General features: G+C 67.2%; 35 protein-coding genes (1 of these 35 only partly in view). 19 read left to right on the forward strand and 16 right to left on the reverse strand.

The annotated features are described in order from the left end of the window. On the reverse strand, positions 1-134 hold the 5' portion of the coding sequence (locus EPO55_RS23380) for a hypothetical protein (RefSeq protein ID WP_296339801.1). 127 nt of this gene lie to the left of the window's left edge; the window shows 134 of its 261 coding nt (coding positions 1-134); the start codon lies at positions 132-134; its stop codon lies off the left edge, out of view. Then, complete coding sequence (locus EPO55_RS23385) at positions 134-631, reverse strand: hypothetical protein (RefSeq protein WP_296339804.1); 498 nt, start codon at positions 629-631, stop codon at positions 134-136. The genes EPO55_RS23380 and EPO55_RS23385 overlap by 1 nt, the downstream gene beginning before the upstream one ends. A 98-nt stretch (positions 632-729) precedes the next feature. Here EPO55_RS23385 and EPO55_RS23390 point away from each other — a divergent pair, with 98 nt between their 5' ends. From EPO55_RS23390 to EPO55_RS23455, 14 genes are all read left to right on the forward strand, one after another. Next, positions 730-912, forward strand: a complete 183-nt coding sequence (locus EPO55_RS23390) for a hemin uptake protein HemP (RefSeq protein ID WP_296339806.1) — start codon at positions 730-732, stop codon at positions 910-912. A gap of 105 nt (positions 913-1017) precedes the next feature. Beyond that, positions 1018-3273: a TonB-dependent hemoglobin/transferrin/lactoferrin family receptor gene (locus EPO55_RS23395; RefSeq protein ID WP_296339807.1), complete on the forward strand. Its 2256-nt coding sequence runs from the start codon at positions 1018-1020 to the stop codon at positions 3271-3273. A gap of 62 nt (positions 3274-3335) precedes the next feature. After that, the gene (locus tag EPO55_RS23400; protein ID WP_296339809.1) at positions 3336-4100 is read left to right on the forward strand and encodes an energy transducer TonB; all 765 of its coding nucleotides are present in this window, start codon (positions 3336-3338) and stop codon (positions 4098-4100) included. Positions 4101-4125: 25 nt separating this feature from the next. Continuing rightward, positions 4126-5175 (forward strand): ChuX/HutX family heme-like substrate-binding protein, encoded by a 1050-nt coding sequence (locus EPO55_RS23405; protein ID WP_296339810.1) that lies wholly within the window; start codon positions 4126-4128, stop codon positions 5173-5175. Then, on the forward strand, positions 5175-6038 hold the full coding sequence (locus EPO55_RS23410; protein WP_296339811.1) for an ABC transporter substrate-binding protein: 864 nt from the start codon (positions 5175-5177) through the stop codon (positions 6036-6038). Before EPO55_RS23405 ends, EPO55_RS23410 begins: the two co-directional genes overlap by 1 nt. After that, entirely contained in the window at positions 6035-7069 is a 1035-nt protein-coding gene (locus EPO55_RS23415; protein ID WP_296339812.1) for an iron ABC transporter permease, read from the forward strand. Before EPO55_RS23410 ends, EPO55_RS23415 begins: the two co-directional genes overlap by 4 nt. Beyond that, complete coding sequence (locus EPO55_RS23420; RefSeq protein ID WP_296339814.1) at positions 7066-7866, forward strand: heme ABC transporter ATP-binding protein; 801 nt, start codon at positions 7066-7068, stop codon at positions 7864-7866. The genes EPO55_RS23415 and EPO55_RS23420 overlap by 4 nt, the downstream gene beginning before the upstream one ends. A gap of 79 nt (positions 7867-7945) precedes the next feature. Further along, positions 7946-9151, forward strand: a complete 1206-nt coding sequence (locus EPO55_RS23425) for a hypothetical protein (RefSeq protein ID WP_296339815.1) — start codon at positions 7946-7948, stop codon at positions 9149-9151. 9 nt (positions 9152-9160) lie between these two features. Then, positions 9161-10558, forward strand: coding sequence for a hypothetical protein (locus tag EPO55_RS23430; protein ID WP_296339816.1), 1398 nt, complete (start codon positions 9161-9163; stop codon positions 10556-10558). A 36-nt stretch (positions 10559-10594) separates the two neighbouring features. Further along, complete coding sequence (locus EPO55_RS23435) at positions 10595-13561, forward strand: virulence factor SrfB (protein WP_296339817.1); 2967 nt, start codon at positions 10595-10597, stop codon at positions 13559-13561. Between the two features lie 5 nt (positions 13562-13566). Further along, positions 13567-16251 carry a virulence factor SrfC family protein gene (locus EPO55_RS23440; protein ID WP_296339819.1) on the forward strand — a complete coding sequence of 895 codons (2685 nt, stop codon included), beginning with the start codon at positions 13567-13569 and terminating at the stop codon, positions 16249-16251. Between the two features lie 11 nt (positions 16252-16262). After that, complete coding sequence (locus tag EPO55_RS23445; protein WP_296339820.1) at positions 16263-17342, forward strand: hypothetical protein; 1080 nt, start codon at positions 16263-16265, stop codon at positions 17340-17342. Then, complete coding sequence (locus tag EPO55_RS23450; RefSeq protein WP_296339821.1) at positions 17339-17821, forward strand: hypothetical protein; 483 nt, start codon at positions 17339-17341, stop codon at positions 17819-17821. The genes EPO55_RS23445 and EPO55_RS23450 overlap by 4 nt, the downstream gene beginning before the upstream one ends. 370 nt (positions 17822-18191) lie before the next feature. Continuing rightward, positions 18192-19067 (forward strand): hypothetical protein, encoded by an 876-nt coding sequence (locus EPO55_RS23455; protein WP_296339822.1) that lies wholly within the window; start codon positions 18192-18194, stop codon positions 19065-19067. A 23-nt stretch (positions 19068-19090) separates the two neighbouring features. On the opposite strand, the gene EPO55_RS23460 is transcribed toward EPO55_RS23455, so the two are convergent. The 11 genes from EPO55_RS23460 to EPO55_RS23510 form a co-directional block, all read right to left on the reverse strand. Then, a complete protein-coding gene (locus EPO55_RS23460; protein WP_296339825.1) occupies positions 19091-19774 on the reverse strand; it encodes a response regulator in 684 nt (227 codons plus the stop codon). Positions 19775-19789: 15 nt separating this feature from the next. Next, positions 19790-22453: a sensor histidine kinase KdpD gene (locus EPO55_RS23465; protein WP_296339826.1), complete on the reverse strand. Its 2664-nt coding sequence runs from the start codon at positions 22451-22453 to the stop codon at positions 19790-19792. Between the two features lie 15 nt (positions 22454-22468). Continuing rightward, positions 22469-23071 (reverse strand): K(+)-transporting ATPase subunit C, encoded by a 603-nt coding sequence (locus tag EPO55_RS23470; RefSeq protein WP_296339828.1) that lies wholly within the window; start codon positions 23069-23071, stop codon positions 22469-22471. A gap of 10 nt (positions 23072-23081) precedes the next feature. Continuing rightward, positions 23082-25130: a potassium-transporting ATPase subunit KdpB gene (gene kdpB, locus EPO55_RS23475; protein ID WP_296339830.1), complete on the reverse strand. Its 2049-nt coding sequence runs from the start codon at positions 25128-25130 to the stop codon at positions 23082-23084. Between the two features lie 11 nt (positions 25131-25141). Continuing rightward, positions 25142-26851, reverse strand: coding sequence for a potassium-transporting ATPase subunit KdpA (gene kdpA, locus EPO55_RS23480; RefSeq protein WP_296339831.1), 1710 nt, complete (start codon positions 26849-26851; stop codon positions 25142-25144). An 18-nt stretch (positions 26852-26869) separates the two neighbouring features. Next, complete coding sequence (kdpF, locus tag EPO55_RS23485; RefSeq protein ID WP_296339833.1) at positions 26870-26959, reverse strand: K(+)-transporting ATPase subunit F; 90 nt, start codon at positions 26957-26959, stop codon at positions 26870-26872. A 379-nt stretch (positions 26960-27338) separates the two neighbouring features. After that, positions 27339-27650 (reverse strand): cytochrome o ubiquinol oxidase subunit IV, encoded by a 312-nt coding sequence (gene cyoD, locus EPO55_RS23490; protein ID WP_296339835.1) that lies wholly within the window; start codon positions 27648-27650, stop codon positions 27339-27341. Beyond that, positions 27650-28246: a cytochrome o ubiquinol oxidase subunit III gene (cyoC, locus tag EPO55_RS23495; RefSeq protein ID WP_296339837.1), complete on the reverse strand. Its 597-nt coding sequence runs from the start codon at positions 28244-28246 to the stop codon at positions 27650-27652. Before cyoC ends, cyoD begins: the two co-directional genes overlap by 1 nt. Continuing rightward, complete coding sequence (cyoB, locus tag EPO55_RS23500; protein WP_296339839.1) at positions 28243-30228, reverse strand: cytochrome o ubiquinol oxidase subunit I; 1986 nt, start codon at positions 30226-30228, stop codon at positions 28243-28245. The genes cyoC and cyoB overlap by 4 nt, the downstream gene beginning before the upstream one ends. Before the next feature lie 4 nt (positions 30229-30232). Further along, on the reverse strand, positions 30233-31135 hold the full coding sequence (cyoA, locus tag EPO55_RS23505) for a ubiquinol oxidase subunit II (RefSeq protein WP_296339840.1): 903 nt from the start codon (positions 31133-31135) through the stop codon (positions 30233-30235). 103 nt (positions 31136-31238) lie between these two features. Beyond that, positions 31239-31601, reverse strand: a complete 363-nt coding sequence (locus tag EPO55_RS23510) for a hypothetical protein (RefSeq protein ID WP_296339841.1) — start codon at positions 31599-31601, stop codon at positions 31239-31241. 128 nt (positions 31602-31729) lie between these two features. Between EPO55_RS23510 and EPO55_RS23515 the strand changes: the two genes are divergently transcribed. Both EPO55_RS23515 and EPO55_RS23520 read left to right on the forward strand, forming a co-directional pair. Next, positions 31730-32899 carry an acetyl-CoA acetyltransferase gene (locus EPO55_RS23515; RefSeq protein ID WP_296339842.1) on the forward strand — a complete coding sequence of 390 codons (1170 nt, stop codon included), beginning with the start codon at positions 31730-31732 and terminating at the stop codon, positions 32897-32899. Positions 32900-32903: 4 nt separating this feature from the next. Beyond that, complete coding sequence (locus EPO55_RS23520; RefSeq protein WP_296339844.1) at positions 32904-33860, forward strand: hypothetical protein; 957 nt, start codon at positions 32904-32906, stop codon at positions 33858-33860. A gap of 1 nt (position 33861) precedes the next feature. On the opposite strand, the gene EPO55_RS23525 is transcribed toward EPO55_RS23520, so the two are convergent. From EPO55_RS23525 to xdhA, 3 genes are read right to left on the reverse strand one after another with little or no spacing between them, the layout of a single operon-like run. Continuing rightward, entirely contained in the window at positions 33862-34656 is a 795-nt protein-coding gene (locus EPO55_RS23525; RefSeq protein WP_296339845.1) for an SDR family oxidoreductase, read from the reverse strand. A gap of 28 nt (positions 34657-34684) precedes the next feature. Then, a complete protein-coding gene (gene xdhB / locus EPO55_RS23530) occupies positions 34685-36997 on the reverse strand; it encodes a xanthine dehydrogenase molybdopterin binding subunit (protein WP_296339846.1) in 2313 nt (770 codons plus the stop codon). Next, positions 36994-38376 carry a xanthine dehydrogenase small subunit gene (gene xdhA / locus EPO55_RS23535; RefSeq protein ID WP_296339847.1) on the reverse strand — a complete coding sequence of 461 codons (1383 nt, stop codon included), beginning with the start codon at positions 38374-38376 and terminating at the stop codon, positions 36994-36996. Before xdhA ends, xdhB begins: the two co-directional genes overlap by 4 nt. Positions 38377-38452: 76 nt before the next feature. Here xdhA and EPO55_RS23540 point away from each other — a divergent pair, with 76 nt between their 5' ends. The 3 genes from EPO55_RS23540 to EPO55_RS23550 form a co-directional block, all read left to right on the forward strand. Beyond that, positions 38453-39352: a polysaccharide deacetylase family protein gene (locus tag EPO55_RS23540; RefSeq protein ID WP_296339848.1), complete on the forward strand. Its 900-nt coding sequence runs from the start codon at positions 38453-38455 to the stop codon at positions 39350-39352. Position 39353: 1 nt separating this feature from the next. After that, positions 39354-40271, forward strand: a complete 918-nt coding sequence (locus tag EPO55_RS23545) for a polysaccharide deacetylase family protein (protein ID WP_296339850.1) — start codon at positions 39354-39356, stop codon at positions 40269-40271. A gap of 517 nt (positions 40272-40788) precedes the next feature. Beyond that, positions 40789-41675: epoxide hydrolase (locus EPO55_RS23550; protein ID WP_296339852.1), on the forward strand; the 887-nt coding region annotated here is incomplete at its 3' end.

Genomic DNA, 41675 nt, shown 5'->3' on the forward strand with positions numbered 1-41675 from the left:
TCGGCGGCGATGTTGAGCAGCGCATTGCCGGCGAGATCGCGGCAATCGTCGGGCAGGCTCTCGACCGCGTCGGCGATCAGCCGCATGGCGTGCTGCAGTTCCGCGAGACGATCGGGTTCAGGCGCGGTCATCATCAGTTCAGCCGCGCGCCGGCGGCGCCCGGTAGCGGCGAGAGCCGCAGGCCCGCATTGAAGAGAGCGACGGCGAAGGCCTTCAACCGGATGGCGGCGACACGCGACGCCGTTGGCGCCATCATCACGTCGAGCGAGGCGAGCAGCGGTCCGTCGTAGTGGCCTTGCGCCAACCCGCACAAGGCGACCAGGGTCGCCTCGTCGCAACTGACCTTCGAGCAGGTCGGCAAGTGAATTTCCATGGCTCGCCGGGCGCCGAACAGAAAGGCATCCATGGCGATGGCGAAATCGGGCAGCGCATCAAGAAGGCCCGCCATCTGGAAGCCGCGGTGGAGCGTCGAGCCTTCTTCCGGCAGCGCCCGATCGTGCTGCCACTGACGCAGCGCCCACAGCACGAAGCGTTCGCTGATCGGCAGGCCGCAGGCGCAACCCAGCCGGCCGCAGCCCGGCCTGGCAGATGCTTGGAGAGGCCTAAGTCCCTGTTCTGACGAGCTTTCCATGACCTCTCCGACGGTTGGCCAAGCGTTGACAGCGGCGGTCATATTATGCAATTGAGAGTCAGTCGCAACTCAAATATTCTAGAGGAGGTGAGAAGCGCATGAACCAGCCATCGCGGGCAGCACGGATCAACGAAGCCGATGCCAACCGGCCGGATCCGGCGGCGCCCGTGGTCGACAGCATCACGCTGATGAGCGGCCGGCGTGAACTGATCATCCGGCATGGCGCCGAGAGCTACCGCCTCCGGGTCACCGCTTCCAACAAACTGATCCTGACCAAGTAACCGAACCCCGAGAGGCCATCCCCTCTCGGCTAAACTGCCCAGCCAGCCGGTCCGCACGGATCACTGCCAGCCAGGCGTCCTTTTTTGTCTTTGGGGGACCTGGCTATGAAAACGCGTTCAATTCTCTATGCCTTGCTGGCGACAACGGCGATCGGATACACGATCCCGGCGCCGACGTCGGCACAGACACCGCCCGCCGCGGTACCGGATCCGGCCGCGCCGGCGCAGGCCCCACCCGCGGCCACGCCCATTCCCACCCAGCTCGACGCCGTGACGACGGCGGCGACGCGCAGCAAGCGTCCGCTGGACGACGTAGCGGCCACCGTCTCGGTGACCACCACCGAAGACATCGACCGTGAGAACATGCAGGACGTCCGCGACCTCGTGCGCAACGAGCCCGGCGTCACCGTCGGCAACAACCCTAACCGCGCCGGCTTCCAGAACTTCGTGATCCGCGGCATCGGCGGCAACCGCGTCCTAGTCATCGTCGACGGCATGCGCGTGCCCGACTTCCCTGACAGCAACACCGGCGCCGGCACCTACACCCGTGAACAGCCCGACCTCGAGGACATCAAGCGGGTCGAGATCATCCGCGGCCCCGCCTCGGCGCTCTATGGCTCGGACGCGATCGGTGGTGTCGTGGCCTACACGACCAAGGATCCGGGCGACTACTTCAAGGGCAACGACAATAACCTCTACGGCAGCGTCAAGAGCGCCTACAGCAGCGCCAACCAGATGTTCGCCGAAAGCTTCACCGGCGCGCTGCGCTCCGGCAACGTCGAGTTCCTCGGCATCTACACCCGCCGCGACGGCCAGCAGTTCACGCCGGCGCAATCCTCGCTCGGCCCCAATCCGACGACCTGGTCCAACAACGATTTCCTGGCCAAGCTGGTCATCAAGCCGACCGACGTCGACACGGTCCGCATCACCGGCGGCTACACCCAGGGCCAACAGAGCACGCAGATGCTGTCGGGCGTCGGGCGGTTCCCGGCCCTGGTCACGCGCGTCTACGACGAATGGGGGCAGGACTACACCAACACCTACCGGATCAGCGGCCAATGGGTGCACGAGGCGCCGATCGGCTTCATCGATCGTGTCGATTTCCTGGCCTACTACAACTCGGTCAACACCCAGGCCGATACCTACCAGCTGCGCGGCGCGACCAACGGCATCATCCCGACCAACGCGCGGGCGTCGTCGTTTCTCTTCAACCAGGCCGTAACCGGCGCTGAACTGCAGATGAACACCGACGCAAAGATCTTCGATCTGCGCAACTTCATGACCTACGGCCTGAGCTTCTTCCACACATCGACGACCCGGCCGCGCAACCGCGCGCAGATCACGCTGGCGACCGGCGTGACGACCCAGGTGGTGGGCGGCGAGACCTACCCCAACAAGAACTTCCCCGACACCGAGACCATCCAGGCCGGCGCCTACATCCAGGACGAAATCACCGCCCTCGACGGCCGTCTCGTCGTCACGCCGGCGGTACGGGTCGACTACTACAGCCTCAATCCCAATCCCGACAAATATTTCTGGAACTCGACCGGTGCCACTCTGAACATCGTGCCGGCCGCGAGCACCTACGTGTCGGCGTCGCCGAAGCTCGGCGTCGTCTATCACTACACCGACACCTACTCGAGCTACTTCCAGTACGCGACCGGCTTCCGCGCGCCGCCCTATGACAACGCCAACTTCGGCTTCACCAACACCGCGTCGTTCTACCAGATCCTGCCCAACGCCAACCTGAAGCCCGAGACCGCCAACAGCTTCGAAGTCGGCTTTCGCGGCAAGTACGCCACCGGATCGAGCTGGCAGCTCACCGGCTTCTACAATCTCTACAACAACTTCATCGAGACGGTCACGGTCGGCCAGGTCGGGCCGATCACCCAGTTCCAGTACGTCAACCTGACGAACGTCACGATCTGGGGCGTCGAAGCGCGCGGCGAATACCGCTTCGCGCCCAATTGGGCAGTGCTGGGCTGGACGGCCTTTGCCCAGGGCACGGATACCAGGACCGGCCTGCCGGTGGATTCCGTCAGCCCGTGGGCGTCGCAGGGGCGCATCCGCTACGGCAGTGACACGGGCCTCAATGCGCAGGTCATCGGCACGATGGTCGCCCAGCACAACATGGTGAGCAACCCGAACTACTTCCAGACGCCGGCCTACTTCAACATCGACGCCACCGTCGGATACACCTGGGGCAACCACGTCAAGTTCAACGCCGGCGCCTTCAACATCACCAACGCCAAGTACTGGAACTCGGCGGACGTGATCGGACTCAACACGACGAACCCGCAGCTCGACCTCTACGCCCAGCCGGCCCGCTACTTCGGCGTCAACCTGACGGCGAGATGGTAGTCCCGGCAGCCCTCTCAGCCGGACGACTGCCGGCGCCATCGGCACGCGCAACCCGCGTGCCGATGGCGTTGTCGTTCGCGCTGCACGGGCTTGCCGTTCTTCCGCTTTTCCTGATCGCCGGAACCCTGGGCAGTACGGTGTCAGAGGAGCCGGCGCTCTTCCTCGAATTCTCCGTCGCCGCACCGACGGTGGGGGCCACCGCCGAACCCGACGGCGCATTGGCCGATGAGACACCGTCGCCACCGGAGCCACCAGCTCCCACGCTCGAGGCCGCGATACAACCACCCGAGCCGCCGCTTCCCCTCGAGAAGATCCCGGAGCCCGACGTCGTCCCGGAGATCAAGGTCGATCTTCCGCCCCCCGAGGAACCGCCGCCCTTGAAGGTGACGGATCTGAAGCCGGACGAACCGCCGAAGCCCACGCCGCCCAAGCCGGCGCCACCCCGACCGGCCACGAAGCGCGCCAATGTCGCGCAGGCCGCGACGACACCCGATGCGGGCAATGCGGCAGTCACCCAGCAGGCGACCACGGCGCCGGGCGAATCGATCGTATGGGAAGGCCACCCACGCTATCGCATTCCGCCCAAGCCCGCCGTCTATCCACCCCGCGCCATAGAGCTCGGCCAGCAGGGCGAGGTCGTGGTGCGTGTCCGTCTCGAGCCCGACGGCACGGCCGCCGAAATCCGGCTGTGGCGCAGCAGCGGCTTTGGCCTGCTCGACCGCGCGGCGCTCACCGCCGTGCACGGCTGGCACTTCCACCCGGCCGTGCGCGGTGGCCGTCCCGTCGCCGCATGGGTCGAAATTCCCGTTCGTTTCCACCTGCGTTGAACTTGAATTGAAGAAGGAGACTCTCATGCTTTCGACCTCGAATGGCGACCTTGCCGCCCGCTGGACCCGGCTGCGCGGTGAGCAGCCGGCGCTGCGCATCCGCGATGCCGCCACGACGCTGGGTGTCGGTGAAGCCGAGCTGGTCGCGCTGGGCGTCGGGCGGACGGCAACGCCGCTGGCCTCGGACTGGCGCGCGCTGCTCAACGACATGCCGTCGGTCGGTCGGGTGATGTGCCTGACACGCAACGAGCATTGCGTGCACGAGCGCCACGGGCGCTTCGACGACGTCCAGGTATCGGGCCCGCACGGCGTCGTCCTCGGACCCGATATCGATCTGCGGCTGTTTCTGTCCAACTGGCGCTACGGCTTCGCGGTCCGCGAGCCGCTGAAGAACGGCGAGCGGCTCAGCCTGCAGTTCTTCGACGCTTCGGGCGAGGCCGTGCACAAGATCTACGCCACCGACGAGACCGACCGGAAGGCCTTCGACGCCCTGGTCGCGCGCTACCGTGCCGAAACGCCGACCGTGCTGGAGATCGCTCCACGCGCGCCCGATGCCCCGGACCGTGCCGACGCAGAGATCGACGTCGAGGGCCTGCGCAACGCCTGGCGGGCGATGAAGGACACTCACGAGTTCTTCGGCATGCTGGGCAAGTTCAAGGTCGGCCGCGTACAGGCCCTGCGCGTGGTCGGCGAGGAGCTCGCTCGCGATCTGCCGGCGCGGGCGCTGCGCTCGGCGATCGAAGCCGCCGGCGCCGATGGAACGCCGATCATGATCTTCGTCGGCAACCGGGGCTGCATCCAGATCCATACCGGACCGGTCAAGCGGCTGGTCGAGACGCACGGTTGGTTCAATGTGCTCGACCCGACCTTCAACCTGCATCTGCGCGACAGCGGCGTGGTGCGCGTCTTCTCCGTGCGCAAGCCGACCGTGGACGGCATCGTCACCTCGATCGAGGCCTTCGACGACCGCGACCGCAACGTTCTGCTGATGTTCGGCGAGCGCAAACCCGGCAAGCCCGAACTCGAGCAATGGCGCGCGCTGGTGACACGTATCGAGAAGCAGGCGGCGTCGTAATGAAGCGCCGTCATGCCTTCACGCTTGGCCTGGGGGCCGCTGCCGTCGCCTCCTTGACAGCGCGCGCACAGACGCCGCCGCGTATCGTATCGGTCGGCAGCGCCCTCACCGAGATCGTCTATGCCCTGGGCGCCGAGGGGCTGCTGGTGGGTATCGATACCACCAGCCTGTACCCGGCGGCCGCGCGGGCGCTGCCGCAGGTGGGCTACATGCGCGCTCTGTCGGCCGAGGGCGTCTTGTCGCTGAAGCCGACATTGGTGATCGCAACCACCGCCGCGGGGCCCGCGACGACGCTCGACCAGTTGCGCGCGACCGGCGTCGAGGTCCTCGTCCTGCCCGACCACTACGACTACGACAGCGTGATCGCCAAGATCGCGGCCGTCGGGCGCCTGACGGACAAGACGGCGGAAGCCGACGCGATGATCGCCCGCGGACGCGCCGACATGGCGGAACTCACAAAGAAACTTGCGACGGCGACCAACAAGCCGCGTGTGCTGTTCCTGTTGTCGATGGGCGGCGGCGCGCCTCAGGCCGCCGGCCGCGACACGGCGGCGGACGGCATCATCCGCCTCGCCGGCGGCACGAATGCGATCGACGGCTACGCTGGCTATCGGCCGCTGACGCCGGAGGCGGTCCTCGCGTCCCGCGCCGACTTCGTGTTGGTGACGCGCCAGACCGTGCAGGCGATGGGCGGCATCGAGGCGATCCTCGATCAGCCGGCATTGCATCGCACGCCGGCGGGCCGGGCTGGCAAGGTGCTGCAGTTCGACGCGCTGCTGCTGCTGGGCTTCGGCCCGCGCACGCCGCAGGCAGCGCAGGACCTGGCATCGGCGCTCCATCCCGAACTCGCCCGCGCGCCATGATGGTGCAGGCGTCGCAGCGTACCATTCCGCTCTTTGCGCTCGCCGCGGCCGCAAGCGTGGTGAGCGCGCTCTGCATCGGTGCCTTTCCGGTCGGGTTCGATCAGCTCCTGGCGGCCATCGGGCTGTCGAGCGCGCCGCTCGACGACACGACGGCCGCGGTGCTCTATGCCATTCGCGCGCCACGCGTGGTCGCAGCCTTCGCCGTCGGTGCAGCGCTCGCCGCCGGTGGTGCCGCGATGCAGAGCCTGTTCCGTAACCCGTTGGCCGACCCCGGACTGCTCGGCGTCTCGAGCGGCGCGGCCCTGGCCGCCGTGTCGGTGATCGTGCTGGGCGAGAAAGTGTTCCACATCGTACCGCCCGGCTTGCGGCCGTGGGGCTTGCCCGTCGCCGCCTTCCTCGGCGGCCTCGTCGCCACTATCGTCGTCTACCGGATCGCGGCGCACGAAGGCGTTACCCTGGTGGGCACGCTCCTGCTGGCCGGGATCGCCATCAATGCCCTCGCCTCGGCCGGCATCGGCATGCTGGTCTTCGTCGCCGACGAGCAGCAGTTGCGCACGCTGATCTTCTGGACGATGGGCGGCTTCGGCGCCGTGACATGGACGGCGATTGCGCCCGCCCTGCTGGTACTGGTCATCAGCATCCCGACACTGCTGCCATCTGCGCACCTGCTCGATGCCCTGGCCTTGGGCGAACGCGAAGCCGGCCACATCGGCGTCGACGTCGAGCGGCTGAAACGCCGCCTCGTGGCGCAGGTCGCCCTCGCAGTGGGCGCCGGGGTCGCGATCTCGGGCATCGTGGGTTTCGTCGGCCTCATCGCGCCGCACATCGTGCGTCTGCTGCTGGGGCCCGGACACCGCACCCTGTTGCCTGCCGCGGCGCTGTTCGGCGGCGCCTTCCTGGTCTTGGCCGACGCACTGGCTCGTACCATGGTCGCGCCCGCCGAACTGCCGATCGGCATTCTGACTGCCTTGGTCGGCGGACCCTTCTTCCTCTGGTTGCTCGCCGGCCGCGCTGCCCGGGGCAACCTGTGAGCGCGCTGCAGGCCATTGGGGTCGAGGTCAGGGCCCGCGACAAGGTCCTCATCCGTGACATCTCCCTCGAGGTGAGGCCGGGCGAGTTCCTCGCCGTCATCGGCCCCAACGGCGCCGGCAAGAGCACGCTCCTGAGCGCCCTGGCAGGCGACCGGCAGCTCGCGGCCGGCCAGGTCCTGCTCGCCGACCGACCAATCACGCACTGGAAGAAGGCCGATCTTGCGCATCGCCGCGCCGTGTTGCCCCAGCATTCGACGGTTGCCTTCGACTTCACCGGCCTGCAGATCGCCTCGCTCGGCCTGCTGGCCCATCGCGGCCGCCTTTCGGACCGGCAGATCGGCGCGCTTGCGGCGCAGGCGCTGGCTGAAACCGAGGCGCTGGCCTTCGCCGACCGGCCCTATGCCGTTCTGTCGGGTGGCGAACGCCAGCGTGTGCAGCTCGCCCGCGTCCTGGCGCAGTGCGACGCCGACCCGGGCCGCCTGCCTTTCCTGCTGCTCGACGAGCCGATCGCCGGCCTCGACCTCGCCCACCAGCATGCCGCCCTGGCCAGCGCCCGGCGCAGGGTCGACCGCGGCTTGGGCGTGCTGGCCGTCCTCCACGACCTCAATATGGCGGCGCGCTACGCCGACCGGGTCGCCATCGTGGAGAATGGCCGGCTGACGGCCCTGGGGCCGGCCCGGCCGATCCTCGATCCGGAGCGCCTGTCGGCCGTTTTCGCGACACCCATTGTGCGATTGGAGGCGGCCGGGGCCGTGGCGTTCCTCAGCCCGGGCGGAAACATCTTGCCTCGGACATAAACCCGCCGGATTCGACGCCTGTTATACTGCCGTAGACAACAATCAGCGGCATCGAATGGGCGAACGCCCCACTCTGATCTTGACCACGCGCCTGGGCGTCCGGCCGCTTGGCGTGCGCGGCGATCCGCTGCATGCCGTGGCCGGCCAGTTGCTGTCCGTGATCCGCCGCCGCCTGGGCGATGGCCCCGCCAACACGCTGGCCGATCCGCAGTTGCGCGAGTCGGATGACGGCATCGATTGGTATGCCGCGCGCTCGGGTGAGATCCGTCGCCTTGCCGAACTGGACGAAGGCGAACGCGCCGAAGCGTTGCGCACGGTCGAGACTCATCTCGCAGCCATCCGTACACTCGGCGCGCAACTCCAGACACCCGACTTGAGCGAAGAGGCACATCTGATCGGCCGCTCGCTCGAGCTCGCCACGACGCGCCCTTCCGACGATTTCATTTACTTGGTCGATGGCCAGCCGGTCATCGTCGCGTGGGGCTATGAAGCCGACGCCGCCCAGGGCCTCCAAACCTTTGCCTCGCCGCCCGCGCCCATGGCAGCACGACCGATCGCCACAATGGCGAGCGTGCCCATGGTCGCCCTGCCGGCACGCCTCGGCTGGTCGCGTTGGCTGAGTGCGTTGCTGTTCGGCCTTCTTCTCCTGTTGCTCCTGTTGATCACGTCCTGGTTGTTGCGCGCCTGCAGCCCGGTCGATCCGACGCTGAATGTCGCGACCATCGAAACACCGGCGCCGCCCGCACCCGAGGCCCCGCCCGATCCGACGCCGCTTCTGAAGGCCTCGCTCGACGAGGCGCAGGGCGACGACAAGCGACTCAAGGCCGAACTCGCCGCCCTTCAGGTCGATCTCAAGAAGAAGGTCGATCTGTGCAAGCCGGTCGAACCGCCCAAGCCGCCGCCACCGCCGCAGGTCGCCGCCAAGCCCGCCCCGACTCCCGCCCCACCGCCGCCCGCGGCACCGCCGACCAGCCGGCCGCCGCCGGGCCAATTGCCCTGCAACTGGGCGGGCGATTCCGGCGGCGAAGGGATCACGCGCAACAAGCATTATCTCGGTGACAAGCCCGGCTTTGTCGCCATCAACTACAATCTGTACGTCCGGCCTGACGATATTAAGGTCATCTATCGCGGCCAGGTGCTGAACGGCACCGGCGGCCCGCGCAGCGGCCGCGGCGGCTTCGGCTTCGATTGGAAACCGGTCGCCGGGGATTATTCGGTCGATGTCGTCGTAACAGGACAGATGCTGGGTACGCGCTGGAACTACGCCATGGCGTGCCCGCGTTGAGGAACAGAGATGGCAGCAGGTCCTCTTCTCATCAGTGAACCGCTTCAGCGCTACCGCGCGCTGGGGCTGGCAGGCGATCCCGTATGGCGCGCCGCCGGACAGCTGCGCGCCGCCATCGCGGCGCGGCTGTCGCGCGAGCATGCCGATCTGCTGGCGATCCCCGAGGTCGATCCCACGGGACGCCGCATCGACTGGTATGCACCCTTCGAGGGTGAAGCCCGCCGTCTCTCCGAAGCCAGCGACGCCCAGCGCACGCAGGTGCTGGAAAAGGTCCGGCGCCTGCACGGCGACCTGGCGGGGCTGGCCGATACGATGGACGCCCCGGAACGCTCCAGCGCCGAACGAAACTTCGCTCGCCTGCTGCGCCATGCGCTCACCGCGCCCGGCGAGGAGACCCTCTACGTCGTGGACGGCAAGCCGGTCATGACCTTCTGGGGCTTCACCGCCGACGCAAGCCTGCCCGGCGCCTTTCTCGCCAGCCCGCCGGTACCGCCGCGACCCGCGGCGCGACCGGAGGCGGTCATGGTCTCGGCGCCCGCCCTCGTGGCCGCAGCCCCGCGCACGAACTGGTGGCAGTGGCTGCTGCTGGCGCTGCTTCTGTTGCTGATGCTGGCGCTGCTCGCCTGGCTGGTGCGGCCCTACCTGCCGCGGCTGGAACCCTACCTCGAAGCCGAAGCCCGCGAACGGGCCCTCAGCCTGTCCGTCCGCCAGCCACTCGAACTGCAGCAGACGCGCGCGAGCACGCTGCAGCAGGACAACGAGAATCTGCGGATGGAACTGGCGCGCCTCACCGACGATCTGTCACGGCGCGGCGGCGATTGCGCGGCCGGCATCATCGGACCGGGCGGCGTGGTTGTGGGTGGGCTCGTCCCGGGAGCGCCGATCGAGCGCGGCGCGGCACCGGAACCGGTCCCGCCACCCGGCGTTAACGTTGCCGACAAGGCCGACAACAAAGGCGGCACCAAGGGCCCTGACGAACAGAACAAGGACAAGGCAGCCGGGGCCAAGGACGAACCCAAGAAGGACGAGCCCAAGCCGATGGTCGTGCCACCTGAGGCCAAGCAGAAACAGGATCTCGCCTTCCTAAAGGGCGACTGGCGCTCCCGGACCGGGTTGGCCACGGCGAGCGGCGAGAAGGACCTGCGCCCCAGCTACACGCTGGACGACAAGGGCAAGGGCAAGGTGAGCTTCGTGCAGAAGAACGGTGCTGCCTGCGAGGCTCCGGCCGAGGCGCGCTGGGACAACGGCAAGCTGGTGATCGAGGAGAAGGCCAATCCCAAGTGCAGCGACGGCAAGACCTACGCCCGCAACACGGTCAATTGCGAGGTCGACGCCGCTGGCGTGGCCCAATGCAAGGGCAGCCAGCCCGGCGACCAGCGCAGCTATCAGGTGCAGATCGGCCGCTGAGTCCCTAGACTGGACCGACAGCCGAAAAAGCATGACATGAGCGACCTTGCCCGCCTCCCAAGCTACCCCAGCCCGACGACCCTGATCGCCCGTTCCGGCATTCAGTTTCTCGATTTCGGCTTCGACCCCGTGCGCCTCAAGGTGCGCGAGTGGGGTTTCCACGATGCCGCCGCCACCCAGGCGGTCGACGACCTGGTACAGCTCGATTTCGACGAGGGCCGCGGCCAGTACGAGGTCGTCGAAGCCGGACGACGCCGTGCCGCCGAACCGAACCTCGTCGTGACGGCCAAGGATGCCCTCGCGCCCTTTCTCGACAAATGGGTGCCGGTGCCATTCCTGCAGGTCCGGCCCAACAGCCAGTTCCGCGAAGGCCCGGCCGACTGGGCACGCGTGCGTGTGGTCGATCTCGAGGCCCGCTATGGCGCGGGCTACCGCGACGAGCAGGGCAACCGCTACCGCGCCGTCCTCGCCTTCGACACCGGCCTGATCGCCGAGGCCGAAGGTCGCGCCTATCTCGCGCCCTCGCCCAAGGACGTGACCTCGGGCGCGCTGTTTGCGTTGGCGCCTCAGCAGCGCGCCAATCACTGGCTGCTGCGCCAGGGCTGGATGAGCCAGTGGCTGGAGGAGCTGTTCCGCGAGCTGCATCCGCGCGCCACGCTCGAGGAAATCGACGCCGACATCAAACAGAAGCCGCAGGAAGCGACGGCGCGCTATCTCGCCTTCCTCGGCCTGCTGGCCGCGGCGGCGCACTTTCCGCCGATCAAGCTTGTGGGCGATGCCGAGCGGCCGGGCCGCGGCGCGATCGAGGTCGACCTCGTCCTCGACGTCGGCAACTCGCGCACCTGCGGCCTCCTGATCGAGGCGGCAGGCGATGTCGGCGTCAATCTGAACGATTCCTACGAACTGGCGCTGCGCGATCTCTCGCACCCCGAGAGCGTCCACACCAAGCCGTTCGAATCGCGCGTCGAGTTCGCCCAGGCCTGGTTCGGCAAGAATCATCTCTCGCGCTTGGGGGGCCGGGCCGACGCTTTTGTCTGGCCGACCATGACCCGCGTGGGACCCGAGGCGACGCGGCTTGCCGCCCGCCGGCGCGGCACCGAAGGCAATACCGGCATGTCGAGTCCCAAGCGCTATCTGTGGGACGAGGAGCCGCAGACCCGCGAATGGCGCTTCAACGTCGCCTACGCCCAGGACCAGACGCCGATGCCGGCAGCCGCCGGCCCGATGGCGCAGCTCGTCAACCAGAAGGGCGAGCCGCTGCATCTGATCGAGGCCGACGCCGATTCGGCCGACCATCTGCCGGTCTTCGAGCCGCTTTATTCACGCTCCTCGGTGATGACCTTTGTACTGTCCGAGGTCCTGCTGCAGGCGCTCACCTTGATGAACTCACCGCAGCAGCGCGGACGGCGGGCCCATGCCGAGACGCCGCGACGGCTGCGCCGCATCGTGCTCACGCTTCCCACCGGCATGCCACTGGCCGAACGCCTGATCTTCCGCAAGCGCGCCGAGGCTGCGCGCGATCTCGTCTGGATGATGATGGGCTGGAAGCTCGACGATCCCGCAGCGCCGGCGCCGCGCGTGCTGACCGACTGGGACGAGGCAAGCTGCACCCAGCTCGTCTATCTCTATACCGAGGTCGCGCGCAATTTCGGCGGCGACGCGCGGCGCTTCTTCCAGATCGCCCGCAAGCCGCGCGGCCGCCCGGCCGACGAGACGCTCAGCATCGCCAGCATCGACGTCGGCGGCGGCACGACCGACCTGATCATCAATTCCTACCGCCTGGAGGGTGCCGGCACCTCGGTGACGCTGTTCCCGGAGCAGAAGTTCCGCGAGGGCTTCAACGTGGCGGGCGACGACATCCTGCTGCGCGTCGTGCAGGGCCACGTGCTGCCGCCGATCGAGGCGGCGCTGCGGGCCGCCGGCATCGGCAACCCCGCCGACCTGATGGCCGAACTGGTGGGCGGCGACCGTGGCGGCGAGGACGTGATCCATCGCAATCTGCGCCAGCAGTTCGCACTCCAGATCGCCCATCCGGTGGCACTGGAATTCCTGCGCGCCGCCGAGACCTACGACCCCACCTCGGGCGTCGTCGCCGCGGAGCCCAGGACTTACGATTCGTTTTTCTCCGAGGGCGCCAAACCGTCGGCCGAGGTCGTGACCTTTGTCAACGAGGCGGCACGCAAACGCGGCGCCAAGGACTTCGATTTGAAGGCCGTGATCTTCCCGGTCGACCTGCCCAACCTCGACAAGACCGTACGGGCCGAGATGGCGCGCGTGCTGGCGCCGCTCGCCGAGGTCGTCCACGCCTACGATTGCGACATCCTGCTGCTCTCCGGCCGGCCCTCGCGCCTGCCCGGCATCCGCTCCCTGGTGATGGAACTGCTGCCGCTGCCGCCGGAGCGGGTGATCTCGCTGCACGAGTACCGTGTCGGTGCCTGGTATCCGTTCCGCGACGCACGCCTCAGGGTCGAAGACCCCAAGACCACGGTGGCGGTGGGCGCGATGATCGCTGCGCTCGCCCAGTCGCAGTTGCCCGACTTCTCATTCCGCTCCGACCTGCTGCGCTCCAAGAGCATCGCCAAGTTCATCGGCAAGCTCGACGGTGGCGGACGGCTGCAGAAGGAAGACCTCGTCTACCGCGATGTCGATCTCGACAATCGCGACTACGAGCTGCCGGAAATCGGCTTCGAGTTCCGCGGCCCCATGTGGCTGGGCGCCCGGCAACTCGATCTCGCGCGCTGGCCGGCGGCACGGCTCTATGCGCTGGAATTCGCCAAGCCGGAGTATGCCGAGCGCCATGCCCGCGAGACGCCCTTCAACATCGCACTCGCCCGGGTGAAGCCCAAGGACAAGGATTCCGGTGACGTCGAGCGCTTCCGCCTGCGCCAGATCACCAACCGCGACGGCCGAGCCGTGGCGCTCGATCGCCTGACGCTCCGCCTGCAAACGTTGCCGCGCCGTGAGGGCTACTGGCTCGACACCGGCATGCTGAAGACGGGTTAGGGAAAATGGACACCGTCGATCTCAAACTGGCCCAGGACTGCGAATCGCTGGCCGTCGCCGCCGGCGAAGGCGTGGCGTGGCTGAAGGGTGCCGCGGCGCAGTCGCCGACCGTGGCGCAGCAGGCGCCGTCGCTGATCAGCGAACTGCAGAAGGTCCGCAACCAGAGCCGCAAGCTGGCGCGCGCCGCCCGCCGCCGGATGTGCGTCGGCGTCTTCGGTCCCAGCCAGGCCGGCAAGTCCTACCTGGTGTCGATCCTGGCCAGCCGCGACGGCCGCCCGCTGCAGGCGCGCTTCGCCGACAAGACCTACGACTTCCTGCGCGAGATCAATCCGCCGGGCAACCGCGAGTCGACCGGCCTCGTCACCCGCTTCGGCCTTGGCCTCAGCGACGGCGCGCCCGACTTCCCGGTGCGCGTGCGGCTGCTGACCCAGACCGACATCGTGAAGATCCTGGGCAACTCCTTCCTGCTCGACTTCGACCACCAGAAGGCCGAGTTCGAGGGGCCCGACGGCGCCGCCATCCGCAAGCGCCTGGCCGAGCTTCGCGCCAAGGCGCATCCGACCCCGGTGGGCGATCTCGATTCTGACGACGTGCTCGACGTGATCGAGTATTTCGACACCTTCTTTGCCGGCGTCACCGCCGAGCTGCGCACCGACTACTGGCGCGAGACGATCGATCTCGCGCCGCGCCTCTCGGGACACGACCGCGCCCGGCTGTGGTCGGTGCTGTGGTACGACTTCCAGCCCTTCACCGATCTCTATCTCACGCTCTACGACGGCCTGCAGAAGCTGGCCTTCGCGCCTGAGGCGCTGCTCGGCATGGACGCGCTGGTCCCGCGCGAGAAGAGCATCGTCGACGTCCTCACACTCGACCGCCTGGGCGCCGATTCCGACGACCCGCTGCTGGTGCGGCCCAAGCAGGTCGACGGCCGCAGCTCGGCCGACGCCCAGCTGCCGCGCTCGCTGGTCTGCGCGCTCACCGCCGAACTCAACGTCGCCATCGACGAGAAGCCGTGGGACTTCTTCGACCACACCGATCTGCTCGACTTCCCCGGCGCCCGTTCGCGGCTGAAGCTCGCCAACCTCGACGACGTCGCCAAGACCAAGGGCGTGGCCGAGGGCGCCAACCCGCTGCGCGAGCTGCTGCTGCGCGGCAAGGTCGCCTATCTGTTCCAGCGCTATTCGGCCGAACGCGAGCTCAGCGCCATCCTGCTCTGCATCCCCGACGGCAACCAGGAGGTCCGCGACCTCTCGGACATGATGACGGCCTGGATCGACCAGACGATCGGCGCCACGCCGGCCGACCGCGCCCGGCAGAAGAACGCGCTGTTCCTGGTGCTGACCAAGATGGACCGCGAGTTCGAGCAGAAGGCCGGCGAGACCGAGGAGTCTCGCCGCCTCAGGTGGAGCGCCCGGCTCGGTAATTCGCTGGTCAATAATTTCCGTGGCGAGTGGCCGCTCAACTGGAACGGCAAGCCGTTCGACAACAGCTTCTGGCTGCGCAATCCGACCGTGATCGACGAGCGGCTGATGGACTACGACGACGGCCGCGAGACCGGCATCGCCGAGGCCTTCTCGTCGCGCGCCGGTGAGCTCCGCCGCCACTTCGTCGAGAACGAGGACGTACGGCGCCACTTCGCCGATCCCGCCCGCGCCTGGGACGAGGCCTTCCGCGCCAACGACGGCGGTGTCGCCTACCTGGTGAAGAGCCTGATCCCGGTCTGCGACCCGGCCATCAAGCGCGCCCAGGTGCGCGGCCAGCTCGAGATCCAGGTCCGCCGCCTGGTCGACCGCCTCGCCGGCTTCCACAGCGCCTCCGACGGCGATGCCCGCGCCAAGAAGCGTGACCTCGTGCACACCGTGCTGCGTGGCCTCGCGACCTGCATCCAGCAGCAGCTCTTCGGTGAGTTGGTGGGCGCGCTGCAGATCGCCGACACCGCGCTGCGCGACATCTACTTCCGCATCGCCACCGCGCGGCCCTCCGACGATCAGGCGGCCGGCAACGGCAAGGCGGGTGGCAAGGCCGGCGGCGGGGTGGCGCAGTCGACCGGCGCCGCCGTCGATCTCGGTGCCATCTTCGCCGACGTGTTCGGTGACGACGCCGACCGCAGCGCGCCGCCGCCGTCCGGCGTGCTGGAGGACCGCGCCGAGCGCTTCGCCCGCGAGGCCGCCGAATACTGGTTGGAGAACATGCGCCGCGTCGGTGCCGACGAGAAGGCGCTGTCGCATTTCGGCGTCGACCGCCAGCACCTCGGCTGGATGATCGACGAGCTGGTGGTGGGCGCCCATCGCCTAAAACTGATCGACCAGCTTTCGCTGGAGGTGCGCTCCCTGGAGAACGCCGCCAACGCCAAGTGGGAGGAGATCGCCGAGCGCCAGGTGCGCACCGCCGCCTCGTCCCTCAACGGCTACATCAGCGCGCTCGGTTTCGACCGCCTGCCGCTCGAGCAGCGGCCCGGCCTGCCGCCCAATGCACCCGTGCGGCGCGTCTTCCAGAGTCCGCCGCCGGCAGCCGATGGTGCACCGATGTTGAGCGAGGACCCGGCGCCGATCTACGCCGACTACTGCAAGGACTGGATGCGCGCCTTCCTGCAGCTCGCCATGGACAATGTCGGCTACGAGGGCGGTCGCGAGATCACGGCGGAACAGAACGACCGCCTTGGCGCCATCCTGCGCGCCGTGCCCGCCTGATCGGCGCCGCCATGCCGGTCCGCGCGTCCGTCGTCCCTCTTCCTGAGCCGGGCCACGCCGTCCTGCGCCTGAGCGAACTCGACGCCGTCCCCGAAGGCCTGGCGCTTTCGATCCAGCGCCAGCAGGGCCCGGACACGCATCTCGCCGACGACGGCTGGCGGCGCACCGAAGCCTGGCTCATGCCCGACGAGGTCACGCGCAAGGGCGACGTCATGGAATTCCATCTTGGCCCCGAGATCTGCGATCGCCTGGCCGGCATCGCCACCATCCGGCTCCGGGTGAAGGAGCCCGATATCGGCGTCGTCGGCACCACCGTAGTCGCCTGGCCCACCATGTTGACCTCGGGCGCCGCTGGCGCGAGCGGCACCTACGACGACACGGTGCGGCTGCGCCGGATGCAGCCGGCACAGCCGGCCGAACCGGCGCCCGAAGCCCTGCCGCCGCCCTTCGAGCTGCCGCCGTCCGCGCCCGATTTGCGCGCGGCCCGCGATCCTGCTCCCGCGGTGACGCCGCGCTCCGGCCTGCCCAACTGGGCCGTCGTCCTGATCCTGCTTCTGATCGTGGGCGGCGCAGGCTACGGCTACTATTATTACTTCAAGCTGCATCCGCAGGACGTCGTGGCAACTGCGCCGCCACCGCCGACGACACCCACTACGGGGCCGCCGAAGAAGTCCGTCCGCGACACGGTGGCCGACTATCTCGCGACCAAGCCCGCGCCGGCGCCGGAGGCCATGCTGGCCAAGGGCCGCGAGTGGCTGAAGGCGGGCGACACCGCCTCGGCCTTCCTGGTGTTCCGGCGCGCGGCCGAGCAAGGCAATACCGCGGCCCAGCTCGAACTCGCCACCTTCTACGATCCGCTGACCCAGCCCGCCCGTGGCGGCTTTACGCCCGAGGGCGCCCGTGCCGCCGATTGGTACGAGCGCGCAGCACTTGCCGGCGTGGCCGAAGCGCAGCGCAAGCTCGGCCTCCTGTTCGCCAGGGGCGGCGCCGGCCTCGCCGCCGACACGGCCAAGGCCAGGACCTGGCTGCAGCAGGCCGCCGCCCAGAACGACGCCGACGCCAAGAAGGCGCTGGACGCTTTGCCCAAGTGAGACGTGCCGGCCTGCTGCTGCTGACGGCGGTCCTCGCAGGACCGGCGTACGGTCAAGCCAAGAGTGGCCAGACCATGAATGCCCAGATCCCGAGTGCGCTCGCCTGCGGTGTCCTGAAGGCGGAGACTTGGAAGACGGCCTCGACCTCGCATTGGACGATCTCCGGCCCCTCGGAAAAGACCACGGAAACCGGCCTCCTGCGCAGCGGTCCCCGCTTCGAATGCCTGGATGGCACCATCCTGGTCGTGGAGTTCACATCGTCGGCCGGACATTCGATCTTCACTGCCTATTTCGCCGACGGCACCAGCATCGGCTACGGCCGCCAGCAGATCGACCGGCGCGGCGGCCGCTTCGTTCTTCCCATCCAGGCCAAGGCACGCATCGCAGCACCTTACCGGGCCACCTTCGACTATCACTGCCGTCTCGACATGCCGGCCGATCCTATCCCGCCGGCCGCACGCGCGGACTGCATTTTCTAGGACTGCGCGACGGCGATTTTCTGGACACGAGTTGTCCAGAATCTGTCCGTCCGGAAATTCACAAATAACCGGCCCGCTTGAACCGGACGATTCTTTTCAACGCAGGTCCGATTGGCGGACCTGTCTGAAAATTCCATCGTCGCTGGCACCATGAAAAAGGCCGCGCCGGGCAAGTGCCCGGGCGACCAGCGCAGCAGATGCACGTCGGCGCGACGATATCAGAAATATAGCCAAAAACCTGCTGAACTTGCAAACTTAGGGTTGCTGGCAGCGCTGGCATCCGGCCGGCAACAATCCCCTCACATCTCCGTCACATCGGGCACGTAGATTGCAAAGGAATGCCGTCGACAATCCACGTAAAGGGGACCCCATGAACTCTAAGTTTTCCCACTGCCTGGCGGCGATCGCCGTTTCGGCCACGACGCTGCTTGCCGTTCATCCGGCTGTCGCGCAAGGCGCGGTCGACAACAGCGCGCTCGCTTCGCCCGCCTTCCGTGAGCACAAGCGCACCTTCGGCCTGGTCTACACTCTGCCCCAGGAGGTCAACGACAAGCTCGGCCTCACCATCGGCGGGCTGCTGCGGGAAAAGCTGCTGAACGCCAAGCTGATCGACGAGGCGCTCCGCTTCAACATCCCGCACGTCACCGTCCTGCACATCCACAATCCCGACCCGACGACGCCCGAGAAGATGCTCAAGGCCATGCCCAAGCTGCCGCCGGTCCTGAACGTGACGCTCAAGACCTTCTACACGACCGAGGCCGCCAAGGGCGCCGGCCACCCCTGGTGGCTCGACCTCGGCATCGTGAAGGAAGGCGCCAGCTTCGAGACCATGATGGCGTTCAACACCATCGCCACCACGACGCTGACACCGCTACGCGACGGTCCGTTGCCACGCGTGACCGGGCCGGTCTACGCCGTCATGAGCGACGCCGCCAAGGAACTGGTGCAGACCGTCGGCGTCAGCGGCCTCAACACCGTGAAGGACGGCAAGGAACTGCGCCCGCACAATCCGCACAACACGCTGGTCTATTCCATGGCCAAGTTCACGCCGGAGATCCAGGCGGCGTTCAACCAGACCGCGGTGGAATTCAACCAGATCCTGCCGGACGGCATCCCGACCGCCTTCAAGACGGTGTCGATCGTCGAGCTTGGCTTCGCCGGCAATGTGCTGCGCGAAATCTATCGCCTCAGCCTGGAGGACGGCTCCGTCCTCAACGTCGCCACCGGCGCGAAGGTGGCGAAGTAGGCCTTGGCGTCGGCTACCGCCTTTCAAACGAGGCGATAGCCGACGCCGGGCTCGGTGAGGACGTGGCGCGGCGAGGACGGGTCGGCCTCGATTTTCTGGCGGAGCTGGCGAACATAGACGCGCAGATATTGCGGATCGACCGACTCATCGCGCCAGACCTCGCGCAGCAGGTGCTTGTGCGTCAGCACCTTGCCGGCATGGATCACGAGCTGCTCCAGAATGTCGTATTCCTTGGGCGAAAGCTTGATGTCCTCGGCGCCGCGCCGCACCAGCCGGCGCACCAGATCGACGCTGAGATCGTCGCTGGTGAAACCCCGCTCGGCGCCCTGCTGCTGCAGGCGGTGGCGTAGCGCGGCGCGCAGCCTGGCCATCAGCTCATCGGCGCCGAACGGCTTGGTGACGTAGTCGTCGGCACCCGAATCGAGCGCCGCCACCTTGGCCGCCTCGTCGCCGCGGCTCGACAGCACCACGATCGGAACCGGTCCCTTGGCCCGGATCTGGCCGATCAGCGACAGGCCGTCGATGTCGGGCAGGCCGAGATCCAGCAGCACGAGATCGGGGCGGTGATGGCGCAGCGCCGCGAGCGCCTCGGCACCGGTCGCGGCCTCCAGGGTGCGATAGTCATGGGCGGCCAGCGTCGTGCGCAACAGCCGGCGGATCGGCGGTTCGTCCTCGACGATCAGGATCAGCGCAGCGTCGCCCGTCATGCCCAACTCGTCATGTCAGCCAGCAGGATAGCTCACGACGAACTCCGCGCCACTGCGGTCGCCCCGGTTGCGCACCGTGATCGTGCCGCCCTGGACTTCGACGAAGCCCTTGGCGATAGCGAGCCCGAGGCCGGTGCCGGCGAGGCGGCGGTCGCCCTCGTGGGCGCGATAGAACTTGTCGAAGATCCGGTCGAGATCGCCTGCAGCGATGCCGGGTCCTTCATCGCGCACGATGATTTCTACTCGGGCCCCCGCCCGCCGGGCCTCGACCTCGATGCGGCCGCCGGCCGGCGCGTACTTGGCTGCGTTGTCGAGCAGATTGAACAGCACCTGTTCGGCCAGCACGAAGTCGAGCGACAGGGAGGGCAGGCCTGAGGGCACGATGCTGACGATGACATGGTCCTTCAGCAGCGGCTGGACGCGGCGCAAGGTGGTGGAGACGAGGTCGCCGACCTCGACGGCCTCGCGCTTCGGGGTGACAGCGCCGGCATCGAGGCGGGTCATGTCCAGAAGGTTGCCGACGAAGCGGTCGAGCCGCTCGGCCTCGCCCAATGCCGTGCCCAGCAGTTCCTCGCGCGTCGCCGCGTCGTAGCGCGTGCCGTAGCTGCGCAGGCTCGACAGGGAGCCGATGATCGAGGCCAGCGGCGTGCGCAGGTCGTGCGAAACAGAGGTCAACATGGCCGAGCGCAATCGCTCGCGTTCTGCGCCGAGGCGCGCCTGGTCGATATCCTTCGCCAGGGTCACGCGCTCGACCGCGACGGCGGCCTGGTTGCCCACCGCCTCAAGCAGGCGGCGCTCGCCCGCCGACAGTTCGCTGCCCTCCTTCAGCGGCAGCACGCCGATGATGGCGACGGCCGAGCGGCTGGTGCGGATCGGCACGAACAGCCAGCGTCCACCCGGCAGCGTGTCGGTGCCGCGACCGGCCGGCCGGTCGGCGTCCCACGACCAGCGCGCGGCGGCGAGATCGGCTTCGTTCAGCTCGCTATCCGGCGGAAAGGCCGCACGCGTGGCCAGCTTCTGCTGCTCCGGCATCAGGATGACGACCTCCGCCTTGAGCAGGCGGGCCAGATGCGTGACCACGATCCACAGCAGATCGTCGAGTTCGATGACGCCGGCGATCTTGCGGCTGAAGGCGTAGAGTTCGGCCGTCGTGCGGGCCTCGCGCCGCGCCGATTCCGTCTGAGTGCGCGTCCGGACGGCGAGCGCGCTGGCCACGACCGCCACCACCATGAAGAAGAACAGCGCCACGACATTGGCGGGATCCGAGATCGTGAACAGGTAGAGCGGCGGGATGAAGAAGAAGTTGTAGGCCAGCACGCTCAACCCGGAGACCCAGAGCGACGGGACCAGGCCGTGCCGTACCGCCGCCACCAGCACCGGCACCACGAAGACCAGCGAGATGTTGGGCAGGTCGATAAGGCTATCGATCGCCTTGCCAACCGCGGTCGCGACAGCGGTCATCAGGACGCCCTCTAGGTAGGGCCCGATCTGCCGCGGCGCGCCCAGCAGCCAGTCGGTCGGGCCGGCGGGAGTTGGTCCCTCGGCCGAGGGCGCCACCTCGACGACGAGCCCCGAGCCACTGCGCACCAGCTCGTCGACCACCGAGCCGTGGGTCAACTCGAACCAGCGCGAGCGTTGCGACTTTCCGACGATCACCCGCGTGACGTTGCGCGCACGGGCAAAGGCCAGGATCTCCTCGACCACCGAGCGCCCGGGCACCGTCGCGACCTCGGCGCCGAGCTGTGTCGCCAGCCGCATGGTCTCGCCGAGGCAGGCGTGCTCGGCGTCGCTGAGGCCGGCGTGGCGCTCGGTCTCGACATAGAGCGCGATCAGCTCGGCGTCGAGGCTGTCGGCGGTGCGCTTGGCGGCGCGCACGGCATTGGCGGCGCCCGGGCTCGGATCGAGGCACACGATCACCCGCTCGCCGGCCGCCCACGGGCCGGTGATGGCATGCTCGCGCATATAGCTCAGCATCTGGTCGTCAACCCGCTCGGCCGTCCGCCTGAGCGCCAGTTCGCGCAGCGCCGTCAGGTTGCCCGGCGAGAAGTAGCGTCGCACGGCGCGCTGGGCCTGCTCGCGGACATAGACCTTGCCTTCACCCAGCCGCGCGATCAGGTCGGCCGGCGTCAGATCGATCAGTTCGACCTCGTCGGCGGTGTCGACGATGCGGTCCGGCACGGTCTCGCGGACGCGGATACGCGTGATGCGCGCAATCACGTCGTTCAGGCTCTCGATGTGCTGCACATTGAGGGTGGAATAGACGTCGATCCCGGCTGCCAGAAGCTCCTCAACGTCGAGATAGCGCTTGGGGTGCCGGCTGCCTTCGGCGTTGGTGTGGGCGAGCTCATCGACCAGCACCAGGGCCGGCCGGCGCGCCAGTATGGCGTCGATATCCATCTCCTCGAGCACGCGACCTTTGTAGTCCGTGCGCCGGCGCGGCAGGATTTCAAGACCGGCGAGCTGCGCCTCGGTCTCGGCGCGCCCGTGCGTTTCGACCACGCCCACGACGACGTCGATGCCCTCGAGCTTGCGGCGCCGGGCAGTCGACAGCATCTCCCAGGTCTTGCCGACGCCGGGGGCGGCGCCCAGGAAGATCTTGTGCTTGCCGCGCGACTCCTTTTCCACCGCCTTCAGCAGCGCGTCGGGCGACGGGCGGGAGTCTTCAATCGAGCCGGCCATGGGGCCCGATCATTGTCACCGCTTCGGCAGCGCGTCGAGGGCGAGATTGAGCTTGAGGACATTGACCCTGGGCTCCCCCAGGACACCGAAGACACGCCCTTCGGTGTTTTGCGCCACCAGCTTCAGGACCTCGGCTTCGGGCAGGTTGCGCGCCTTGGCGACGGCCGCCACCTGCCAGGCCGCGGCGGCCGGCGAAATGTGCGGATCGAGGCCGCTGCCCGAGGTCGTGACGAGATCGACGGGCACCGGCCTGTCCGCGGCTCCGCCCAGCTTGCCCACATCCTCCCGGACGCGGTCGACCAGCGCCTTGGAGGTCGGACCCAGGTTGGAGCCGGCCGAGTTGGCGGCATTGTAAGGCGCCGGCACGGTCTTGGTGGCGTCGTTCGGGTCGGCATCGGTCGTGGCCGACGGCCGGCCGTGGAAGTAGCGATCGGACGTGAAGTTCTGCCCGATCAGCGACGAGCCTACGACTTTGCCGTCCTGCCCGATCAGCGAGCCCGCGGCCTGGGCGGGGAAGAGCGCGCGCGACACCCCGGTCAGGGCCAGCGGATAGGCGAGACCCAGAAGAACCGTCATCGACAAGAGGATGACGAGCGAAGCTCTGATATGGCGAAGCATGACTTTATCCTCAGGCAAGGCCGGTGGCGGCGACGATGATGTCGATCAGCTTGATGCCGACGAAGGGAACGATCAGGCCGCCGACGCCGTAGACCAGCAGGTTGCGGCGCAGCAGCGCGGCCGCGCTGCTGGGCCGGTATTTTACGCCGCGCAGCGCCAGCGGAATCAGCGCCACGATGATCAGCGCATTGAAGATGATCGCCGACAGGATGGCGCTCTCGGGCGTGGCGAGCTGCATGACGTTCAGCACGCCCAGCTGCGGATAGAAGGCGATGAACATGGCCGGAATGATGGCGAAATATTTCGCCACGTCGTTGGCGACCGAGAAGGTCGTGAGCGCGCCGCGGGTCATCAGCAGCTGCTTTCCGATGCCCACGATCTCGATCAGCTTGGTCGGATCGCTGTCGAGGTCGACCATGTTGCCGGCCTCGCGCGCGGCATTTGTACCCGTGTGCATGGCGACGCCGACGTCGGCCTGGGCAAGCGCCGGCGCGTCGTTGGTGCCGTCACCGCACATCGCCACCAGCCGGCCGCCGGTCTGTTCCGCACGGATAAGGCGCAGCTTGGCTTCCGGCGTGGCCTGGGCCAGGAAATCGTCGACCCCCGCTTCGGCCGCGATGGCGGCGGCGGTCTGCGGATTGTCGCCGGTGATCATCATGGTGCGGATGCCCATGCGGCGGAGTTCGGCGAAGCGCTCGCGGATGCCGCCCTTCACCACGTCCTTGAGGTAGACGATGCCCAGCACCTGGCCGTTGCGCGACACGGCGAGCGGCGTGCCGCCCTCCTTGGCGATGTAGCTCGCGATGCGCTCGATCTCCTCCATCGGCGGCGTGGCGCCCATCGAGCGCGCATGGGCCACCACCGCATCGACCGCGCCCTTGCGGATCACCGTGCCGTCGACATCGACGCCGCTCATGCGGGTCTGGGCGGTGAAGGGCACGAACTGTCCCTTGATCTCGGCCGTGCCGATGATGCGCAGGCCGTACTTGTCCTTGGCGAGGACCACGATCGAGCGGCCCTCGGGCGTCTCGTCGGCCAGGCTGGCGAGCTGGGCGACTTTGGCCAACTCGTTCTCGTCGACACCGCTCACCGGGATGAACTGCGTGGCGTGGCGGTTGCCGAGCGTGATGGTGCCGGTCTTGTCGAGCAGCAGGGTGTCGACATCGCCTGCCGCCTCGACGGCGCGCCCGGACGTGGCCAGCACGTTGAAGCGCACCAGGCGGCTCATGCCGGCAATGCCGATGGCCGACAGCAGCGCGCCGATGGTGGTGGGGATCAGCGTCACGAACAGCGCGATCAGCACGATCACCGAGACCGAGCCGCCGGCATAAGCGGCGAAGCTCGGGATTGTGACCACCGCCAGCACGAAGATGAGGGTGAGGCCGGCCAGCAGGACGTTCAGCGCCAGCTCGTTGGGCGTCTTCTGGCGTGAGGCACCCTCGACCAGCGCGATCATGCGGTCGAGGAAGCTCGACCCCTCCTCCGCCGTGATCCGGACCTTGATGCGATCCGACAGCACCTTGGTGCCGCCGGTCACGGCCGAGCGGTCGCCGCCCGCCTCGCGGATGACCGGGGCCGACTCGCCGGTGATCGCCGATTCGTCGATGGTGGCGACGCCTTCGATGATCTCGCCGTCAGCCGGCACGATGTCGCCGGCCTCGACAAGCACCACCTGACCGACCTTGAGGGCGTTGGCGCGCACCGGCTCGAAGATGTCGCTGACGCCCACCAGGACCTTGGCAATCGTCTCGCTGCGCATGCGGTGCAGCGTTTCCGCCTGGGCCTTGCCGCGGCCTTCGGCCACGGCCTCGGCGAAGGTGGCGAACAGGAGCGTCACCCAGAGCCAGGTGACGATCTGGATCTCGAAGCCGATGTCCGGCGCGCCCACGGCGATGTCGCGCACCATCAGCACGGTGGCGACCAGCGCCACCAGCTCGACGGTGAACATCACCGGGTTCTTCATCAGTTCCCGCGGGTGCAGCTTGACGACGCTTGCCACCAGGGCGGGCTTCAGGATCGCCGAGTCGAACATCGACTGCGACTTGTCACGTGTGCTCATGAGGGTGCCTCTTAGAACAGCGTGCCGGCCAGCATCGCGAAATGTTCCGCGATCGGGCCCAGCGCGAGCGCCGGCAGGAAGGTGAGGCCACCCACGATCAGGATGGCGCCGACCAGCAGGCCGACGAACAGCGGGCCGTCGGTCGGGAAGGTTCCGAGCGAGACGGCGGACTTGCGCTTGGCCGCCAACGAACCGGCCACCGCCAGCATCGGCACGATGATGGCGAAGCGGCCGACGATCATCGCGACGCCGAGCGTCGAATTGTAGAAGAGAGTGTTGGCCGTCAACCCCGCGAAGGCGCTGCCGTTGTTGGCGGCGGCCGAAGTGAAGGCATAGAAGATCTCGCTGAACCCATGCGGGCCGGCGTTGGCCGGTCCGGCGAGGCCCACGGGCAGCACGACCGCCAGCCCCGTGAAGCCCAGGATGGCCAGCGGCAGGCAGAGGATCGCCAGCATGGTGAACTTGACGTCGCGCGCCTCGATCTTCTTGCCAACATACTCCGGCGTGCGCCCCACCATCAGGCCGGCCAGGAAGATGGCCAGGATGGCGAACAGCAGGATGCCGTAGAGGCCGGCGCCGACGCCGCCGATGATGATCTCGCCCAGCAGCATGTTGACCAGCGGGATCATGCCGCCCAGCGGCATGAAGCTGTCGTGCATGGCATTGACCGCGCCACAGGACGCTGCCGTGGTGATCACGGCGAAGAGCGCCGACAGCGGCGCCCCGAAGCGCACCTCCTTGCCTTCCATGTTGCCCTGCGCATTGTCGACGCCGAGCGCCGCCAGCAGCGGGTTGCCGCCGGCCTCCGCCCAGTAGGCGACGAAGACGCCGACGATGAACAGCACGCCCATGGCGGCCAGGATCGCCCAGCCCTGGCGTTCGGCGCCGACGGCACGGCCGAACACGTTGGTGAGCGCCGCACCGATCACGAAGATGGACAGCATCTGCACGAGGTTGGCGAGCGCTGTCGGATTCTCGTAGGGGTGCGCCGAGTTGGCGTTGAAGAAGCCACCGCCATTGGTGCCCAGCATCTTGATCGCGAGCTGCGAAGCCACCGGACCCTGGGCGATGGTCTGCTTGGCGCCCTCAAGCGTCGTCGCCTCGACATAGGCGCCGAGATTCTGCGGCACGCCCTGCCAGACATAGAACAGGGTGAGGACGATGCAGAACGGCAACAGGACGTAGAGCGTGACCCGCACCAGGTCGGCCCAGAAGTTGCCGATGCCCTTGGCATTGGCGCGGGCGAAGCCGCGGATGAAGGCCATGGCCAGCGCGATGCCGGTAGCGGCGCTCAGGAAATTCTGAACCGTGAGGCCTGCCATCTGCGACAGGTAGCTCATGGTCGATTCACCGCCGTAGGACTGCCAGTTGGTGTTGGTGAGGAAGCTGACCGCCGTGTTGAAGGACAGATCGGACGGGATTGCCGACATGTCCTGCGGATTGAGCGGCAGGACAGCCTGCAGGCGGAGCAGCAGATAGAGGAACGCGAAGCCCACGATGTGGAAGACCAGCATGGCGCGGCAGTAGACCCACCAGCTCTGGTCCTCGGCGGGATCGATGCCGGCCAGGCGATAGAAGCCGCGTTCGACCGGCAGCAGCACCGGCGACATGAAGGTGCGTTGCCCTTCCAGGACGCGGCTGAGATAGCCGCCGAGCGGTCGCGTGAGGACGAGCAGGATCGCGACGAAGAGGGCGATCTGCACCCAGCCGTTGAAGGTCATGGCAACCTCGGGATTCCCTTAGAATTTTTCCGGGCGCGCCAGCGCGACCGTGAGATAGGCGAGCAGGATCGCGACCAGCGCGCCGCCCAGGACATAATCGAGGATCATGGGAGCCTCAGATCCTGTGGCACAGGCGTTCGTAGGCGATCAGCAGGCCGAACAGGGCGAAGCCGCCGCCGAAGAACAGGACATCGAGCATGGAACTCTCCTTCGCCGGCATAGAAGGCCCTTGGCGCATAGGAATTCGAGCCGGCCGGCGGCCCGGCGGCATATGAACGACATAGGAATTTTAGAAAACTTCGGGCGCTTCTTCGGAGAACAAGCACTCCTCACCCTGAGGAGGCGCGAAGCACCGTCTCGAAGGGTGGGCAACCGACGGGCCTGGAGCCGATGCTTCGAGACGCTCGCTTAAGGCGCATATGAATGCGCCGGGCTCGCTCCTCAGCACGAGGATACCCCCGAACGCTCCCGTCAAAACTTGTGGCGGCTAGATCGCCATGCGCTGGTGCAGGTCGAACATGATCCAGAAGCTGCCGCCCACCATGATGAAGATCAGCACGGCGGTGAAGACGATGGCGAGCAGGTTTTCCTTGGGCGTCGAGGTGAAGTTGAGGTGCAGGAAGAACCTGAGGTGGACCAGGATCTGCAGCACCGCCGCGATACCGATCACCAGCAGCGTGCGCCCCGGCGGCAGCGCGTGGGTGATGACGACATAGAAGGGAATGGCCGTCAGCACGACGGCGAGCACGAAGCCGATCAGGTAGGAACGCAGACCGTGCTCGGAGTTCGGGTGTTCCATCACAGCAGCCCCGGCAGATAGACGATCGAGAAGATGCCGACCCAGGCGATGTCGAGGAAGTGCCAGAACAGGCCGAGGCGGAACAGGCGCGAGGTCACGGGCACCGACAGGCCCTTCAGCATCACCTGGCCGCACAGGATCAGGATCCAGGTGAGGCCGACGCTGACGTGCAGGCCGTGGGTGCCGACCAGGGTGAAGAAGGCGGAGAGAAAGCCGCTGCGGTCGGGGCCGGCGCCGATCCTGATCATGCCGGCGAACTCGCGCAGTTCCAGGAAAACGAAACCTGCGCCCAGCACGAAGGTGACCAGCAGCCAGGCCAGCACCGCGCCGCGGTTGCCGGTCTTCGAGCAGAGCGAAGCGAGGCCGAAGGTGGTGCTCGAGACCAGCAGCAGCGCGGTCTCGATCCCGGCGTTCCTGAGGTCGAACAGATCCTTGCCGCCGGGCCCGCCGGCCGTGTTCTTGACCATGATGACGTAAGTCGCGAACAGGAGCGCGAAGATCACGGCATCGCCCATCAGGTAGAGCCAGAAGCCGAAGGCCCGCTGCTCGTGGGTGGCGGCGGCTTCGCTCTCGTGAGCGGTTACGGCGGCGCTCATGCCCGGCGTCCCGCTTGGCTCCCGAGGGCGCGGAAGCGCGCATCCTCGATCTGCTTCACCTCGGCGGCGGAGATCCTGAATTCGGCGTCGTCATCGGAGGAGCGCGCGATCATGGCGACCCACATGGCGAGCCCGCAGGCCGCCGCCAGCCACCAGATATGCCAGATCATGGCGAAGCCGAACGCGAAGGCGAAGGCGCCCATGGCGACGCCCACCATCGAGTTCCTGGGCATGTGGATGTCCTCGTAGGCCGCCGGCCGCTGCCGCTCGACACCGCGCTCCTTCATGTCGAGGAAGGCTTCGCGGTCGCGGACCTCCGGCAGCACGGCGAAATTGTAGGCCGGCGGCGGCGAGGAGGTCGCCCATTCGAGCGTGCGGCCGTCGAACGGATCGCCGGTGACGTCGGCCGTCTTCTTCCGGTCGCGGACGCTGACATAGAGCTGCATCACCATGGCCGCGATGCCGAGCAGGACGACGAAGGCGCCCGAGGCCGCCACCATCAGGTAGGGCTGCCACGACGGGTCGTTGTACTGCTCCATGCGGCGCGGCATGCCCTTGAAGCCCAGGAGGTAGAGCGGCATGAACGCCAGGTAAAAGCCGATCATCCAGCACCAGAACGACGCCAGCCCCCACTTGCGGTCGAGCGCGAAGCCGAAGGCCTTGGGAAACCAGTACATGTAGCCGGCGAGGTAGCCGAACAGCACGCCGGGGATGATCATGTTGTGGAAGTGCGCGACCAGGAAGGTCGTGTTGTGCATCAGGAAGTCGGCCGACGGGATGGCCAGCAGCACCCCGGTCATGCCGCCGATCACGAAGGTCACCATGAAGCCGATGGTCCACATCATCGACGGATGGAAGTCGATGCGGCCGCGATACATGGTGAGCAGCCAGTTGAAAACCTTCACGCCGGTCGGCACGGCGATGATCATGGTGGTGATGCCGAAGAAGGCATTGACGTTGGCGCTGGAGCCCATGGTGAAGAAATGGTGCAGCCAGACGGTGAACGACAGGATGGCGATCGCGGCCGTCGCATAGACCAGCGATTCGTAGCCGAACAGACGCTTCCGCGAGAAGGTCGACACGACCTCGGAGAAGATGCCGAAGGCCGGCAGGATCAGGATGTAGACCTCCGGATGACCCCAGATCCAGAACAGGTTGGGGTAGTTCATCATGTTGCCGCCGTGGGCATTGGTGAAGAAATGCATGCCGAAGGTGCGGTCGAGCGCCAGCAGGCCGCAGGCCACGGTGAGCGCCGGGAAGGCGAAGGCCATCAGCACCGAGGCGCAGAGCGCCGTCCATACGAACGGCGTCATGCGCATCAGGGTCATGCCGGGAGCGCGCCGCTTCAGGATGGTGACGATGAAGTTGATGCCGGAGAGCGTCGAGCCGACGCCGCTGATCAGGATTGCCCAGATCCAGTAGTCGACGCCGACGCCGGGGTTGGCCTCGACGCCCGAATAGGGCGGATAGCCTGTCCAGCCCGCGGTCGAGAACTTGCCGATCACCAGCGAGAGCATGACGAGACCTGCGCCCGAGGCGGTCAGCCAGAGGCTGAGCGAATTCAGGAACGGAAAAGCCACGTCGCGGGTGCCGATCTGCAGCGGCACGATGATGTTGATCAGCCCGGTCATGAAGGGCATCGCCATGAAGAAGATCATGATGGTGCCGTGCGAGCTGAAGATCTGGTCGAAATGCTCGGGCGGCAGGTAGCCGCCGGAATTGAGCGCCATGGCCTGCTGGGCCCGCATCATGATGGCGTCGACGAACCCACGCAGCAGCATGATCAGCGCCAGCACGATGTACATGACGCCGATGCGCTTGTGGTCGACGCTGGTCAGCCAGTCGGTCCAGAGATAGCGCCAGGCGCCCAGCCAGGTGATGACGATGGCGACCAGCAGCGCGCCGCCCACCGTGACCGCCGCCCCACCCGCCGCGATGGCGCTGTAGAGCGGCAGTGCCTCGATCGTCAGTCTGCCGAACATCGGTCTATCTCCGCGGCGCGGCGCCGACGGGCGTGCCGGCGGCTGGCGCGTGGTGGGCGTGGGTGTATTTGGCGATGATCGAGTCGAACAGCCTGGGCTCGACCGCCGAATAATAGGTGATGGGATGCAGCCGGCTCTTGGCGGTGAGCGCGGTGTAGGTCGGCGCATCCAGCTTTGCCGGCGCCTGCCTGGCCTTGGCCACCCAGACGTCGAAATCCGCCGGGCCGAGCGAGAGGACCTCGAAGAACTGGTCGGAAAAGCCGCCACCACTGTACATGCTGTTGCGCCCGACGAACTTGCCCGGCTGGTCGGCCAACAGCTGCAGGCGCGTCTGCATGCCGGCCATGGCGTAGATCTGGCCAGCGAGCTGCGGCACGTAGAACGAGTTCATCACCGTGTCGGAGGTGATCCGCAGGCTGACCGGCCGGCCGCTGGGGAAGGCGAGCTGGTTGACGACGGCGATGCCCTGGTCGGGATAGATGAACAGCCACTTCCAGTCCTGCGCCACCACCTGGACCTCGAGCGGCGGCACGGCGGCATCGATCGGCCGGTAGGGGTCGAGCTTGTGGGTGCTGCGCCACACCAGGACGGCGACGGCGATCACGATCACGGCCGGCACCAGCCAGACGAAGGCGTCGAGCCGCAGCGACTCGGCCCATTTGGGGGCGTAGGCGGCCTTGGTATTGGAAGCGCGATACCGCCACGCGAATGCGAGAGTGAGCACGATGACCGGAACGACGACCAGCATCATCACGAAGAAGGCGTCGAACAGGAGGTCGCGCTCGGCGAGCGCGATCGGCCCCTTGGGATCGAGGACAGCGGAACGCCGGAGGTCACAGGCGCCAGCCAGGAGCGCGGCGGCGATGACCATCATCGGCCGAAGCAATTTATCGACAGCCAGTGTCACGCTCCCCCGTCCATACTCGTCCTTGAGTATTCAGGGGAGAGTGAAGCTACGCCTTGTGTTGGGCAATGATTCTTTTGCCGCGCAGAGACTGCGAACGACGCGCCTAGAGCTTTTGACCCGCAGCCGGCTTGCCTTGCGGATCCTTGGCCGTGCAAACGTCGGCCCGCAGCCGGTCCTTCAGGGCCGCGATCTGGTCCTCGATCTGCTTGTTGGCGGCCTTCTGCTTCTCGATCTGGTCTTCCAGCGCCTTGACCTGGGCGGCGTCGGGGCCCGGCGGAGCGGGCGGCGCCGGCGGCGCGGGGAGCTGCACCGCCACGTTCACGATCGGGCGGTAAAAGAGGTACCAGCCCAGGCCGAGGCCGACGGCCACCAGCAGGAAGCCGCCCACCAGGCCGCCGAGGATCAGCGGCCAGCGGGGGCGCGCCTGTTCCTGGACGGGGCGTTCTTGCGATGCGGGGTCGGACATGGCTCCTCGGGAGGGCTCGTCGGAAGATCAATGGTGTTCTAGCAGACGCCACGCGGGCGGCCGAATTGAGGCGGACTTGCGCCCTTCCCGCGACGCCCTAAATTCACTGCAAATCGAGGAGATTGGCAATGACAGCCTGCATCGTCGGATGGTCCCACGGCAAGTTCGGCAAGCTGGACGGGGAAACCAGTGAATCGCTGGTGGTGAAGGCCGCCACCGAGGCGATCGCCCACGCCGGCATCGAACCGAAGGACGTCGACGTGATCTACGTCGGCAACATGAACGGCGGCTTCGTGCGCCAGGAGTTCCACTCCTCGCTGGCCCTGCAGGCCCACCCGGATCTCCGCTTCAAGCCCTCGACGCGCGTCGAGAACGCCTGCGCCACCGGTTCGGCCGCCATCCACATGGGACTCAACTCGCTGGCCGCCGGCAAGGCGCGCTTCGTGCTGGTGGTCGGCGTCGAGAAGATGACCGAGCTCAACAGCGCCCAGGCGGGCGAGGTTCTGATCAAGGCCAGCTACGTAGCCGAGGAGGCCAATATCGAGGCGGGCTTCGCCGGCATCTTCGGCAAGATCACCTCGGCCTATTTCCAGCGCTACGGCGACAAGTCCGATGCGCTCGCCCGGATCGCCGTGAAGGCGCACAAGAACGGCTCCAAGAATCCCTACGCACACTTCCAGAAGGAGTTCGCCTACGACTTCTGCCGCACGCCCTCGGAGAAGAATCCGTTCGTGGCGGGTCCGCTCAAGCGCACCGACTGCTCGCCCGTCACCGACGGCGCCGCCGCCGTCGTGCTGGCCGACGTGCAGACCGCGCTCGGCCTCAAGCACGCCATCGCCTTCCGCGCCACCGAGCACGTCAACGACTTCCTGCCCATGAGCAGGCGCGACATCATCAAGTTCGAGGGCCCGCAGCTTGCCTGGAAGCGGGCGCTGGCCTCGGCCAAGCTCGACCTGCTCGATCTCTCGTTCGTCGAAAGCCATGACTGCTTCACCTCGGCCGAGCTGATCGAATACGAAGCCATGGGCCTCACCGCTCCGGGCGAAGGCGAACGCGCGATCCTCGAAGGCTGGGTCGAGCGCGACGGCAAGCTGCCGGTCAATGTCTCGGGCGGCCTCAAAGCCAAGGGCCATCCCGTCGGCGCGACAGGTGTTTCAATGCATGTGATGTCGGCCATGCAGCTCTCGGGCAGCGCGCCCGAAGGCCTGCAGCTGCCCAAGGCGAAAATCGGCGGCGTGTTCAACATGGGCGGCGCCGCCGTCGCCAACTACGTGAGCATCCTCGAACCGCTCCGCTGAACCGATGAGGGCGGTCAGTCCTCGCGAGAGCGACACCATCCTGGGGGCCATGCGCCAGGTGGCGCTGGCCGGCGGGCACGCGCTGAGTCACGCCGACACGGCGAGCATCCTGGCCGCCGGGCACTATCTGCTGCGCCGGCCCGACCTCACCGATATCAGCACCTTGCCCGCCATCGAGCCCGCCGATCTCGTCGCGATCCTGAAGGAGCGTGAGGTGGCGGCCGAAGCCGTAAAATATCTCGCCATCATGGCCATGGTCGACGGCACGCTCGACACGGAAAAGCTGAAGCGGGTGCTGGAATATTCCCGCACGCTCGATATCGAGGCCGACTACCTCACCGATCTCGTCGAAGCGGCCTCGGGCCATCTTGCCTGGGCCACCGCGGATATGTGGCGCAAGAATTTCGACAGCGTCCTCAGTCGCTCTTCCGAAGGCCTCGACCCCGGCGTGTGGATCCGGCCCTATGAAGGTGCGAATGGCGACCCCGCGCTGGCCGCCCGCTACGAGGCGCTGGGCAAGCTGCCGCAGAATACCTTCGGCAAGGCGCTGTGGGACTTCGACAAGAAGAACGGCTACCCCTTCCCCGGCGATCCGACAGCGCTCAACGCCGCGTTCGGCACGCCGCACGATTCCACGCACGTGATCTCGGGCTACGACACCAGCGCGCGCGGCGAGCTCCTCGTCTCCACCTTCACCGCCGGCATGCACCCGATCAATCCCATGAGCGGGCACATCCTGCCGGTGATCTTCTTCTTCCACTTCGGCGAGCAGCTGAACGACGTCGGCCATGCCGGCAAAGGTGGCCTCGATCCCGACGAGTTCTGGCATGCCTGGGCGCGCGGCGAGGAGATGACGATCGATATCTTCGATCCCAGGTGGAACGTCTGGGATTGGGTCGAGCGCGACCTGGAAGAGCTGCGGCGCGACTGGAACGTCGCGCCGCCGGGCCACGGGTTCTAGATCAGACGACCGGGCTGGCGCCGCCGTCGACGTTGATGGCAACGCCGGTGACGAACGAGCCCGCGTCCGAGCACAGGAAGCAGGCCATGCGGGCGAATTCCTCGGCCTTGCCCATGCGGCCGAGCGGGATGCGGCCCTTGGCCATGCCGTCGATGAACTGCTGGTAGGTCTTGCCGTCGTTCGCCGCCTTGTGGCGGCGCTGCCACTGGTCGCTCTCGATCAGGCCGACGAGCATGGCATTCACGAGCACGCCGTGCTGGGCATTCTCCTGGCTCATCGCCTTGGTGAGCGCGAGGCCGGCGGCGCGGCTGACGCTGGTCGGCGTCGAGTTGGCACCGGGCGCCTTGGCGCCGATGTTGAGGACATTGACGATGCGGCCCCACTTGCGCTCGCGCATGCCGGGCAGGACGAGTCGCGCCAGGCGGATGGCGGCGAACAGCTTCAGGTCGAGATCGCCCTGCCAGTCCTCGTCGGTCACGGTATCGAAGGGCTTGGCATGGCTGATGCCGGCATTGTTCACCAGGATGTCGACCTTGCCGAAATCGGCCACGACCTTCTTGATGGTGTCGGCGATCGGCTGGGCCTTGGAGACGTCGCAGGAATAGGCCTCGATCTTGGTATTGGCCTTGCCGGCGGCCTTGGCGACTTCGGCCTTGGCGGCCGCCAGCGCATCGGCCTTGCGCGCGAGGATCGCCACCGAGCCGCCCGAAGCCGCGAATTCCTTGGCCATGGCGAGGCCGAGACCGGTGCTGGCACCGGTGATCACGGCCACGCGGCCATCCATACGTACGTCCATAAAAGTCTCCTCCGTTCAGGCTTTCACTCTATGCCTTAACTGTAGCGATTGCCGCGAGCACGCGCTCGGGCGTCGCCGGCGCGTCGAGCCGCACTGCGGTCTTGCCGTCGCCCGCGGCCGCGATGGCATCTTTTAGGGCGGTCCAGACCGCCGTCGCCAGCAGCAGCGGCGGCTCGCCCACCGCCTTGGAGCGGAAGATCGTGGCTTCGCGCGAGGCTGCGTTGTCGAGCATCTTCACATTGAACACCGCCGGTGCGTCGCGGCTGCCGGGGATCTTGTAGGTCGAGGGGCCGACGGTGCGCAGCCGGCCCTTGGCGTCCCACCACAGCTCCTCGCAGGTGAACCAGCCCTGGCCCTGCACGAAGGCGCCCTCAATCTGGCCGAGATCGATCGCGGGATTGAGCGAGGCGCCGCAGTCCTGCACCAGGTCGGCCCGCAGCACGCGGCTCTCGCCGGTCAGCGTATCGATCGCAACTTCCGCCATCGCCGCGCCAAAGGAGAAATAGAAGAACGGCCGGCCGCGCATCGCCGCGGCATCCCAGTGGATCTTGGGCGTCTTGTAGAAACCGGTCGCCGACAGCGAGACGCGGCCCAGCCAGCAGAGCCTCGCCAGCTCGCCGAAGCTCACGACCTGGTTGCTGCCGGGCCGATTTGAATTAGGCGGGGCGATCCGCACGTTGCCGTCGGCGAATTCGATCTCGCTCTCGGCCGCGCCGAAATGTTCCGAGGCGAAGGCGACCATGCGGCTCTTGATGGTGTTGGCCGCCTCCCACGCCGCCCAGCCGTTGAGATCGGAGCCGGTCGAGGCCGCCGTCGGCGAAGTGTTGGGCACCTCGGCGGTCGAGGTGGCGCTGGGCCGGATGCGGTCGATCTCGACCTTGAAGACCTCGGCCACGACCTGCGCCACCTTGATGAACAGCCCCTGCCCCATCTCGGTGCCGCCATGGTTCAGGCGGATAGAGCCGTCGGTATAGACATGCACCAGCGCGCCGGCCTGGTTCATGTGCGGCAGGTTGAAGGAGATGCCGAATTTCAGCGGGAAGAGGCCCAGACCGCACTTCAGGATCGGGCTCGTCCTGTTGAAGGCGTCGATCTCCGCCCGGCGGCGTTCGAAGTCGCCGGCCCGCTTCACCTCGGCCCAGCAGCGCGCCAGATGGTTCTCGTCGACCGTCTGACCGTAGGGCGTCTCGTCGCCGCCGGCGCCGTAGAAATTGAGTGCGCGAATCTCGTTGGCGTTGCGCTTGAGATGAAGCGCGATGCGGTCGATGGCGTCTTCCATGACGACCACGCCCTGCGGGCCGCCGAAGCCGCGGAAGGCGGTGTTGGATTGCTTGTTGGTCTTGCAGGCGTAACCGACCGCGCGGAAGTGCGCGATCCAGTAGGCGTTGTCGGTATGGGTGAGCGCGCGCGCCATCACGCCGGGCGTGAGGTCGAGGCTGAAACCGGCATCGGCCGCCAGCATCGCATCGAGTGCCAGCACCCGGCCGTCGCCGTCGAAGCCCACGGTGTAGCGGTAGAGGAAGGGATGGCGCTTGCCGGTCGCGATCATGTCGATCTCGCGCGGCAGGCGGAGTTTCACCGGCCGGCCGGTCCGGTGCGCGGCCAGCGCCGCCGCGCCCGCCACCCACGAGGCGTTGCTCTCCTTGCCACCGAAGCCGCCGCCCAGGCGGCGCACCACCGCAGTGACGCGATTGAAGTCGCAGCCCAGGAGCTGGGCGCAGACGTGCTGGACCTCGGTCGGATGCTGGGTCGAGGAATGGACGACGATGTCGCCGTCCTCGCCCGGCAGCGCAAAGGCGATCTGGCCTTCGAGATAGAAATGCTCCTGCCCGCCGACGCTGAACTCGGCGCTCAGCCGATGGGGGGCGGTCTTCAGCGCCGCCTCGGGATCGCCGCGCAGGAGCGTCGATGGCGCCTGCACGTAGGCCTGCTGGGCGAGCGCGGTTGCGATGTCGAGGATCGCCTCGCTCTCCTCGATCTCGATCACCGCGCGCCCGGCGGCGGCGCGCGCGGCATCAAGCGTGTCCGCCACCACCATCGCCAGCGGCTGCCCCGCGAACTCGACGCGGTCCACGGCAAACAGCGGCTCCTCCTTGCCCGGACCGGCGGTGCTGTTGCGGCCGGGAATATCGGCGGCAACGAGCGTCGCCACGACGCCCGGCGAGGCGGCGGCGGCCGAAAGATCGAGCTTGGCCAGACGGCCACTCGCCAACGGGCTCAGCACCAGCGCGGCATGCAGCGTGCCGGGCGGCTCGGGCATGTCGTCGATATAGAGCGCCTGACCCGTCACATGCTTCAGGGCGCTGTCGTGACGCGCCGCGCTGTGGACCGCGCCCTTCACAGCGCCTCGACCTCGACCGCGCGCCCGGGCTCGGCGATGCGCAGTTCCAGACGGCGCAGCAGGTTGGCGGCAACGGTGAGGCGATAGGCGGCCGAGCCGCGCCAGTCGTCGATCGGCTGAAAATCCTTCGGAACCGCCGCCACCGCCGCGGCAAATCCTTCCTTCATCAGCGCCGCTTCGACGTGGCGGGCGCGTTTGGGTGTTGCCGCCATGCCACCGAAGCCGATGCGCACGTCCTCGACTTTTCCGTTCTTGATCCGCAGGCGATAACCCGCGGCAACCGTGGAGATGTCCTGGTCGCGCCGCTTGCTCACCTTGTCGCAGAAGAAGACTTCGCCCGGCCAGAGTTTTGGCATCGAAATGCTCTGGATCACCTCGTCGGGCGCCAGCGCGGTCTTGCGGTAGCCGAGGAAGAATTCTTCCAGCGGCAGGTCACGCGCGCCGCGCACGGAAACCAGTTTCAGGCTCGCCTCCAGTGCCAGCAGCACCGGCGGCATGTCGCCGATCGGCGAGGCCGTGCCGATGTTGCCGCCGATCGTGCCCAGCGACCGGATCTGCCTCGACCCCAGCCGTGCGAGATAGGTCCTGAGCGCCGGGTAGTTTGCGATCAGGATCGGCATGGCGGCGGCATAGGTCGCGGCGGCGCCGATCGTGATCTGCTCCTTGTCTTCGGCGATCGCCGTGAGCTCCCGAACGTGCGCCACATGAATCACCGAGGCCGGCGGCTTGCGCGACCGGCTGGCGAGCAGGCCGAGGTCGGTGGCGCCGGCCAGCAGCAGCGCCTCCGGATGCGCCGCGCGCAGCTTCAACAATTCCTCGAGCGTGCGCGGGGCAGAGAAGGACCCGCCGAACGCGGCGGAACCCGTGCGCTGCGGCGGCACCGGTGCCGGCTCGATCGAGAGGCCCGCCACCCTGGTCATGGCCTCGACGATCGGCCGATAGCCGGTGCAGCGGCAGAGATTGCCGGCCAGGGCGTCGTGGATGGTTTCCAGGTCGGCCTTCTCGGCGCCGGCGGCAAAAGCATAGGCCGACATGACGAAGCCCGGCGTGCAGAAGCCGCATTGGGTGGCGTCGGCCTCGGCCATCGCCACCTGCACGGCATGCGGGCTACCGTCCGGCCCACTCAGTCCCTCGACCGTGCGCACCGCCTGGCCGTCGATCTGGCCCAGCAGCGCGATGCAGGAATTTATCGCCTCACGACGTCCATTGGCCCGCTCCAGCACCACGGTGCAGGCGCCGCAATCGCCCTCGGCGCAGCCTTCCTTGGTGCCTCTGAGCCCGCGCTGCTCGCGCAGCCAGTCGAGCAGGGTCGTCATCGGCGAGACGCCGGAAAGCTCGACCGGGCCGTCGTTGAGCGTGAAGCGAATGTTATCCGCCATGCGAACAGGATGCGGGGCGTTGAAGTGCGGCGCAACCCATGATGCACTCGACGTGCCAAACAAAGAAAGAGATCGCATGGATCCGCACCGCTACAGCTACTCCCCCATCGTCGAGCGCCCGAAGCTTTCCTGGCCCAACGGCGCGCGCGTCGCGGTCTGGGTCTGCCCCAACATCGAGCATTACGAATACATCCCCGCCGAGGTCCGCGTGCGCAACCCGTGGCCGCGCATGCCGCATCCCGACGTGCTGGGCTATGGCGGCCGCGACTACGGCAACCGCGTCGGCCTGTGGCGGATGTTCGAGGTCCTGGACAAGCACAGCGTGCGCTGCACCGTGTCGCTTTCCATGTCGGTCATAGAAATGTTTCCCGAGATCCTCGAGGCCATGGAGGCCCGGCGCTGGGAATACATGAGCCACGGCTATCTCAACACGCGCTACCACTGGGGTTATAGCGAAGAGGAAGAACGCGCCGTCATCGAGCACAGCAAGGCCACGCACCTCAGGCTGACCGGCCGCAAGCTGCGCGGCTGGTTCTCGCCCGCCATCTCCAACACCTTCAATACGCCCGACCTCGTGAAGGAGGCGGGCCTGGAATACATCTGCGACTTCTATCACGACGACCAGCCGACGCCGCTCGCCACCAAGCACGGCCCGCTGATCCACGTGCCCTACACGATGGATCTCAACGATGCGCTGATCTACCGCCAGCCGGTCGAGGCCGAGGAATTCGCCCAGATGATCATCGACCATTTCGACACGGTCTATCGCGAGGGGCCGGAGAACGGCCGCGTCATGTGCATTGCGCTCCACCCCTACATGATGGGGGCGCCGCATCGCATAAGACATCTCGACCGCGCGCTGGCCTACATCCGACGGCACAAGGACGCCTGGGTCTGCACCGCCGAGGAGATCCTCGATCACTACGTGGCCAATGGCCTGAAACCGTACCAGCAGCATCTCGGAAAGGAGGCGTAGGATGGCCACCGTTCCCAAGAACCCGCCACCGCTGCCCGCCGGGATGGACAATCCCTGGTACGATTATTCGCCCTATCCCAAACGGCCGCTGCTCACCTGGCCCAAGAACGCGCGGGTCGGCTGGTTCGTGCTGCTGCATCTCGAGTACTGGGAGCTGATCCCCGACGAGACGAGCCTCAGGGACCCGCGCCACGTTGGCGAACTCGGCAGCTACACACCCGACTACCGCACCTGGACCCAGCGCGACTTCGGCAACCGCGTCGGCATCTTCCGCGTCCTCGACGTGCTCGACCGCTACCAGATCCGGGCCGGTGTGGCGGTGAACGCGCTGGCGGCCGAGCGCTATCCCTATCTGATCGAGCAGTTCAAGAAGCGGAAGTACGAGTTCATCGCCCACGGCCACTCGGCCAACCGCATGATCTCCTCCAAGATGAGCGAGGCCGAGGAGAAGGCCGAGATCGCCAATTCCATCGCCGCCATCGAGAAAGCTGCGGGCGTACGGCCGACCGGCTGGCTCGGCCAGGATTACGGCGAGAGCCAGCGCACGCCGCAGCTCCTGGCCGATGCCGGCCTCGACTACGTGCTCGACTGGCCCAACGACGACCAGCCCTACCCGATGAAGGTCGGCAAGAAGTTCGTCTCGATACCCAACCAGCCGGAATGGGACGACGTCCAGCAGCTCATGATCCGGCGCATCAGCACCACGCGCTATCCCGATCTGGTGGGCGAGGCGTTCGAGCTGCTGCACCACGAGGGCGGCCAGGTCTTTAACCTGTCGATCCATCCCTGGCTGATGGGCATGGCGCATCGCATAAAATATCTCGACGAGGCGCTGCGCCGGATCGAGCGCTTCGGCAACGCCTGGCAGGCAACGCCCGGCGAAATCGCCCGGCACTATATGGACACGATGATGGGCTGAAATCTCGGCTTCCCGCACGCCGGAAAGCCAATAACGCCGGGCTTTTTACCCGCTTACCGGGCCCACCTGAATTGAGGGAGTGTTGGGCCCGAAGTTGGGCCCGACCCCGGGATAAGCCTTATTCCACGGGCTTTTCTCGCATTTCGCGAAATCTTTGATCGCACTGCCCCGGCGCACCCTGTGCCCAGGATGTCGTTAAGTGTCTGTTCGCACATCGTTATCTGGCGTGGCGTTGAGACGGGGTCGTTGTTGGGACTGTCCACGGGTCAGGACCCGCGGCGGCTTCACCAAGCCATAAGGCGAACCCGCAGGCGGCTGCGGGCAGGTCGTGCCGAAATGGAAAAGGCCGGCGCGGTCCTCGCGTCAGCCTATAGAGAAATCATAGCAGAACCTGCTGAACCTGCAACTTTTCCCCGATCACATTTTCAGGAGCAAGTGCTGGCATTGCAAGCATCTACATGCTGACGTCTGCCCGATTTGACACACTCCTGAAGCCCGCACGCGAGCGAGACCGATCATGTCATCCCCTCGGCCCTTTGCCTTTCATGTCCCCGATGAAGACATCGCCGACCTCCGCGCGAGGTTGGCCAGAACGCGGCTCCCGGATCAGGCGCCTGAAGCACCGTGGGCCTATGGCGCCGACCTCGCCTACATGCGGAAGCTGGTCGACTACTGGCGCGAAAAGTTCGATTGGCGCGCCCAGGAGGCCGGGCTGAACGCGTTCCCGCAGTTCAAGGTCGCCCTGCACGGCATCGACCTGCACTATCTGCATATTCCCGGTCAGGGTCCCGCGCCGAAGCCGCTGCTCCTGCTCCACGGCTGGCCGGGTTCGCTGTTCGAATTCATCGACCTGATCCCGCGTCTCGCCGACCCCGCGCGCTTCGGCGGCGACGCGCGTGACGCCGTGACGGTCATCGCCCCGTCCCTGCCGGGCTACGGACTGTCCTTCCAGCCGGGCCAGAAGCGCTTCGGCGTGGCGGCCATCGCGGATTGCTTGGCCGATCTCATGACCAACGTCCTGGGATGGAAAAAGTTCATTGCCCAAGGGGGCGACTGGGGCGCGCACATCAGTTCCAGCATGGCGGTTCGCCATCCCGACAGACTGGCGGGCATTCACCTGAACATGCTGACCGTCAATCCGGCCTTGCCGCCGCCGCCGACCTCGACGGCAGAGGAACAGCGGTACCTGGACGAAATGCGCGAATGGGCCAAGGAAGAGACGGGCTACATCCAGATCCAGGGGACCCGCCCCCAGACCCTGGCTTACGGGCTCACCGACTCGCCCGTGGGACTCGCGGCCTGGATCGCCGAGAAGTTCCATACCTGGACCGATCACACGGGCGACTTCGAAACCGCGGTCGACCGCGACCGTCTGCTCGCCAACATTTCATTCTATTGGTTCAC

Origin of the sequence: Reyranella sp., assembly GCF_004296935.1 — a bacterium.
Taxonomy (GTDB): domain Bacteria; phylum Pseudomonadota; class Alphaproteobacteria; order Reyranellales; family Reyranellaceae; genus Reyranella.

Bases quoted from the DNA above. Each gene is read 5' to 3' on its own strand.
- EPO55_RS23385 (WP_296339804.1), bottom strand. From the start codon at position 631: ATGGAAAGCTCGTCAGAACAGGGACTTAGGCCTCTCCAAGCATCTGCC.
- EPO55_RS23390 (WP_296339806.1), top strand. From the start codon at position 730: ATGAACCAGCCATCGCGGGCAGCACGGATCAACGAAGCCGATGCCAAC.
- EPO55_RS23395 (WP_296339807.1), top strand. From the start codon at position 1,018: ATGAAAACGCGTTCAATTCTCTATGCCTTGCTGGCGACAACGGCGATC.
- EPO55_RS23400 (WP_296339809.1), top strand. From the start codon at position 3,336: ATGGCGTTGTCGTTCGCGCTGCACGGGCTTGCCGTTCTTCCGCTTTTC.
- EPO55_RS23405 (WP_296339810.1), top strand. From the start codon at position 4,126: ATGCTTTCGACCTCGAATGGCGACCTTGCCGCCCGCTGGACCCGGCTG.
- EPO55_RS23410 (WP_296339811.1), top strand. From the start codon at position 5,175: ATGAAGCGCCGTCATGCCTTCACGCTTGGCCTGGGGGCCGCTGCCGTC.
- EPO55_RS23415 (WP_296339812.1), top strand. From the start codon at position 6,035: ATGATGGTGCAGGCGTCGCAGCGTACCATTCCGCTCTTTGCGCTCGCC.
- EPO55_RS23430 (WP_296339816.1), top strand. From the start codon at position 9,161: ATGGCAGCAGGTCCTCTTCTCATCAGTGAACCGCTTCAGCGCTACCGC.
- EPO55_RS23435 (WP_296339817.1), top strand. From the start codon at position 10,595: ATGAGCGACCTTGCCCGCCTCCCAAGCTACCCCAGCCCGACGACCCTG.
- EPO55_RS23440 (WP_296339819.1), top strand. From the start codon at position 13,567: ATGGACACCGTCGATCTCAAACTGGCCCAGGACTGCGAATCGCTGGCC.
- EPO55_RS23445 (WP_296339820.1), top strand. From the start codon at position 16,263: ATGCCGGTCCGCGCGTCCGTCGTCCCTCTTCCTGAGCCGGGCCACGCC.
- EPO55_RS23455 (WP_296339822.1), top strand. From the start codon at position 18,192: ATGAACTCTAAGTTTTCCCACTGCCTGGCGGCGATCGCCGTTTCGGCC.
- EPO55_RS23460 (WP_296339825.1), bottom strand. From the start codon at position 19,774: ATGACGGGCGACGCTGCGCTGATCCTGATCGTCGAGGACGAACCGCCG.
- EPO55_RS23465 (WP_296339826.1), bottom strand. From the start codon at position 22,453: ATGGCCGGCTCGATTGAAGACTCCCGCCCGTCGCCCGACGCGCTGCTG.
- EPO55_RS23470 (WP_296339828.1), bottom strand. From the start codon at position 23,071: ATGCTTCGCCATATCAGAGCTTCGCTCGTCATCCTCTTGTCGATGACG.
- kdpB (WP_296339830.1), bottom strand. From the start codon at position 25,130: ATGAGCACACGTGACAAGTCGCAGTCGATGTTCGACTCGGCGATCCTG.
- kdpA (WP_296339831.1), bottom strand. From the start codon at position 26,851: ATGACCTTCAACGGCTGGGTGCAGATCGCCCTCTTCGTCGCGATCCTG.
- kdpF (WP_296339833.1), bottom strand. From the start codon at position 26,959: ATGATCCTCGATTATGTCCTGGGCGGCGCGCTGGTCGCGATCCTGCTC.
- cyoD (WP_296339835.1), bottom strand. From the start codon at position 27,650: ATGGAACACCCGAACTCCGAGCACGGTCTGCGTTCCTACCTGATCGGC.
- cyoC (WP_296339837.1), bottom strand. From the start codon at position 28,246: ATGAGCGCCGCCGTAACCGCTCACGAGAGCGAAGCCGCCGCCACCCAC.
- cyoB (WP_296339839.1), bottom strand. From the start codon at position 30,228: ATGTTCGGCAGACTGACGATCGAGGCACTGCCGCTCTACAGCGCCATC.
- EPO55_RS23510 (WP_296339841.1), bottom strand. From the start codon at position 31,601: ATGTCCGACCCCGCATCGCAAGAACGCCCCGTCCAGGAACAGGCGCGC.
- EPO55_RS23515 (WP_296339842.1), top strand. From the start codon at position 31,730: ATGACAGCCTGCATCGTCGGATGGTCCCACGGCAAGTTCGGCAAGCTG.
- EPO55_RS23520 (WP_296339844.1), top strand. From the start codon at position 32,904: ATGAGGGCGGTCAGTCCTCGCGAGAGCGACACCATCCTGGGGGCCATG.
- EPO55_RS23525 (WP_296339845.1), bottom strand. From the start codon at position 34,656: ATGGACGTACGTATGGATGGCCGCGTGGCCGTGATCACCGGTGCCAGC.
- xdhA (WP_296339847.1), bottom strand. From the start codon at position 38,376: ATGGCGGATAACATTCGCTTCACGCTCAACGACGGCCCGGTCGAGCTT.
- EPO55_RS23540 (WP_296339848.1), top strand. From the start codon at position 38,453: ATGGATCCGCACCGCTACAGCTACTCCCCCATCGTCGAGCGCCCGAAG.
- EPO55_RS23545 (WP_296339850.1), top strand. From the start codon at position 39,354: ATGGCCACCGTTCCCAAGAACCCGCCACCGCTGCCCGCCGGGATGGAC.